The organism is Pseudomonas sp. 2725 (assembly GCF_050434585.1).
Lineage (GTDB): Bacteria > Pseudomonadota > Gammaproteobacteria > Pseudomonadales > Pseudomonadaceae > Aquipseudomonas > Aquipseudomonas jessenii.
The window spans coordinates 1-57,671 of record NZ_JBNDIV010000011.1 but is presented as its reverse complement, the minus strand read 5'-3'; the positions used below and the strand labels follow the sequence as shown (position 1 = coordinate 57,671).

Here is a 57,671-nt window from a genome sequence, read left to right as displayed (position 1 = left end):
CGAGCCGCTGTCGTTTCTGATGCTGGACATTGATAACTTCAAGACGATCAACGACACCTACGGTCACCAGGAAGGCGACAACGTGTTGCAACGCATTGCCGAAAGCGGCCGCGCAGCGTTGCGTCGTCGCGACCTGTTCGGGCGCATTGGCGGTGAGGAGTTCGCCGCGGTGTTTCCCGGATGCACGCCGCAAATGGCCCTGCAAGTGGCTGAACGCCTGCAACGGCAGATTCAGCAATTGAGTTTCAACCATGAGGGCCAGACGTTCGGCATCACCGTCAGCCAGGGCCTGACCAGCCTGACCGCCGCGGACGAAAACGTGGAAAACCTGTTTTCCCGGGCAGATGCCGCGATGTACCAGGCCAAGCGCGAAGGCAAGAACCGGATTGTCACTGCCTGAGATTTCGCTGATACCACCGGATACCTGTGGCGAGGGGGCTTGCCCCCGTTGGGCTGCGAAGCAGTCCTGCATTTGGTTATGCAGCATTGTCAGGACAACCGCATTCGCTGGTTTACGGCTGCTGCGCAACCGAACGGGGGCAAGCCCCCTCGCCACAAAAGCTCGCTCCCACAGGGGTTGGTGGTGTGCTTACTTTTTGCGCAAACGCATCAACTCCGGCAGGCCGATCTTGAGCAACCTCGCCGTCCGGCTCTTCGCCAGCGCCTCGATGCCCTCATGCTCGGTCAAGCGCGCCATCTGCGTCGCCATGTTCATCACCAGCGCTTCGCGCGAGTAAACCCCGCCACCGAGCTGGTAGGCCGCCGCAATCAGTTCGCGCAACTCCAGTGGCAGACGCCAGCGCGTGCGCAGGGCCGAGCCATAGGCCGCGCCAAATTCAACCAGCGCTTCGCCCACTTCCTCCTGCTCGTCCAGTTCGCCACCGGCCTGTTTCCATTCCTGCAAACACCGCAGCAACGCCAGATCGCCGAGACGATGCAACATGCCGGCGCAATAGCAGCGCTCCTGATCCAGATCGAGCAAGCGCGCCAGGGTTCTCGCGTATTCGGCGGTGTGCAGGGACAGATCCCAGTAACGCTCGGCATAGTCGGCCAATTGCGGATCGCTGAGCCGGGCACTGCGCTTGAGCGCCAACCCGAGAATCAGGTTCATGCTCTGCCCGGTGCCCAGGCGATGCAGCGCCTGGGACAGGGTTTGCACAGCGGTGCCGTGGTGCTGGGCCGCGCTGTTGGCGGCGGCGATCAGCACAGCGGTAACCTGCGGATCGGTGCGGATTTCGTCTTCCAGCACCGTCAGGTCGAGGCCATTGGGATTGAGGCTGCGTTTGACCGCCACTTGCACGTCGGTCATCAGCGGCGCACCGTCAGCCAATTCCCGTCGACGCTCCAGAAACACCGACAACGTCATGCCCGGTGCCAGCGACGGCACTTCGCACGAGACTTCTTCGCCAGCGTTCAGCAGCAGCCCCTGCAACCGATGGGTCAGGCTTTCCATATTCAGGGGTTTGGTCAGGTACGCGGCCGGCGCCAGCGGCAAGGCCTCGCGCACGCTGGCACTGTCGTTGCGACTGCTCATCAGAATGAACGGCATCGGCGGATTGCGTTTGCGCTGGCGGATGTTGCGCAGGACATTCAGGCCATCGACGCCGGGCAACTCCCGGTCGGCGATCACCAGGTCATAGGGGTTGGCAGCCAATAGCTCCAGCGCTTGCTGACCATCGGCACACAAATCCAGCCGCGCATCGCAGCGTACGTTCAACAACACTTCCTTGAGCAAATCCCGGGACCAGGGGTCGGCCTCGGCGATCAGGACTCTTGGAACGGCGGGTAAAATGACGGTTGTCATACAGCTCTCCCTGGCAATGCGCAAACCTTAGCCAATGCTGGCCATCCGATACAGCGCTAATGGGCGGGATGTGTTTCAAGGGGCATGAAAAAACCCGCCGAAGCGGGTTTTTTGTGGATCAGATCACACCGGGGATCAGAGTTCGGAGAAGCACTCTTCGATGATCGCCAGACCTTTGTCCAGTTGCTCGTCCGGCGAGGTCAGCGGTACCAGGACGCGCAGAACGTTGCCGTAGGTGCCGCAGGACAGCAGGATCAGACCCTTGTCGCGAGCCTTGGCCACAACGGACGCCACGGCTGCAGCGTTCGGCTTGTGGCTGTCGCCACCTTCGAACAGCTCGACCGCGATCATCGCGCCCAGGGCACGGACTTCACCGATCACCGGGTACTTGGCCTGGATGGCCTTCAGGCCGGTTACCAGACGCTCGCCAACAGCCTTGCAACGATCCAGCAGGTGTTCTTCTTCGAACACTTCCATCACGGCCAGGGCCGCGGCGCAAGCGATCGGGCTACCGGCGTAGGTGCCGCCCAGGCCGCCTGGAGCGATGGCGTCCATGTATTCGGCCTTGCCGCACACACCGGCCAGCGGGAAGCCGCCAGCGATGGATTTGGCGAAGGTGGTCAGGTCGGCGGCAACGCCCATCTGTTCCATCGCGAAGAATGTGCCGGTACGGCCAGCGCCAGTCTGTACTTCGTCAGCGATCAGCAGGATGCCGTGCTGGTCGCACAGGGCACGCAGACGCTTCATGAATTCTTTCGGAGCGACGTAGAAACCACCTTCGCCCTGAACCGGCTCGATGATGATCGCAGCGATGTCTTTCGGCTCGGCGTCGTTCTTGAAGATGCGTTCGATGGAAGCGATCGAATCGTCGATGCTCACGCCGTGCAGTTCGTTCGGGTACAGCGCGCGGAAGATGCCGCCTGGCATCAGGCCCATGCCGGCCGAGTAAGGCACGACTTTACCGGTCAGACCCAGGGTCATCATGGTGCGACCGTGGTAGGCGCCGGTGAAGGCGATCACGCCGGCACGGCCAGTGGCGGCACGGGCGATCTTGATGGAGTTTTCCACGGCTTCGGAGCCGGTGGTCACCAGCAGGGTTTTCTTGTCGAAATCACCTGGGACCTTGGCGTTGATTTTTTCGCACACTTCCACGTACGGCTCGTAGGCCAGTACCTGGAAGCAGGTGTGGGTCAGCTTGTTCAGCTGCTCGGTCACGGCGGCGATGACTTTCGGGTGCACGTGGCCGGTGTTCAGTACGGCGATACCGCCGGCGAAGTCGATGAATTCACGACCTTCAACGTCGGTTACGGTCGCGTTCTTCGCGGAATCGGCGAAGATCGGGTGAATCTGGCCAACACCACGTGGAACAGCAGCGGTACGGCGGGCCATCAAAGAAGCGTTAGTCTTGCTCATACATTCCTCATTCACCGCTCATCGGGCGGCGTGGTTCAAGGATTAAGCGGCGGGGAACAACGGCGGCAGCATGCGATGATCGACTGCCACTGCGCTCCCGGCCACCGAGAAAATTCCGGTTTGAAGCGGCGCAAAGGGACAGCGCTCTCGTGCCCTTTGCGCTTGAAGCAATGCTCTCCGGGGTTAGATGCCCAGGCAGAGGTATTTGATTTCCAGGTAATCTTCGATGCCGTACTTGGAGCCTTCACGGCCCAGGCCCGAGGCCTTGATGCCGCCGAACGGCGCGACTTCGTTGGAGATCAACCCGGTGTTGACGCCGACCATGCCGTATTCCAGGGCTTCAGCCACACGGAACACACGGCCCAGATCACGAGCATAGAAGTACGAGGCCAGACCGAACTCGGTGTCGTTGGACATCGCGATCACGTCGGCTTCGTCTTTGAAACGGAACAGTGGAGCCAATGGACCGAAGGTTTCTTCCTTGGCCACGGCAGCGTTGTTCGGCACGTTGGTCAGGATAGTCGGCTCGAAGAAGTTGCCTTCCATCGGCTTGCCACCCGCCAGCACGGTCGCGCCTTTGCTCAAGGCATCGGCGATGTGTTCTTGCACCTTGGCCACGGCTTTTTCGTCGATCAGCGGGCCAGTGGTAGTGCCTGCTTCCAGACCGTTGCCGATCTTCAGTTTGGCGACAGCCACTTTCAACTTCTCGGCGAATGCGTCGTAAACACCGTCCTGGATGTACAGGCGGTTGGCGCAGACGCAGGTCTGGCCGTTGTTGCGGTATTTGGAAATGATCGCGCCTTCGACGGCCTTATCCAGGTCCGCGTCGTCGAACACGATGAACGGCGCGTTGCCGCCCAGCTCCAGGGACACTTTCTTGATGTCCTTGGCGCATTCGGCCATCAGTTGACGACCGATTTCGGTCGAACCGGTGAAGGACAGCTTGCGCACGATCGGGTTGCTGGTCAGCTCGGTACCGATGTCGCCGGCGCTGCCGGAAACAACGCTGAACACGCCAGCCGGAATGCCGGCGCGCTGGGCCAGTTCGGCCAGGGCGAAAGCGGAGTACGGGGTTTGCGAAGCAGGCTTGAGCACCATGGTGCAACCGGCGGCCAGGGCCGGGCCGGCTTTACGGGTGATCATCGCAGCCGGGAAGTTCCACGGGGTGATTGCAGCGGTCACGCCGATTGGCTGCTTGATCACGATCAGGCGCTTGTCTGGCTGGTGGCCCGGAATCACGTCACCGTAGATACGCTTGGCTTCTTCGGCGAACCATTCGATGAAGGAAGCGGCGTAAACGATTTCGCCCTTGGCTTCGGCCAATGGCTTGCCTTGTTCCAGGGTCATCAGGCGAGCCAGGTCGTCCTGGTTCTCGATGATCAGTTCGAACCAGCGACGCAGCTTGGTCGCACGCTCTTTGGCGGTCAGTGCACGCCAGGCCGGCAGCGCTTTGTCAGCAGCTTCGATCGCACGGCGGGTTTCGGCAGCGCCCATTTTCGGCACGGTGCCCAGAATTTCGCCCGTTGCCGGGTTGTTGACCTTGATCGTCTGACCATTGTCCGCATCGACCCACGCGCCATCGATGAAGGCTTGCTGGCGGAACAACTGGGTGTCTTTAAGCTGCATGTCGGCTTTCCTTAACAGCACCGCAATGAATGCGGAGCAAATTATGATTGTAGAAAGGCGCCTCGATAGGCTGCCGTCAGGGAAATCATTCACCGGGCTGAAGCACATAAATAGCGCACTGATTGAACTCGTGCGGTTCAGCACCCAGACAAGAGCGTTTGAAATCTCAAACGAATCCTAGGATCAAAGGGGGTAAAGGACAATAGCCTGTTCGAAAAAAAGAACGAAAACGACGCTTTTGCCTATTTTTTCTGATCAACGTAGCAACCACGCGTTACAGCTTTAAAAAAACGCAGGCGATTCAGCAGCATGGACGCCCGCAGCGCATATGAGTATCATGGCGCCCGCTGCACCAGTAGCTCAGCTGGATAGAGTACTGCCCTCCGAAGGCAGGGGTCGTGGGTTCGAATCCCGCCTGGTGCACCATACCGCTGTTACAAGAAAGCCTCGGGCCTTATGGGTCTGGGGCTTTTTTGTGGGTGATTGCAAGCTTCGCGCCTAATGATCAATGCTGTTTTTTTCAAACAGCCGGCCAATGTCTCTCGCGCTATGCAGCACGCGTTCGACCTTGATCTCGTCGTCCGCCAAACAGTAGAAGATCAGATATCGGCCATGGGGAAGCATTCGCAATCCCTTGGCGCAATCGTCTCTTGAAATACCCAGATTCGGTTGTTCGATCAATCGCGTGCACTGCATGCGCAGCTCGCCCACAAACGTCCGGGCCCGGTCAGGATTGTCTCGGGCGATAAAACGAGCGACTTGCAGCAGATCGTCCCGTGCCGATGCAGAGAACAGCAATTGCCTCATGGACGGTTTTGCTCTGCTTCTACCTCATCAATCAGCGCATCAAGCTCGGCAAACATTGTATCGGCAGCGACGGCCGGACGCGGATCGTTGCGGCTCGCCGCAATGGCTTCACGAAGTTCGGCAGCGTGCAGCCGATCCAGCAGCTGTTGATAGGCCGCGTGCGGTAAAAGATAGGCGGCTGGACGGTTGTGGTTGAGCACGGCAACAGGCTCGGAACCGGCTTGCTCGATTACAGTACTCGGGCTGCGCTTGAGCTCGGTGATGCTGACCGAACGACTTGCAAGTAGCTGCTCCATGGCGGCTCCAAAGGTACGTAAAAAAGTACCTGATAGTGTGCCATTTTCAGCATGGGGGTCAACGAGTCTCCGACCGGTGCTGTCCTGGCCCACAAAAAAACCGCCGAAGCGGTTTTTTTCATTCTGTAGTCCAGTCGAATTCGTCGTACTCATCATCGTCCTCGTCGCCCTCGAAAAACTCCTCTTCAAGGTCGTCGTCTTCAACAACATCCTCTTCCGGCTGATTCAGCAGAAAATCCTTGCGACTCTCGGTAATCGCTCGCCGCAGTTCTTCACCCTTTTGCGGGCAGTTGAGCATTTGGGCGATGCGGTCGATTTTTTTTGCCACGGCATCCTCCAACGCATCGGCTATAGCACTGATAGTGCGCGCTTTCGGGGGTGGATGCCAAATCCCCGGAATGCCGCGCACTTCAGTTTTCTGCAAATCCGCTGGGGCAATCAGCCTTTAGCGGTGATAGCGCCGCACCACGCTGCTGTTTTTCAGGACGTGGCCTTTGATTTTGTCCAGCAGTTGCGCGCGGGTCAGGCCGGCGGGCAAGGCGTCCGGGGGCAGATCCAGAGCGTAGATCTGGATGATGTAGTGGTGCGCGCTGTCGCCAACGGGCGGGCAAGGGCCGACATAGCCGGTGGTTGCCTTGCTGTTGGTACCGGCGACGCCCTCGAGGCCGGGTTTGCTCCCGGCGCCGGCCGGGATCTGGTGGGTGCCGGCCTTGATGCCGTAATGCACCCACTGATCGATGCCCTGGCCCTGCTGGCCGTCAGGGTCGTGCATAACGATGGCGTAGCTTTGGGTGGCTGCCGGGCCGGCGTTCCAGTTCAATGCCGGGGAAATGTTATGCCCGCCGCAGCCCGCGGAATCGCTGGCGGCGGCCGACGTGAACAGGCGGTCATCGGAGACTCCAGGAATGTTCAGGGTGAAACGTTCCTGGGCCTGCGCCGGGAACTGCACGCAAAGGGCGACTGCCAAGGCCGCAAGCCAAGGGTTCATTGAGGTCAATCGGGGCATACCGGAGCACCTTGTACGTGTTGGGCCGTCGTCGGCGTGCAAACTATAGCCGGACCGTTCACGCCGTGGCAGGGGCAATTGGCTGAACCTCGCGATAAGTACCAGACTCATAAGTGAAACGTCTGTCTGGAGAGCAATCATGACTCTGCATCGCGTTGCGCGTGTCGCCAATGTGCCCGAAGACCGGGGTCTGGAAGTGCAGGTCCAGGACAGCAAGATTCTGCTGTTGCGGGCCGGCGAACAACTGCGCGCTTATCAGGCCGAATGCCCGCATGCCGGAGCCCCGCTGGCGGACGGCGCGATATGCCACGGGCGCCTGACGTGTCCATGGCACAAGGCGCAGTTTCGGGTCGAGGATGGCGGGCTGTGCGAACCGCCAGCCCTGGACAGCCTCAAGCGCTATCCCCTTGAAGTCCGTGACGGCGACATCTGGGTCGGCGACCAGCCGATGCCGGACGCCCACGCGCCACCGGCCGACGATCCACGAACCTTCATCATTGTCGGCGCTGGCGCGGCAGGCACGGCGGCGGCGGCGTGTTTGCGCGAGAAAGGTTTCGGCGGCCGGTTACTGTTGATCGACCGCGAAGCCGATGCCGGATACGACCGCACGGCGCTAAGCAAATACGTGATCGCCGGGGAGATGCCGCTGCACGAAGTCCCGCCGCTACGCGATGAGGATTTTTACCGCGAGCAGCGGATCGAACGCCTGCGAGGCGAAGTGGCAAGCCTGGACGCGCCAAACCGGACGCTGCGGCTGACTGACGGCCAATCACTGACATACGACGCCGCGCTGCTGGCCACCGGCGGCGTACCCAACCCGCTGACGCTGCCCGGCGCCGACCTGCCGCAAGTGTTCCTCCTGCGCTCCAAAGCCCATGCGCAGCAGATTCTGGACAGCGCCAGCGCCGGCCAGCGGGTGGTGATCATCGGCGACAGCTTCATTGCCATGGAATCCGCCTCGTCCCTGCGCCAGCTTGGCCTGCTCGTGACCGTACTGGCCCGCCATGAGGTGCCGCTTGCCAAACAGTTCGGCGACACGGTCGGCAAGGCCATTCGTGCACGACATGAAGCCCATGGCGTCGTGTTTCATACCCAGGGCAATGCGGTACAGATCGAAGGGACGGACAAGGTCGAAGCCGTGCGCCTGGACAACGACCAACGCCTGGCGGCCGATCTGGTGCTGGTCGGCATCGGCGTGACGCCAGCCACTGCGGCCTTTACCGGGTTACCGAAGGAGCAGGATCACTCGCTGCATGTCGATGGCGCAATGCGCGTGGCCGACGGCCTCTGGGCGGCTGGCGATATCGCAACGTTCCCGCTGAACGACCAATACCTGCGCATCGAACACTGGCGACTGGCCCAACAACAGGCGCGGATCGCCGCGGCCAATATGCTGGGCGGTGACGAGCATTACCTCGACGTGCCGTTTTTCTGGACCTGGCATTTCGGTAAAACCTATGACTACCTCGGCCACTCCGAGGCCTGGGACGAAGTCGAGTTCAAGGGCGACCCTTACAACCCGCCGTTCATAGGCCTGTTCGGAAAAAACGGCGTGGTGTCGGCGGCGGTAGCCTGCGAGATGGACCGGGCAATGGCGATGCTCGCCGAGCGGATGAAACAACCGCTGCCATGGGAAGAGGCATGGCGCCTGATCCGTGACGTTCCCTAGAGATGCCAGACAGCAAAACGCCCGGCGCCTGCGCGATGCAGAGGCCGGGCGTTGCGGGGTAAACGGCCGCCGTTATTCGGTGGCGCCAGCATCCGCAAACTTGCTCATCACAAAACCGGCAAACTCTTCGACGGTCATTTTCTGGCCGTTGAAGTCCACTTGATTGTTGGCGTAACGCAGGTTGGTGACGATGTTATTGCCGTCCAGTTTTGCCAGTTGGCTGCCGACCGCCATGCTGCTGAACATGTCCGCGGTGGCGGTGGCCTGGTCGGCAATCAGCTTGGCGTCGGTCTGACCGTCGATTTGCGATTGCACGGTGAGCACATCGACCAGCATGGGTTTGGACACTTGCAGCTTGAAGTCCAGCAACGCGATCAGCTGTCTGACCAACTGATCGGTCGGCAGATCGATAGCTTGTGGCTTGGTCAGGTCGAGCACCATGTTGGCGCGGCTCTCACCGTTGGCGGTGTTGAACGACAGGTTTTCCAGGGCCACTTGTGGTCCGGCCGCCAGCAGTTTTTCCAGGCTGGACTTGAGCAGTGCCTCTTCGGCTTCGGTCAGTTTCAGCTCCGGTGCCGGCAGACCGGCCGCCGCTGCTTCGGCCACCGCCCTTTCATACGGCTGCAGTTTGCTCTGGTAAATCTGCATCAACGACAGGGTTGCCGGAATGTCGAGGTTCTTCAGGCTCATGGCCAGCGAACCGGAACCAATGGTCTTGCCGTTCAGGGACACTTCGCCAACCTTGTAATCGGCACGCCCTGAGGCGTTGCTGCCCTTTTCTTCAGTCAGGTTCTTCATTTCGAATTTCTTGAAGTCCAGCACCGACTGCTTGACGCCAAAAGTCGATTTGCCGCTGGCCAGTTCAACGACGTTTTCGCCGGTGTAGAAACCGTAGGTACTTTTTGTCAGGTTGCTGGCCAAGGTCAGGCCATTGAATTCAACCTGCACCGGCGTCTGGTCTTCGGACACGGTGGTCACCTTCAGGCTGTCCATGTAGCCGTTGGCCTTGACCTTCTGCGCCTTGGCGCTGGCGTCGACGTCCATTTTCAAGCCGGAGAACTTCATGCTCGACTTGTCATCCAGTGCCATTTCCAGCGGCTGCAACTCGAAGGTGCCATTGGTAGCGTTGTCATAGCCGATATTGACCACGCCGGTCAGCGGGGACTTGTCCTTGGCGGCGGCAAACCACTTCTCGGTGAACGGAGTCTTTTCCAGCTCGTAGTGACTGGTCGCCAGGACCGGCAGCCACTTGAGCGACATCAGGCGCGAGAACGGCAACGGGCCGTGTTCGATGTGATCGACAAACAGCAACTCGACCGGCGCTTCGCCGAACATTTCGCCTTCGCCCTTGAGGCGATAGTGCGCGGTGCTGCTGAATACATGACGCTCCAGCGACACAAGCTCCAGCGACGCCGTGCCGTTGGAACCAACCATCGCCGCCTGCAGTTCCTTGTTGGCATCGGCTATCGAGGTGTTCAGCACACCTTCGATCCTGGTGCTGGTGAACCAGGCCCCGCCTGCGCTGATGGCACCGATTGCGACAACAATTCCCAGTAGCACGCCTGCTGATTTATTCATGTATGACCCGTTCAGTGTCCGTTGTTGAAAGTGAGGTCGTCTTCCCTGAACCCATGACGGGTTGCGGCTCGACTGTGCTGAAAGTGGAATGGAGATTAGCACCAGGGGCGACGAACGGCCCAATGATTAAAGGTGAAAGAGTGTCTTGGGGTTGTTCACAGGGTTGGGGATTATTTGTGCCTATGCAATCGCCTTCGCGAGCAAGCCCGCTCCCACATGAGAATGCATTCCAATGTGGGAGCGGGCTTGCTCGCGAAGGCGTAGGTACAGCCAATATCGATATCTCAGGAATACTGGACTTCAATCTCATCCAGCTGATGATCAAAGCTTTTGAGCCGCGCAGTCCAGGTGTACACCAGCACTTCGAAGTCACGGTTGATCACCGCCCCGCCCGTCACTTCCGCGCGCGGGTCGCAGACGTCCAGTTGATAGCGTTCGCGGGCCATGGCCGTGGCGACATCGGCCAGTTCGCGGGCATTGCTGAGCCAGTGCCGGCCGTCGTCAGCTACCTGCCGGTCCAGCGCCAGGCACTGTTTTTTCAGGCTCTCGAGGCTTTTTTCCAGCGGCGTGCCGGTCAATTCGCCCATGACTTCCTGAAAGGTGCGCCCCGGTTGCCAGTAACTGCCCCAGAAATAGCGGTCGAACACCGTTTCGACACGACGCAACGCCACCTTGGTGTCCCAGATCAGGACCAGGGTCTTGCCCTGTTCGAGTTGTCTTTTCTTGATGCGTTGATTCTGGACCGAGGCCCAGGCCACCACCGCAATGGACATCACGGCAATCAGCGCGGCGGCACTGTCGAGGAACGCCATGGCCTTGTCGATCTGGTGGGCCAGCATGATGCCGTAGAAATAGGTGGCCGACAGCAGCACCAACGCCACGATGGCGCACCAGAAGCCGAGAGCATAAGGGTTTTTCATTATTGGTTTCCCCCTGACCTGCGCGAGCCTTGTGCGAAGAAAGGGCGCTTTTGCACCGGGCGCCCCTCCAACACTTCAAAGCATAGCAACGGCCTCAGGGTTTGCCGGAGTTCGACGCTTGCGTTCGTCCGCTTTCCCAACCGCCGCCCAAGGCGAGGAACAAATCGATCTGGCTGGCGGCAACCTGGGTGTTAGCGGCCGCCAGCTGCGCCGTGACGTCGATGTAGGTGCGGGTGGCTTGCAGGTCGGCCAGGAACGAGGCGCGGCCGGCCTGGAAGAAGCGGTGGGTCTGGTCGGCCGCCAGTTTTGCCGATTGCTCGGCATCGGCCAGTGCATCTCGGCGTTGCAGCAATGCCGTGTACTGGGCAAGACCGGTCTGGGTCTCGCGAATGGCATTGAGTACCACCCCGTCGAAATGCGCCAGGGTCGCCTGGGTCACCGCTTCGGCTTCGCGGATGCGCGCCCGGGCGCCGTTGGTCGGCACGTTCCAGGTCAGCGACGGACCGAAGCCCCAGCGATTGGTAGACGGGTCGCCGAGATCGTCCAGGATACCGACGGTACCGATGGTCGCGCCGATGCTGATGTTCGGGTACAGCTCGCCCGTGGCGACGCCGATACCGGCCGTCGCGGCCGCCAGCCGACGCTCGGCCTGCCGTACATCGGGACGACGCTTGAGCAACGCGGCGCCATCGCCCACCGGTACCAGTTGCGCGATTTTTGGCAGCTCGTCGCAGGTGGCGGTGCCGGCCGGCAGTTGGTCCACCGGCTTGGCCAGCAACATCGACAAGCGGTACAGCCCGGCCTGGCGCGACGCTTCATAGCGCGGCATGTCGGCGCGCAGGGATTTGAATTGGGTCTGCGAGCGGGTGACCTGGGTTTCGTCGCCACGCCCGGCATCGCGCAAGCGCTGGATCAGCGTGGTGCTCTGGGCTTGCAGGTCGAGGGAATGCTGGGCGATTTCCCGCTCTTCATTGGCTGCACACACCTGGGTGTAGGCGCGAACCACGTCGGCCACCACGGTGATGCGTGCAGTATCGGCAGCTGCCTGTGTCGCATCGGCATTGGCCTTGGCCGCTTCGATACCGCGTTGCAAGGTGCCGAACAGGTCGAACTGGTACGACGCGCTGATGCCGATATCGCCGATGTTGGCCACCGGCACTTTTTCCGGCAGCAGGAATGCCTGGCCAGACTCCTGCAAGCGCTGGGCGCCCATCTGCACGCCGCCGCTCCAGCCGCCCGCCGCTTCGGCCTCATCAACCTGCGCACGAGACCGCGACAGGCTGGCCGCCGCCACACGCAAATCGGTGTTGGAGGCCATGGCCTGCTGCACCAACTGGTCGAGTCGCGGGTCCTTGTACAGGCGCCACCAATCGGCCGGCACCGGCGCGGACACCACCGTTTTACCGTCGACCGCCAGATCGCCCTGGAAGTCTGGACGATGGACAGCCGCCTCTTCGGGCAGATGATAATCCGGCCCGACCACCTGACACGCCGACAGCAGCAAACCTAATCCGGCGACCGCCAAACCCGAGGCCTTGCTCATTGCGCCGGCTCCCGTTGCTGATCGTCGATGATCGATACCGTGGCGGTGCGCCCGGCGATCATGCGGAAATCATCCGGCACGTCATCGAAGGCGATCCGCACCGGAATCCGCTGGGCCAGCCGCACCCAGCTGAAGGCCGGGTTGACGTTGGGCAGCAGGTTATTACCGCTGGTGCGGTCGCGGTCTTCGATACCAGCGACGATGCTCTCCACATGCCCGCGCAGGCGCGCATTGTCGCCGATCACCCGGATGTCGACGCTCTGCCCGATATGAATGCCGTTCAGTTTGGTTTCTTCGAAATAGCCGTCGATGTGGAACGAGTTGCTGTCGACCACCGACAACACGGGCCGCCCGGCGCTGACGAATTCCTGGGTCCGTGGCGCACGGTCGTTGACGTAGCCGTCCACCGGGCTGCGGATCACCGAGCGGTCGAGGTTGAGTTGTGCGCTGTCCACCGCCACCTGGGCTTCCATCAAGGCCACTTGGGCGCGAGCCACTTTCGATTGGCTTTCTTCCAGTTGCTCACCCGGCACCAGGTTGCCAAGACCCTTGTTCCGCTTGGCCTCGCGCTGGGCCTGGGCCAGGGTTTCTTCACGGTCGGCGACTGCCGCTTTCGCCTGGCGCAGGGCCAGCTTGAAGCGGTCCGGATCGATGCTGAACAGCACCTGGCCGCGCTTGACCAACTGATTGTCGCGCACCTCCACTTGCTGGATCAGCCCGGAGACATCCGGCGCGATTTGCACGATGTCGGCGCGGATGTGCCCGTCGCGGGTCCAGGGCGCGAACATGTAATACATCACCATGCGCCAGACCACGACCACGGCGAAGCTCACGATCAGCAGGGTCAACACCACGCGACCCAGGGTTAGAAACGGTTTTTTCATGTCATCAGGTATCGACTGAGTGAGTCCACGGCGCCAAGCAGCAAGGCGTAGAGGGCCACGTTGAACAATGCCCGGTGCCAGACCAGACGGTAAAAGTGCAGGCGCGTCAGCACCCCGTGCACCAACAGGTACAACACATACGTAATGCCCATCAGCACCAGCAGCGTGGGCAGGAATACCCCGCTCAGATCCAGGTCACCGATCATAAGGGCGCTCCATCAATGCCATGGGGAAGCGGTTCTTCGGGCTCGGCGGAACCGACGAATTCGATGCCGGGCAACAGTGCCAGGCGCAGGCCGCTCAGGGCGTGCAGCAGATGCCGACGGGTTTCATCATCGCCGGCACCGCTGAGGGCGCGACGCGTGCGGTCGAGGGTCATCAGCAACGGGCTCGGTGCCTGCAAGCGCTCACCGGCCTTAAGACAGGCCTTGAAGTACTCGCCAACCTCGGCCACCACCTGGCGCAGCAGCACCTGCGGCACACCAAGGACCCGCGGCGTATAAGCGAGCAGGTCCAACAGATTCAGCGCCACCCGCACTTCCCGCAGCGCCACGCCGGAGTCCTGGCCGGTCATGGCCAGGCGCGGCAGGTGCTGCATCAGCCGATCGAGCATCCGTATGCCCAGAAGCCGATGCTCAGACAACGTGGCCGGCTCGGAGAGGCCGACAATGTCACGCCAGCTGAAACGGGTCAGGCGCTTGGCTGCCAGTTCGGCACCGAACGGCCGGGCGATCAGGGTCCAGATGAACGCGAACAGCAACCCCATGGGGCCGGCCAGGTTGGAGTTGGCGAAACTGAGGAAGTCCGCGTCGTAAGCGCCCTGAATGCTGATGAAGGACGAGGTGTTGACCAGGGCCAGCAGCATGCCCAGGTAAAATTGCGGCTTGACCGTCAGGGTGCCGACACAAATGAACGGCACGGCAAACGCCAGTACCAGCATCGGAAAGTCATGCAGGTTGGGCAGCACCAGAAACAGATAAAGGCTGGCGAACACCACCGACATCGCCGTCCAGAAAAAGAACCGGTAAATCTGCGGCGCAGGGTCGTCCATCGAGGCAAAGAAACTACACGCCACCGCCGCCAGGATCACTGCGCTGCCGCCATCGGTCCAGCCGAGCAGAATCCACAGCACCGAAGCGACGATTATCGCGGTGACGGTGGAAGCAGCGGAATAAAACATCAGGCCGCGATCCATAAACGGGGACAGCCGCCCCAGTCGCCAATGCCGATACACCGCGCGCCAGTTATCCTGGCTTTCGCACTGGATGGCGTATTGCAGGCTGCGGCAGTCCTGCCACAAATCGATCCACTCGCCGAGACGGTAAATCGCGTTGGAGAACAGCAGTTGCTTGCGGTCATCCAGCGCTTCGGGAGCCGGTTGCAGGGCCTCGAGTTTATCCTTCAGTGCCTGCCAGCGGGCGAGGTCGGCATCCTTGTGCTCGAGCCACTCGGTGGTGGCCGTCAGCAATGGTGCGAACTTGTCCACAAGCTCGGGGGTGCGCCGTTCCAGGGCGTAAAGCGCATCGTCGAGGGCATCGATCACTGGCAGCAGGTGAATCATCCGTCCACGCAATTCCTTGGTGTTGCGCACCGTCTGCGGACGCGAGCCTTCGTGGGGCAACTGGCCGATCATCAACTCCAGGGAGTTGAAGGTAGCGACCATCGATGCCCGCAACGCGCTGACCTCTTCAGGCTGCACGTTGCGGCTGAGGAAGCGCAGGCTGTAGGTCGATGCATCGGTAAACCATTTGCTCACCGAATCATTGAACACCGGCGCCAGGCGCCGGGGCCAGAACATGGCACCGACCACTGCCGCCACGGCGATGCCCAGAAAGATTTCTTCGGTCCGCGCTTCGGCCACGTCCCACACCCCCAGCGGGTTGTTCACCACCGGCAGGGCGATCAGCGGCAAGGTGTAACCGGCGAGCATCAAGGCGTAGTTGTTGGCCGTGCGCAAATGCAGGGACAGAAACAGCAGCGTCCCGGTCCACAGTGCAATCACCACCACCAGCACGTAGGGGCTCTGCACGAACATCGGCACGAACAAAACCGCAGCAGCAGCGCCGATAAAAGTGCCGACCGCCCGGTACAGCGCCTTGGAACTGGTAGGACCGAGAAACGGACTGGAAACGATGTACACCGTAGCCATCGCCCAATACGGACGCGGCATTTGCATGAGCAGGGCGATGTACAGCGCGATCATCGATGCGGCGAAGGTGCGGACTCCGTAGAACCAGTCCCGCGCCGGGGGCATGCCAGAGAAAAATCCGCTCAAGAGTTGGCCACCGATGGCGGCGTGGCCGCTTCAAATGCTCTCAGTACCCGCAGCGTAGCTTCCAGATCACTCTGGTCAATGCCTTCAAGGACTTCGTGGCGCAAGCGCACCAGTTCTACTTCGACCGCCTGTACCAGCTCCCGACCGGTTTCGGTCAGGCTCAGGCATTTGGCGCGGCGGTCCTGTGCATCTTCGGTGCGGCAGACGTAGCCGCCATGGCACAACTGATCGAGCAGGCGCACCAGCGACGGGCTTTCCATCCCTGCTGCCTGGGCCACCGTCACCTGCCGCACACCCTCGCCCAGCCGCCCGATCATCAACAACGGAACGGCGCAGGCTTCGGAGATTCCATAGTTGGCCAGCGTGGTCTGGCAGATTTTGCGCCAATGCCTGGCGGCCACCACCATGGCGCTGCTGATGTTCATCTGGAGAATGGCAAGGTTATTCGGCACGAGGGAAAATACACACTGTTAGTTTGCTAACTATCAATATCGCATTGGAGGGGATTTTCCGTCAAGTTTTGAAACATATTGGCTTCCATCCGTCGCGAAGCGATATGGGGTGAACAAGCCACCGTACTTAAGATGTATATACTTTGTCAGCACGACAACCGAGAAGGCAGCCATGTCGAAACAAGCCGTTTTTACAATGAAACTTGAGTCTGAACTGCGTGAGCAGTTCATGGCAGAGGCAGAAGCCGCTCATCGCCCCGCCTCGCAAATCGTCCGGGAAATGATGCGTCAGTTTGTTCAAACCCAACGGGAGGCTCGCGAGTACGAAGCATTCCTGCAGCGTAAGGTCGACACCGCACGCGCTTCGATGCGCGCCGGCGACGGGCTGACAAATGATGAAATTGAGGCAGAGTTCGCTGCCAGGCGCAGGCGGGCCGAGCTACAGGAATGAAAATAATATGGACGAAAGAAGCAGCACAGGACCGTGCAGACATTTGGGATTACCTGCATGCCGTTAACCCAAAAGCAGCCATCGACATGGACAACCGGTTCAGCAATGCGCTATCCCGGCTTGCCAAATACCCGGAAATCGGCCCTGCCGGGATCATTTCAGGCACTCGCGAGCTGACGCCACATCAGAGTTACCGCATTGTTTATGAGCAGGGACTGGACGCCATCTGGATACTCGCCCTGGTCCATACATCCCGACAGTGGCCGCCCGGACGATGACGATTCACACCCCCCGCCCCTTCCTCAACATCACATCCAGTTGATCCACCACCTCGGCCCAATCCGCGTCATCGAGAATCTCCTCCCGCAGAAGCTCCGCCTGGCTCGGGCTCCAGAAAAACGCATCCGCAAGGTGCAGCTCCGGTTTGAGCGGTGAATGGGTGGCGATGAATTTATCGATGCTTTCGGCGTCGTCCGGCAGGCCGAGTTGTTTGAACAGGGATGGAAGGTTGTGGGTCGGGCTTTCCATGTCGAACTCCTGGGGACCAATTCAAGGACCGCTGCGCGGTCATCGCGAGCAAGCTCGCTCCCACAGGTTAATCGCAGTTCCTGTGGGAGCGGGCTTGCCCGCGATGACGTCAGCATTGACGAAACAAAACTCAATGACTCAATTCCCGCACCTCGGCATGCGGCACCATTTTCAGAAACTCGGGCATGTCCATGCGCACCAGGTTGACGTGGTTTCCAGCCTCCAGATAGATGTCTTTTTGTCGGGTCAGCAGCGGATCGATGACCACCTCCAACCCATAGGACTCACCCAGCGCCGGTACGGCACCGCGTTCGCAATCATCGAACAGGTGCGCGAGGTTGCTTTCGCGGGAAACCTGCCACTCACCGCTGCTGCGGACTTTGCTCAGGTCAAGGTGGCGGCTGGCGGGCAGCACGGCCATCAGGTAATGCCCATGGTGATCGTCGAGGATCACCGATTTGGCCACCCGTTCGGCAGGAATACCTGCGACCCGCGCCGTTTCAAGGCTGCTGGCCGAGTGTGGGTGGCTGACGATGTCATATTCGCATTGAGCCTTTTCCAGGCTTCGCTGCACGGTTCTTGCCATACGCATGATGCACCTCGGTGTCCGCCATGATCGCTTGCGGACGATGATTAAAGCTTGGCTTGCGTAGTAAAAGTCTAGGCCCGTCAGCGCGTTCCGGTGGGAAATCCGCTCATCGGCTGCCGACGGTAATTGAGCAAAATTCATACCGGCCGAGGCTCAACTAAACTGTATTCAGAGCCACTTCACGACTCTCCCGGAGGGTCAAGTGAACATGCGTTGCTGTGCAGTTGCGTTGCTATTGGCGTTGAGCGGATCGGCCTGCGCCACCGACACAGTTGTGTTGCTGGTGCCCAACCCCATCGGGATCTGGCTGATCACCTTCGGCCTAGCGTTCCTGATCGCCGAGGCGGCCCTGCCCAATTACGGCGTGATCGGCCTGGGCGGCATCGTGATGTTCGTGATCGGGGCGGTGATCCTGTCCAACACCGAAGTGCCCGTGCCGTTGATGATCGGCCTGGGCCTGGTCAGCGCGCTGTTGCTGATCTACCTGGTGATTCACGCCATGAAGACACGACCGCGCGACATCGTCAGCGGTGATGCTGGGCTGCTCGGCAGCGTGACGGCGGTGACGTCATTACAGACCGGTAACGCCTATGGCGGCTGGATTCATCTGCAGGGAGAACGATGGCAAGTGCTTAGCGCGACGCCGCTGCAACCCGGGCAGCGGGTGCGGGTGGTGGGGCGCAAGGGTTTGCTGCTGCAAGTGGCCGCGGCTGACGCGGCGCCGGGCGGAGAATAGTCATGGGTTTGCAATTGGGTCTTGTCGCGCTGCTATTGTTGATCATCGCACTGGCAGGGGCGACGTTCCGCATCCTGCGCGAATACGAGCGCGGCGTGGTGTTCCAGCTCGGGCGCTTCTGGCAGGTCAAGGGCCCTGGCCTGATCCTGCTGATACCGGTGGTCCAGCAAATGGTAAGGGTCGATTTGCGCACCGTGGTGCTGGACGTGCCGCCGCAAGACGTGATCACCCGCGACAACGTGTCGGTCAAGGTCAACGCAGTGCTGTATTTCCGCGTGCTCGATCCGCAAAAGGCGATCATCCAGGTCGAAGACTTTCTGATGGCCACCAGCCAATTGGCGCAAACCACGCTGCGGGCGGTGCTGGGTAAACACGAACTGGACGAACTGCTGGCCGAACGCGAACGCTTGAATCTGGACATCCAGCAAGTGCTCGACGCCCAGACCGACGCCTGGGGCATCAAGGTCGCCAACGTCGAGATCAAGCACGTGGACCTCAACGAATCGATGATCCGCGCCATCGCCAAGCAGGCCGAAGCCGAACGGGAACGGCGAGCCAAGGTGATCCACGCCGAAGGCGAATTGCAGGCCTCGGAAAAACTCATGCAAGCCGCCGAAATGCTGGGCCGTCAACCGGGGGCCATGCAGCTGCGCTACATGCAGACCCTGAGTTCGATTGCCGGCGACAAGAGCTCGACCATCGTCTTTCCACTGCCGATCGAGTTGCTCAAGGGCATGGCGGACTTGTCGTCGAAACCTTGAACACCGACCGGTTCAAGGTCGGGGCAGCACCGCGGATTCACCGAGCCAGGTCAACAGTCGATCAAGACAGGCCTCCACAGACTGTATCCCGGTGTCGAGCACCAGCGCCGCATCGACCGGTGCCTGATACGGTGCGGACACCCCGGTAAACCCGGTCAATTCGCCGCGTCGGGCGCGGGCATAGTGACCTTTTGGATCACGTTGCTCGCACACCGCCAGGGTCGCACTGCACCAGACTTCGCGATAATCGTCACCGAGCCGCCGGGCGAACACATCGCGCAACTCCACCAGGGGCGCGATCATCGCCAGGATCACGATTTGTCCGTTCTCCACCAGCAACGATGCCAGTTCGCTGGCGCGACGGATGTTCTCCTGACGATCGCTGTCGCTGAAGCCCAGGTCTCGATTGAGCCCCACCCGCAGCCCGTCACCATCGAGCACCACGCTCTGCAGTCCGCGGGCAAACAACTCGGCGTGCAGCGCTTGCGCAAGGGTCGACTTGCCCGCCGCCGGCAGGCCGGTCAGCAGGATAGCCGCGCCGCGATGACCGTTGCGCCGCTCCCGCTGAGCTCGGCTGATGCTGGCAGTCGGGGCCTTCACATCAACGTGCTGGGGCATGGGTCACCGGCACCGTAATATCACCTGCCGCCCAGGCTGCTTCACGATTGGCCAGGGCCGTGGCGATGGACTGGACCTGTGTCGATTGCACCTGATCCGGCAACGGATCGAGGCCGGCGCTGGCGAAAATTTGCCCGTAGGCGTTGCGCAGGTCGGCGTAGGACAGGTCGCGACGCAGATCGGCCTGCAAGGTATTGAGTTCGCCCTGGATCAGATCCAGTTCACCGATGCCATCCGCCTGGTGGCGGTTGCGCAACTGACCGACGATTTGCCCGTCGATGTCCGACAATTGCTGGTTGGTCTTGAACTGGCGCAAGGCCTCGCGGTAGTTGGCATTGGCCACATACAACTGCGCCAGCACCGCAATCGACATCGCCTGACGGCGCGCGGTGGCGACTTCCTCACCGGCCTTGGCCACGTCGATCGCCGCAGGCGCCGAGATCACATTGAACAGGTTCCAGGTGACCTTGACGCCGTAATCGGCCCAGCCCTGCTCCACCAGGAACGAGTTGCTGTCGTAATGTCCGCCAGCGGAGAACTCCAGGCCCGGCAACAGGCGCAACATGGCTTTGCGGGTCTCGGCAGCGCTGATGCGGGTCTGATAATCCTGTTCGCGCAGTTCCGGACGGCTGGTCAGGGCTTCCTGTTCAAGACTGGCCAGATCGACCTTGAGTTCGGGAATCTCATAACCGTTATCGGTCGCCAGGGTCAGCTCCGTGCCCATCGGCAGGTTGATCAGGGTCGCCAGTTCGGTCTTCGCCAGTGACAACGCACGGCGTTGCTCTTCCAGTTGGCGGGTCGCTTCGATCAGCGAGCGTTGATAACCGAGGGCTTGCACCGGATCGCCAATGCGTTGCTGGCTCATGCTCTGGCTGTCGTTGCGCGCGGTTTCCACCCGTGCCATCAGACTGTCGATCTGCGTGAGCAGGCGTTCGGCGGCCATCGCCCGCCAATACGCCGAGCGTACGTCCTGGACGATGGTGTTGATCACCTTGCGTCGGCGCTCCTGAACGATCAGGCGCTGGTCGCCCTGCTGCTTTGCACTGATGTAACTGACACCAAAATCGAGCACGTTCCAGACCATCGTCAGGTCCGCTACATCACGGTCGCGGTCCTGGGAGGTCGAAGGCTCCAGGGACTGCGTGCCGGTCCGCACGCTCTGGCTACTGGAGGCGTTGACGTTGTTGCGGCCCACGTATCCGGCGTCCAGCGCCATGCGCGGCAGCATGTCGAAACTGGCGAGGTCGAGCTGACGCTTGGCCAGGGCCTCCTCCATGATTTTCAACCGGCCTTCGAGGTTGTACTTCACCGCACGGGCCATGGCCTGGTGCAGGGTCAATGGGCCGCCAAGAGGCTCCTGCCCCTTGTACATGCTTTGCAGGTCACTTTTGGCCCGCTGCTCACTGACACTGCGTTCGATCGGCTCACTGGTGACTGCGCATCCGCTGATCGCCAGTGCCAGCAGGCTGGCGCCGAATAACTTATGACTTCTATTCATCCTTGCATCGCCCCTGGGTGCCGCATCACAAGTGGAGGTTTTCATCAGGCCTGCATTTCGCTGATGCCGGCCAGTTTCAAAGCGGCGGCCAGGTTATCCACCTGCTGCTGCTCGTTGTCTTTGAGCTGTTGCAATTGCTGGCCCAGGGTCGGTGCGCCAAACACCCCGCGCAGGCCCTGGGAAACATCGCCGGACTTGATCGACTGGCTGCCAAAGGCGTTCAACGAATCGCGTTCGCTACTGCTGTCCTGATTGAACAGGCTCGATAGCGTGCTGGTGCTGAACACACCGCCATCGCCGCCGCCGAAACCGAGGAAACCATGCCCCGAGCCATCGCCTCCGCTGTCATTGCTGCTGAAAACCTGTGCGATGAAACTCGGGGCCAATGCACCGTGGTTCATGAAAATATCGCCCAACGGCCGGATACCGTTGCCGATCACCCGTTGTTCGAACAACGGCTGGAAGGTCAATGGTGAGCTGAGGTTGCCCGTCGGAGGCGTGAAAATGGTCGGTTGCAGCGGCACGTTGGGCACATCGGTCAGCGTCACCGGGGGGTTGCTGCGCAAATCCGGGTCTGCCGACACGAAAACGACCGAGGAAGTTGGCACCGTGTTGATGACAAAATTGTCGGAATAGCTCAAGCCGCTGCCACTGTTGCCGGCCATGTCGCTGATACCGGCATAGTCGATGCTGATCACGTTGCTGGCGATATTGACGTTGGCGGTCGGTGTCAGGGTCGCGGTCCAGGTCTTGCCGCCATCGCTGCTGCTCAGGTCGGACAAGGTGCCGTTGGCAATACTGATGTCGGACAAATCAAAACCACTGACCGCTTCGTTGAAGGTGATGGTCACCTGCGAAGTCTGACCCACGCCCAGGTTCGGATTGGCGACCACGACGGTGGCGCTCGGCAGTTCGCTGTCGAGGGTGTAATTGTTCGACACCGCTACCGTGTTGCCAGTGTTACCCACCAGATCTGTGACGTTGCGGGTGTCCAGGGCGATGAAGTTGCTTGGGTCGGTGACATTGGCCGTCGGCGTGAACGTCGCCGTCCAGGTCTTGCCGCCATCGCTGCTGGCGAGATTGCTCAGGTCGCCGTTGGTCACGCTCAGATCGGACAGGTCGAAGTGGCTGACGGCTTCGCTGAAGGTGAAGGTCACCGTAGTGGTCTGGCCGATACCGAGGTTCGGGTTGGCAACCACGATGTTCACCGTTGGCCGGGTCGCATCAAGCGCGTAATTGTTGGAGATGGCGATACTTGCGCCGAAGTTGCCGGCAACGTCCTGCACGCGACCGGTGTCGAGCACGATCAGGTTGGTTGTGTCGTTGATATTGGCGGTCGGCGTCAGGGTCGCGGTCCAGGTCACGCCGCCATCGCTGCTGCTCAGGTTCGACAACACACCATTGGCAACGCTGATGTCCGACACATCGAAACCGCTCACCGCTTCGCTGAAGGTGATGGTCACCGTGGTGGTTTCACCGATGCCAAGTTGCGTGTCTGCAACCACGATGGAGGCGGTCGGCAGCGCGGTGTCGATGGCAAAATTGTTCGAGTCGGTAGTGCCCGTCCCCGCGTTGCCCGATGCATTGACCACGCCGCTATTGTCGAGCGTGATCAGGTTGCCGGCGTCGGTAACGTTCGAGGTTGGCGTAAAGGCCGCTGTCCAGGTAATGCCGCCATCGCTGCTGCTGACGTTGCTCAATGTACCGTTGGCGATGGTCAGGTCGGCGTTGCTGAAACCGGTCACCGCCTCGCTGAACGTGATGGTCACCAGGGTCGTTTCGCCAGCCTTGAGCGCCGTATCGGCGATCACGATGCTGGCGGTCGGCACACTGGTTTGCACCAGGTAATTCGCCGAGTTGGTCACCCCGCTTCCGGCGTTGCCAGCCGCATCGGTGACACCGGTGTTGTCCAGGGTGATCAGGTTGGTGGTGTCGGTGATGCTGGCGGTCGGCGTGAAAGTCGCCGTCCAGGTGACGCCGCCGTCGCTGCTGCTCAACCCGTTCAGAGTGCCGTTGGCGACGCTCAGATCGGAACTGTCCAGACCACTGACCGCTTCGCTGAAGGTGATGGTCACCAGAGTCGTTTCGCCGGGACGCAGGTCGGTGTCGGCCATGACAATGGTCGCGGTCGGGCGTTGGCTGTCGATCGCGTAGTTGTTCGAGTCCGTGGCCCCGATGCCGGCATTGCCTGCCGCATCCTGAACACCGCTGTTATCGAGTTGGATGAGGTTGCCGGTGTCGGCGATACCCGCCAACGGTGTCAGAATGGCCGTCCAGGTGATCCCGCCGTCGCTGCTGCTCACCGCACTCAAGGTGCCATTATCGATGGTCAGGTCGGCGTTGGTGAAACCGGTCACCGCCTCGGAGAAGGTGATGGTCACCAGCGAGGTTTCGCCGACGCTCAGGGCCGTGTCGGCGACCACGATGGTGGCGGTCGGACGCTCGGTGTCGATGGCGTAGTTGTTGGAATCGGTGGTACCGCTGCCCGCATTGCCGGAGGCGTTCTGCACGCCGCTGTTGTCCAGAGTGATCAGGTTGGAGCTGTCAGCGATGTTGGCGGTCGGCGTGAAGGTTGCCGTCCAGGTGACGCCGCCATCGCTGCTGCTCACCGCGCTCAGGGTACCGTTGGCAATGCTCAGGTCGGCGTTGCTGAAACCGCTCACGGCCTCGCTGAAGGTGATGGTCACCAGCGAGGTTTCGCCGACGCTCAAGGCAGTGTCGGCGACCACGATGGTGGCGGTCGGCAACACGGTGTCGATGGTGAAATTCGCGGAATTGGTCGTACCCGCACCGGCGTTGCCTGCCAGGTCCGCGACGCCGGAGTTGTCCAGGGTGATCAGGTTGGTCGTGTCGTTGACCGCGACGGTCGGCGTGAACGTCGCCGTCCAGGTGATGCCGCCGTCGCTACTGCTCACCGCACTCAACGTGCCGTTGGGAACGGACAGGTCAGCGTTGCTGAAACCGCTCACTGCCTCGGAGAAGGTGATGGTTACCAGCGAGGTTTCACCGGCACTCAGCGTCGGGTCGGACAGCACAATGGTCGCGGTCGGGCGCTGGGTGTCGATCGAAAAGTTGTTCGAATCGGTGGTGCCGCTGCCGGCGTTGCCCGCCAGGTCAACAACCCCGGTATTGTCCAGGGTCACCAGATTCGTCGTGTCAGTGATGCTGGCGCTCGGCGTGAAGGTCGCTGTCCAGGTGATACCACCGTCGCTGCTGCTCAAGCCGCTCAAAGTGCCGTTTTCCACGGTCAGGTCGGCGGTAGTGAGCCCCGTCACCGCTTCATTGAACGTGATCGTCACCAACGAGGTTTCACCGATGGCCAGCGTGTCGTCGGCCACGACGATGGTCGCCGTCGGGCGCTCGGTGTCGATGGCATAGTTGTTGGAATCGGTGGTGCCGCTGCCCGCATTGCCGGAGGCGTTCTGCACGCCGCTGTTGTCCAGAGTGATCAGGTTGGAGCTGTCAGCGATGTTGGCGGTCGGCGTGAAGGTTGCCGTCCAGGTGACGCCGCCATCGCTGCTGCTCACCGCGCTCAGGATACCGTTGGCAATGCTCAGGTCGGCGTTGCTGAAACCGCTCACGGCCTCGCTGAAGGTGATGGTCACCAGCGAGGTTTCGCCGACGCTCAAGGCAGTGTCGGCGACCACGATGGTGGCAGTCGGCAACACGGTGTCGATGGTGAAATTCGCGGAATTGGTCATACCCGCACCGGCGTTGCCTGCCAGGTCCGCGACGCCGGAGTTGTCCAGGGTGATCAGGTTGCTCGTGTCGTTGACCGCGACGGTCGGCGTGAACGTCGCCGTCCAGGTGATGCCGCCGTCGCTGCTGCTCACCGCACTCAACGTGCCGTTGGGAACGGACAGGTCAGCGTTGCTGAAACCGCTCACAGCCTCGGAGAAGGTGATGGTTACCAGCGAGGTTTCACCGGCGCTCAGCGTCGGGTCGGACAGCACAATGGTTGCGGTCGGGCGCTGGCTGTCGATCGAAAAGTTGTTCGAATCGGTGGTGCCGCTGCCGGCGTTGCCCGCCCCGTCGACCACACCGCTGTTGTCCAGGGTGATCAGATTGGTGGCGTCGGTGATGTCAGCCGTCGGAGTAAATGTCGCGGTGTAAATGATGTTATCGCTGGTGCTGAGATTGCTCAGAGTACCGTTGCTCACCGTCAGATCGGCCGTGGTAAAGCCGGTGACCGCCTCGGAGAACGTGATGGTCACCACCGATGTCTGCCCCACCGCCAGCGCCGAGTCCGCGACCACAATGGTGGCTGTCGGGCGCACGGTGTCGATCGCGTAGTTGTTGGAATCGGTGGTGCCGCTACCGGCGTTGCCCGAGCCGTTTTGCACACCGCTGTTATCCAGGGTGATGACGTTACTGGTGTCGGAGATGGCATTGGTCGGCGTAAAGGTTGCGGTCCAGGTGATGCCACCATCACCGCTGGTCACGGAGCTCAAGGTGCCGTTGGCGATGGTCAGGTCGGCGTTGGTGAAACCCGTCACCGCCTCGGAGAAGGTGATGGTCACCAGCGAGGTTTCACCGACGCTCAACGCACCATCGGCCACGACGATAGTGGCCGTCGGCAGCACCGTATCGATGGTGTAGTTACCGGAGTTGGTAGTGCCGCTGCCGGTGTTGCCCGCCAGATCGCTGACTCCGGTGTTGTTCAGGGTGATCACGTTGCTCGAGTCATTCACGCCGACGGTTGGGGTGAAGGTCGCCGTCCAGGTGATGCCACCGTCGCTGCTATTCACCGAGGTCAAGGTGCCGTTGGCGATGCTCAGGTCAGCGTTGGTGAAACCCGTCACTGCCTCGGAGAAGGTAATGGTGACCAGCGAGGTTTCGCCGGCACTCAGGGTAGCGTCGGCCAGGACAATGGTCGCAGTGGGTCGGACCGTGTCGATAGCGTAGTTGTTGGAATCGGTGGTGCCGCTGCCGGCGTTCCCCCCCAGATCAGCCACGCCGGTGTTGTCCAGGGTGATCAGGTTGGTCGTGTCGTTGATGCTCGCCGAAGGCGTGAAGGTTGCCGTCCAGGTGATGCCGCCGTCGCTGCTGCTCACCGCTGTGAGCGTACCGTTGGCGATGGTCAGGTCGGCATTGGTGAAACCACTCACCGCTTCGCTGAAGGTGATCGTGACCAAAGAGGTTTCGCCGATTCTCAGTGCCGTGTCCGCGACCACAATGGTTGCCGTCGGGCGCACGGTGTCGATGGCGTAGTTGTTGGAGTCGGTCGTGCCGATGCCCACGTTACCGCTGGCGACAGCCTGCACACCGGTGTTGTCCAGGGTGATCAGGTTGGTCGTGTCGGTGATGCTGGCAGTCGGGGTGAATGTCGCGGTCCAGGTGATGCCACCATCGCTGCTGCTGACGGAGCTCAAGGTGCCGTTGGCGATGGTCAGGTCGGCGTTGGAGAACCCACTGACGGCTTCGCTGAAAGTAATGGTCACCAGCGACGTTTCACCGATTTTCAACGCATTGTCGGCGACCACGATGGTCGCCGTCGGCAGCACCGTATCGATGGTGTAGTTGCCGGAGTTGGTAGTGCCGCTGCCGGTGTTGCCCGCCAGATCGCTGACTCCGGTGTTGTTCAGAGTGATCACATTGCTCGAGTCATTCACGCCAACGGTAGGGGTGAAGGTCGCCGTCCAGGTGATGCCACCGTCGCTGCTGCTGACGGAGGTCAAGGTGCCGTTGGCAATCGTCAGGTCGGCGTTGGTGAAACCGCTCACCGCCTCGGAGAAGGTGATGGTCACCAGCGAGGTTTCGCCCGCGGTCAGCGTTGGATCGGCCAGCACAATCGTGGCAGTCGGACGAACAGTATCGATGGCGTAGTTGTTCGAATCGGTGGTGCCACTGCCGGCGTTGCCCGCCAGATCGCTGACCCCGGTGTTGTTCAGGGTGATCAGGTTGGTCGTGTCGTTGATACTCGCGGAGGGCGTGAAGGTCGCGGTCCAGGTGATGCCGCCGTCGCTGCTGCTGATCGCGCTCAACGTGCCATTGGCGATGGTCAGATCGGCGTTGGTGAGTCCGCTGACCGCCTCGCTGAAGGTGATCGTCACCAGCGAGGTTTCACCGATTCTCAGCGCCGTATCCGCGACCACGATGCTGGCCGTCGGGCGCACGGTGTCGATCGCGTAGTTGTTGGAGTCGGTGGTGCCGCTGCCGGCGTTGCCCGACAGATCGCTGACCCCGGTATTGTCCAGAGTGATCAGGTTGGTCGTGTCGGTGATGCTGGCGGACGGGGTGAAGGTCGCCGTCCAAGTGATACCGCCATCACTGCTGCTCACCGCAGTGAGCGTACCGTTGGCGATGGTCAGATCGGCGTTGGTGAACCCGCTCACCGCTTCGCTGAAGGTGATCGTCACCAGCGAGGTTTCGCCGATTCTCAGCGCCGTGTCCGCCACCACGATGGTCGCGGTCGGACGAAGCGTATCTATCGCATAGTTGTTCGAATCAGTGGTGCCGCTACCGGCGTTGCCCGCCAGATCGCTGACCCCGGTGTTGTTCAGGGTGATCAGGTTGGTCGTGTCATTGACGCTGGCCGTCGGGGTGAAGGTCGCGGTCCAGGTGATGCCGCCATCGCTGCTGCTCACCGCCGTGAGCGTACCGTTGGCAATCGTCAGGTCGGCGTTGGTGAACCCGCTGACCGCTTCGCTGAAGGTAATGGTCACCAGTGAGGTTTCACCGATTTTCAGCGCCGTGTCCGTAACGACGATGGTGGCCGTCGGGCGCACAGTGTCGATCGCGTAGTTGTTCGAGTCGGTGGTGCCGCTCCCGGCATTGCCCGCCAGATCGTTGACCCCGGTGTTGTCCAGGGTGATCAGGTTGGTCGTGTCGGTGATGCTGGCGGTTGGGGTGAAGGTCCCTGTCCAGGTGATGCCGCCATCGCTGCTGCTCACCGCAGTGAGCGTACCGTTGGCAATCGTCAGGTCCGCGTTGGTGAGACCGGTGACCGCTTCGTTGAAGGTGATGGTCACCAGCGAAGTTTCGCCGACTCTCAACGCATTGTCCGCCACGACGATGGTCGCGGTCGGGCGTACGGTGTCGACCGTGTAGTTATTGGAGTTGGTGGTGCCGACGCCGGCGGTACCCAGACCGTTGATCACACCGGTGTTGTCCAGGGTAATGACGTTGGTCGTATCGGAAATACTGGCGGACGGCGTGAACGTTGCTGTCCAGGTGATGCCGCCATCGCCGCTGCTTACCGCACTCAAGGTGCCGTTGGCGATGGTCAGGTCCGCATTGGTGAAACCGGTCACGGCCTCGGAAAAAGTGATCGTCACCAAGGACGTTTCGCCGATGCTCAGTGTGGTGTCAGCAACCACGATGGTCGCGGTCGGTGGTGGCGCATACGCGGTGTTGAGTACACCCCCGTCGTTGTAGATGGTCGCGAAGGAGGTCGGCGAGGTGCCGGTTGTACCTCCGCCCTGCGCGGTACCACCCGCACCACTGGCCGCGGCATTACCGGCCAGGGCCGCGAAGTTGGCGGCCGTCATCAGCAGCGTGCCTTTGTTCCAGATCGCACCGACGCCCCGGCCGCCAATGCCGCCATTACTGGCATTGCTGCCTTGGCCACCGCCACCGCCACCGCCGCCACCGGCACCGATGTTGTTGCTGATGGTCGACGTGCCGATGACGGTGATGGTGCCGCTGCTGGCGTTGTAGATCCCGCCCACCGCGTTGCCGCCGGCGCCACCCACCTTGTCCCAACCGGCCCCGCCGCCGCCGCCGCCAATGGATATCGTGCCATTGGTGGCCGTCGCACCGTTACCGCCGTTGCTGTAATAGGAAACGCCCACCCCGCCAGCACCGCCAGTGGAGGTACCGCCACGACCGCCCATGTGGGTGGCGTCATAACCGCCGCCGTAACCACCGACGCCACCGCTGCCCGCCTGGCCGCCCAACGTGCCGGTGCCTGGCCCTGCCGAACCGCCATGCCCACCGCCCTGTCCGCCCAGACCGCCGCCGCCACCGCCGCCGCCGCCGTAAAAAGCGCCCGTGACACCGCCGCCGCCACCGCCACCGGAAGCCCCGTTGGAGGTCACGGTAACGTTGTTCAGGGTCAGAATCCCAGCGTTGAAAATACCTCCGGCCATCGCGCCCGTGGCACCGTAGCCACCGTTGCCGCCATTGCCCGACACCAGGCCACGGGTGATCACCAGGCCATCGAGCGTGACGATACTGCCTGAGCTCACTTCAATCACTCGGGTCCTGTACTGACCATCGAGAATCACATCCGCCGCACCGTCGTTGTTCAAGTCGCCATCAACGGTGACGTTCTTGTTGATCAGCAATTCGGAGGTCAACTGCACCGTCATGCCACTGCTGAAGGTGACGATATCGCCGTTCTGCGCCGAGGCGAGGGCGGCACGCAACGAGCCGACGCCCGTATTGGCGTTGTTGGTGGCGGTCCAGGTGGCCAGGCCCCACTGATAGTCGCTCATGGCTGTGGTCGAGAGCACGTTGGCGCTTTCGATGTTGCCGGTGGCGATTTCCAGATCCCAGTCGCCGCCCACGCCGGTACGGTTGCTCGAAGCCGCTACATCGCGGCCGGTCATTTGCGCCAGCGAGTCGACAAAGCTCAGGCCACGCTCGCCTTCGGCGGTGTAGCAGCCGTAGATCAGGATGTCGCCGCCAGCGTTGATGTCCTTGCCGATTTCCGCCAGCACCGCGCTGCGAGCGGCGACGTTGTCAGCCGACAGATAGCTGTCGCCCAGCCACAGGTCGCCAGCGTTGCCGTGGGCGATGATCTGCACCGAGCTGATGCCCTGATGCTGATCGAGGTAGTCGGCAATTTGTTGCAGTCCATCCTTGCCCGTGTCCAGCTTCACGATCTGGGTCCCGGGGGCTACGCCCCGGAGCAGGCTGTCGGCATCTTTCACCCGAGAGTCGACGAACACCACGCTCTGCCCTGGCACCGCAACCGGGCTGACAGCCGGCGCGGCATCGGTCTGGCCGTGGGTGTCCTTGCTGGTGGTCGGGTGATCGGCAGTCGGTGTCTTGGCGGCATCGGCTGTGGAATGGCTATCGGCCTGGGCCGCGGTATCGGCCACCGTGGCGGCGACGGCGCCGTCGAACAGCATGCGTGGTTCAAGGGACATGATCATGGGCGCCGCTGGCGTCCGTTGACCTTCGGTTGCCCGTGACGTTGCCTTTACCCCGCCAAAAATGGTCCACCACATGCTGCTCACCCGGATTCGAACGAATATACGTAAGGCATCAATGAAAAACGCCGCGATCAAATGTTCGCGGCGTCGGACTTCATACGAATGACATTGGCGGCGCTGGCAGAGCCATCGAGCCAAAAGGACAAGTCTGAGTATTGCTTGAACAGATCCGGCGGCAGGATGGTGCGTCGTGCCTGCACGGCGACCTTGGGTCTGACCTTGTGCAGGCCGGCCACCCCGAGGGCTTGATCGAATTCCGGGGCGTCGTACGCCAGGTGTTCGAAGTCGTGCTCGAACCAGGGTTCGTCGATAAAGTCGTAGACCAGCCGCAGCACCCGCTCCGGAGCCTGGGTCAGCAGGTCATAGTCGATGATCAGCAAGGAGTCGGCATGCTCGCCGTAATAGGCTTCCTTAAGCGCCGCCCAGGCAAAACCCACCAGGCGATTGCGCTGGGCCAGGGTTTCGCAACGGCTGTAGACGGTGTTGCGCTCGACGGCATCGCCGAAGAGTTTGGTGTTTTCATAGGGATTGGCGCGGTACAGACGCTCGATGCTGTCCATGACCCAGGCGACGTTGCGCACGCAGGCAATGACCTTGGCCTTGGGAAACAGATCGCTGATGGCCGGCAGGCGCGAACTCCACAACCGATTGGTGTCGAACACCACCGATTTGTCGGCCTTGTCGGCGTAAAAGGAATCAAACAGGCCGCGCAACAGGCGACGGCGCATATCGGTGTCGATAACGGCACCAAACTCGCTGCCGGCGCTGCACTGCTCCAGAACACCGGAAAACAGGGAACCGACGGGGCTGGTCATTCCGGCATGGAAACGCGGATTCTGCAACAGGATTGCAGAAAGCAAGGTCGACCCCGAGCGCGGCAAACCGGAAATGAAATGAAAATGGTGCAAGTCCATTCACCGTATTTGATAGTCCTTTTGTAGGACAAAGCGTAGTCGATCGATAAAGCTTCGACTAGTGGTCTTTTGATATCAATTTGAAGCTAAATCGACTTGATACCGAGCTTTTCGTAAACAGCGAAGGACATTAGCGACGACAGCGTGGGAAGCGCGTCCATCGGACAAACACAACCTCGCCACGACACCCACAATCTACGTCTACGCTGTGGCGTGGCGTGACCGAGCCACGTAAAGAAAAGGAGTCGACACCCCCAGGTGTCTGGCAGCCGCGTGGCGCGCCAACCACCAACCTGAAGGATAAGGATTAATGGAAGTATTTATCGGCACTATCCAGCCTTTCGCCTTTGATTTCGCCCCCCAGAACTGGGCCCTTTGCAATGGCCAGACGTTAAGCATTTCGCAATGGAGTGCATTGTTCTCGCTGATTGGCGTGAACTACGGCGGCAACGGCCAGACCACCTTCATGCTACCCAACCTGCAAGGTCGATTACCGATGGCCCAGGGCACCGGCACCAATCTCAGCACGCGCACCATTGGCGAGATTTCCGGTACCGAAAACGTCACCGCGACCATCGGCAACATGCCCAACCACACCCACCAGATGTCCGGACTGACCGCCACCACCACCCTGCAACTGGCCAACCCGCCGAGCAATCCCGTAAACGTGCCAACGGCAACCAACGCCTTCATCGGCGCCTCGAGCGGCGGACCGGGGACGGCGAATATCTACTCCGATCAGCAAGGGGCAACGGCGGTGGCACTCCAGGGCGTGAGCACCACCGTCACCGGAGAGATTGCCTCCACTGGCGGGACCCAGCCCATGAGTGTGATGAACCCGTTCCTGGTCATCAACTTCAGCATCGCCCTGCAAGGGTATTTTCCATCGCGTGGCTGAAGGTTCGCCGGGGGCCGCGCGCCCCCGGCACTGTTCACTTTTCGGAGGCGGATCATGTTGCAAGCGGTTCAAAGTCATCATTTCCAGACCCTGCTGGGCCAGACCGTTGTCCTTCGCCTGCCCGACGGCAGCGAATTGCCGGTGCAGTTCGAACACCTCGAAGAGTCACCCCGCGCCCGCATGCGCAACAGTGAGCGCATGCCATTCAGTGTAGAGTTCAACAGCCTGGTCCCGACCGATTTTGTGGACGGTTTATGCACGCTGCAATTGCCGGAACTGGGCAAAGTGGAAAACATTTTCGTTTCCCGGGTGCCGTCGATGGGACGTGATCCGCAGCGAGGCTACTTCTACATCGCCTTCAACTGACCCTTTTCTGGCTCGCAGTGCCCTCAGCCTTGCGGATACCACACCAGCCTTTGTGCCGCGACGTTGTACTCCTGCACTGCAAAACCCAGCGCCAGGTAATGCTCAAGCGCATGGGGATTGCTGGCCCAGACCACCGTCGCCACCGGGCAACGAATCTGTTGGGCGGCCTTCTGCACCCCCTGCAATACCGCCCGCCCATACCCCTGCCCCCGCGCCGCCGGGATAAAGGCCAGATACAGCACGAGAATCTCATTCGGCCCGAAATCAGTGCTCAACGCGCCGATCGCAGTGCCGAGTTTCTCAACCACGTAATGCATGGCATTGGGGAAGTTCTCACCCAGTCCTTGCTCCTGTACCTGGAACTGCTGGGCCACAATCTGCTCGACCACCTCTACACTGTCGTCGATCCATTGCAGGTCCGGTCGGGCCGATTGATACAGGCGCTGCAAAAAAGGCCCATCGCTGGTTCGCGAAGGCCGCACCACCAAACCTTCGGCTGCCACAGCACTGCTGTTCGCCATCGTCGCACTCCTTAAAAACCGCTTTCCCTGACCCCCAGCGCCGCCATGCGTCGCCAGGCGACCCCCAATAACGACTCGCCGCTGCCCTGCAACACCACCACGCCGCGCAACGGCTGCACAGGCGTCGGCGCCGGTTCGAGGGTACTCAATCGCGCGCCATACTGCGCCTGTACCGGCTCGGCTCGTTGATACTGATCGCGACGCACGGCAATCGGTCCGTGGTGATCGGAGGTCAGTGCCTCCTGATCGACAAACGCCACGCCGTTGGTGTCGATTTCACTCAGTTGCACCGCAATCGCCGGATGCATCGGATCATCGGCGATAAACCGTCCAGTGGCGCCCGGTGCCACGCGCCAGAGTTCTGCCTCGGCCAGATAGCCACGCAAGCGCACGCCGTCCTCGACCACCCGCGCCAGCGGCTCCCGGGTCGACAGCCAGCGCCCCACCGCCCATTGCGGCAGCAGATCTCGCACGGTGCCGGCATGGGGGGCGCGCAATAGCAATCGCTCGCGCTGAGCCGCCAGCCCCCGGTACTCGGCGACCGCTTCGGCCAGGCGCTGCTCGACGATTGAGGCATCGGAGGCCGTTTCGCTGCGGCTGGCCTGACGGCGCATTTGCAATTGCTGAATCTCGATTTCCCGGCGCGCAATGGTCTGGCGCGAATCGAGATCCGGGGAATCCAGTTCGATCAGGACATCACCCTGCGCCACCGACTGCCCGTCATGCACCTTCACGGCTTTGATCCGTGCCGCCACCGGCGCATGCAAGGTGTTGACCCGGCCCGCTTCCAGCATGGCCGGCACCTCGACGGCACTGCGCCACGGCAGGATGAGCACCAGCAACAGCCCGAGCAATGCCAGGCTGCTGAGCAGCACCCGCGGTCCATGCGCCTGCTCGCGGCGGCCCCACCACTGGTGCCATTCACTCATGATGGGCAGAAAGATGAACCAGACCAGCTCCACCAGCATCAGGAAAATCCCCAACACCTTGAAGAACAGGTGATAGACCGCCAGAGCGATCCCGAAAAACAATGCCGCGCGCCATAACCACGAGCCATACCCCCAGATCAGCAAACGCCGTTGCATTGTCGGCGACCAAGGCTCCGGCGCCGCTGCGCCGTAGCCGAACAAAAACTCGCGCAGGCGCCAGCGGCACAGGGCAAACGCCCGACCTTGCAGGTTATCGACCTGCCAGAAATCGCTGAGCAAAAAATAACCGTCAAAACGCATGAATGGGTTGAGATTGACCACCAGTGTGGTGATCCACGTAGCACTGGCGAGCATGAACGCGGCGGTGCGGGCGGGACCGTCGGGCAACAACGACCAGGCCAGCAAGGCAATGCACGCCAACAGCAACTCCGCCAGCACGCCGCCAGCGCCAATCAGCAACCGGGCCTTGCGATCATTGACCCGCCAGGCATCGCTGACATCGGTATAGAACATCGGCAGCAGCACCATGAACGCCACGCCCATGCTCTGTACCCGGCACCCGGCGCGCTTGGCCATGAACGCGTGACCGAATTCGTGGCAGAGCTTGGCGAAGAACAGGGCCACGCCAAACGCCACTGCACCGCCAAGGCTGAACAGATGCGGAAACGTCGCGATAAATCGCTGCCAGTCCCGCGACACCAGAAACACCCCCACCCCCAGCACGGCGGGTAATCCGTAGCGCAGCGCTCGCGGACCGAAGCGCTCCAGCCAAGGCCAGACACGGTTGAGAAAACGCTCGGGGCGCCACAACGGAATTCGAAAAAACAGGTACTGATGCAGCAACACTTGCCACAGGCTCCGGCGCTGGGCATCCGCTTTGACGCTGTAGCTGGCGCGCTGCTGGGGGTCGAGGGCGGTAATCAGGTCGTGGCTGCGCAAAAAAACCAGCAATTGCTCCAGATCCGTACCGTCCAGCGCCAGTCCAGGCTCACGATTGGCCGCTTGCAGGACCTGCTCGGGTTCACCCAGCGACCAGTGACGTAACAAACGCATCGCCGTCGTACCGAGCTTGAAGTAACGCCCCCGCACCGGGTCGGCCAGCGTCCAGCTGGGCGCACCGTCCAGCGCCGGCGCTGCCGGGGACAGTTGCAGGTCGGCACGCAGGCCGGGCAGGCTCATTTACAAGCCCACGCTCTGACGCAAACCGGCCAATGGTCGACGCAGCAGGTACAACCCCAGCGGCGCCCGGTCACCGAAGATTTTCGCCGTGCCGCGCAATCCGATGCGCGGGGGTGGCGCGTCGAAATTCGCATCCAGCCGATAAGCCAATTGCCCGCCCGCCGTAGGTTGCGCTTCATAAGCCGAACGTTCGAGTCTGGCCAGATGCCGTTGCAGCGGGTCACTGTCGAGAAACAAGGCGACTTCAGCACCGGGCTCCAGGGATATCGCGTCCCCCACAGCCAGCTCGATACGCAATTGCGCCTGGGTCGGATCGGCGATCTCCATCAGCCGCTCGCCGGTCTGCACCGGCTTGCCGGTCCAACGTTCGGCATCGGCAAATACCGCGATGCCATCGCGCTCGGCGCGCACTTCGCTACGCTTGAGCAGTTCACGGGCGTAGTCGCGCTCGGCGCGTTTCTGTTCAACCCGGGCGGCCAGCAAATCCAGTTTCGAGCTGGACTCGGCATCGGCGAACGAACGCTGGGAGTTGGCCTTGAGTTCCGCCTCGGCAACCCCGAGGGCGCGTTCGGCGACATCGGCCTGAGCCTTGAGCGTGGTGCTTTCGAAGCGCAGCAGCAATTCGCCGGTCTTCACCGTCTGATTGGGCTTGACCAGGAACTCGGCAATGACACCGTCCAGCGGTGCCGCCACCACCCGACCGCCCAGCGGCACCACTTCAGCCGGCGCCAATACGGACTGGCGCACCGGGATCAACAGCCCGAGCAATAGCACTGCAACCAGCAAGCCCCGGCGTTTGCGGGTCCAACGCAGACGCCAGGGCTTGCGCGGTTGCAACGCCTGCCAGGCGTGGCTGTAGGTATCACCCAGTTGCGCCAGCAGCACCTGTTCGGCTGGGTTCCACGCAACGTCCCGGGCCAGCCACAACCCACCGAACACCTCGCCCTGACGATCGACCAGCGGCAGCCAGAACACCTGCGCCGCCGACAGGCTTTGCCATTCAGCCCGCAGCGACTCGCCGAGGACATCGGCGGCAACGACCCGCGCCTGCTGCAATTGTTCGCGTTTGAACAACTGAGCCACCGCCTGCTCGACGAACGCTACAAAGGGTGAGTTCGGCTCCACCGCGCTGACACCGGTCACGGCCTGCACCTTCCCGGCGATCAACAGTGCCGCATGGCGAAAGCCAAACAATGCCTGTCCATCATTGACCAGGCTGTAGGCCAATTGGGCGGACGTTTGGGCTGCGCGGGTCTGGCGCTCAAGATCAAGAAAACGTGCGAATACCTGTTCGGCACCGCCGCTCACCGGCGCGTTCACTTGAACTCCGCGAAATGCGCAGTGCCGCTCATGCCCGCCAGCAACCCGCTGGCGTCGGGCACGCTGGCCACCAGCAGCAGGGTCTGGCTGCCTTCATCGATTCGTGCGCCCAGGCGTTTGACTGTCGCATCCAGCGGCTTGCCGGTTTCATCGGGGACAAAACTGAAGGTCTGGCCGGGCTTGAGTCGGGCCATCCAGCGCGAGGGCACCAGCAAATGGATTTCCAGGGTGCGATTATCGACCACGTCCAGCAAGGGTGCGCCGGCAGGTACGCTTTCATAGCGCTGTACCTTGCGCTCGACGACCTGGCCATCGAACGGCGCCTGCACGCTGCAACGCTTGACCTGCACTTGATACACCTGGGACTGCGCCTGGGTTTCGCTTACCTTGGCCTCGGCACGTGCCACTTCGAAACGCCCGACCGAATTCAGCGCGGCCAGTCGCCGGTTGTGCGCCAGTTCTTCACCCGCGCCACGGCTGGCCGCTTGAGCGGCATTGAGCTGCGCCTGATAGGCCGAGCAATCGAACCGCGCCAGGGTATCGCCCTTCTTGAACGATTCCCCCTCGCTGAACGGCAACTCGACAATCCGCCCAGGCACCTCACTGGCCAGTACGGCCTGGTCCCGGGCCCGCAGTACACCGCGGGCCTCGGCGCTGGTCGCAGTACTGGCGCCCGCATCCATTTGCGCAAGTGGGTCGTCTGCCCCAGGCGTTTGCGCCTGGACAGCGCTCGCGACGAGGACCGATCCCAACCCCAACACACAGAAAATCCGCATGACCGCACTCCCTTTCGGATCAACCGAGTCTACGGCAGCGGTGACTAGCGTCAAGCAGATGGCCATCATTGCCTGCGTATTAACGCTGCGCCGTCACGGCCAACGGATACACCGACTCCCAACCCCCACCCAACGCCTTGTACAACCCGACGGCCGCCAGCGACACGCCGGTCGAGCTCTCGACCCACTGCTCCTGCGTCGCCAGCAACGCTCCTTGCACGGTGAGCACCGTGACGAAATCCACCACGCCCTCAACGTACTGCTGTTGCGCGGTGTCCAGCGCAATGCGGTTCTGACGTACGGCTTCGGCCAGACTGTCGCGGCGCAACTGGCTGGCGTTGTAGGTGGTCAGTTGATCATCGATTTCATGCCAGGCGCGCAGCACGGTTTGCTGATAGATGATAGCGGCTTCCTGTTGTTGTGCTTCGCGCAACTCGAGCACGCCACGCAAGCGGCCGCCGTCGAACAACGGCAAGCTGAACTGCGGGCCGATCCCGAACGAACGCGAACCCCAGGAGCCGAAATCGCTCAATTGCATGGCCTGGGAACCGATGTTCCCCGACAGGGTGATTCGCGGATAGAAATCACCCTTGGCCACGCCAATACTCGCGGTCGCGGCATGCAGCCGTGCTTCGGCCTGGCGAATGTCCGGCCTGCGTTCAGCCAGTTGCGAGGGCAAGCCAATGGCGACCTGGCGCGGCGTTTGTGGCACCGGTGCGTCTGTGGATAACTCCGCCGTCAATGCCTGGGGCGCTTCGCCCATCAACAGACTCAAGGCGTTGATCAGTTGCCACTGGCGCTGCTCCAGTGCGGGCAGACGTGATTCGATGGCCGCCACCTGCGCAGCGGCTTCAGCGACATCCAGATCCGTCGCGACGCCGTCGGCCAGGCGCAATTGCGAAAGCTTCAGGCTATGGCGGGCGACGTCGAGGTTCTGTTCGGTGACGAGCCGGGTGTTCTGCACGCCACGCAGTTGAATGTAGTCCTGGGCGGTTTCGGCCAGCACCGACAGCAGCACACCGCGTCGGTCGTTCTCGGCGACTTCAAGGTTGGCGTCGGCGGCTTCGGTTTCCCGCCGCACGCGGCCCCAGAGGTCCAGCTCCCAGGACGCGGAAAAACCGGCATCCCACAGGTTGAACGCGGATTGGCCGTTGTGCCCTGACGGGTCGCTCAGGCCTTCACCACTATTACGTTTTCGGGCATAACTTCCCGTGGCCGCGGTATTCGGATAGCGGTTGGCGGTGATCACCTGGCGAACGGCACGGCTTTGCTGCAAACGGCTGCTGGCCAGCTTCAGGTCGAGGTTGTCGGTCAGGGCGCGTTGCGTGAGGGCCGAGAGCTTCGGGTCGTTGAACACCTCCCACCAGCGCTCGTTCATCGTTTCGGCGATGGCTTGGCTGGCGGCTGCCTTTGATGGTTTCGACCACTCGGTGATTTGTGTGGGCTGAGGTTTGTGAAAGTCCGGGCCGACGGTGCAGGCGGACAGGCTCAGCATAAGCAAGGCAGAAAAAGTCAGGCGAGGCTGATGACCTCTTCGCGAGCAAGCTCGCTCCCACAATGGACTTTCTGTGATGCGAAAATCTTGTACATCGCGCATAAACCTTGTGGGAGCGAGCTTGCTCGCGATGGCGTCCGTACCGTCAACACAGGTTTTCATCGCTGAGTCACCTCACGCGAGACACCACTGCCGGTATCGATACTCGCCTCCACCGACATCCCCACCCGCAAGCGCTCGGCCAGCGACTGTCCCGGCTCCAGCACGATTTTCACCGGTATCCGCTGTACCACCTTGGTGAAGTTGCCGGTGGCGTTATCCGGTTTGACCGCGGCGAATGTCACCCCGGTGGCCGGTGCAATGCTTTCGACACGACCGTTCAGTGCCGCACCGCCCAGGCTGTCGACGCGCACTTGCACAGCCTGCCCCGGCTGCACATCCGTCAGTTGGGTTTCCTGGAAATTGGCCATCACATAAGCCTGCGCCAGCGGCACCACGGCGAGGATTTTGCTGCCCGGTGTGACGTAGGCGCCGACCCGCACCGCGCGTTCGCCGACCATGCCGTCCTGTGGCGCGACGATCCTTGTATAGGACAACTCGTAGCTGGCCATTTCCAGCTTCGCTTGCGCCCGTTTCAGCCCCCCTTCGGCTGCATCGCGCTGGGCCATGAGGATCTCCACTTGTTTGCGCTCCGCCGCCAGTACCGCCGTGGCATTGGCCAACCGCGCGGAGGCCTGATCGATGCGCGTTTGCGCCTGTTGCGCATTCTGCACCGTGCCGGCGCCCACCCCGGCGAGGTGCTTGTAGCGGTTCAATTCATGCTCGGCAAACGCCATTTCCGCCTTGGCCGAAACCACCGAGGATTGCGCCTGGGCAATCACCGATGCCTGGCGCTCCAGGGTTGCCCTGGCGTTTTGCAGTTGCGCCCTGGCCACCAGCGTTTCGGCGTCGGCGGCCTGGGCGGCGGCGCGTAGATCCCGGTCATCGATCAGTGCCAGCAACTGCCCGGCCTTGACCTGCTGGTTGTCCTCAACCAGCACTTGCTTGATAAACCCGGCGACTCGCGGCACTACCAGGGTGAAATCCGCCGAGACATACGCATCGTTGGTGTTCTGTTGGGTACGCTTGCCGAACAGGCCGGGCATCGCCAGGTACAGCAGCACACTGACGGCCAATGCGGCGGTCATGGCAACCGCGACTTTCTGCTTTGCTTGAGTGTTCATAAAAACCTTCTGTTTCAGTGGAGCAATCAGGTCGGTGCGCGCGGTGGATAAATCCGCGCCGGTAGCCAGAAAATCAGCAGGATCAAGGTCACAGCGATACCGGCCATGCACAGGTAAAGATCAGAGGAAGTGAGCACCACCGCTTGCTCATGCAGACGATGACCGAGGCTTGTGCTGTCGCGCTCGGCCAGCGGTGAGTTGCCGAGACGGTCGACCAGCATGGTCGAGTGGAAATGCAGGCGTGCCGTGGTCATTGCCTCGATCACCCCGGTGGCGATGACCGCCGACAGGCCTTTGACGGTGTTGAACCAGGCCGATGCAAACGGCCCTTCCATCGGGTTGATGCTGCCGGTGGACAGCATCAGCAGCGGCAACACCGCCATGGGCTGACCGAAAATCTGCAGCCATTGCAGCACATAGAAATCGTCGCGAATCCACGCGGACGTCAATTGCGAACCGCCGACGCACGACAGCGCCAGCATGCTCAGGCCAATGCCCAATACATAGCGGCAATCGACCCAGCGAAAGTTGCACAGCGCCGCCACCAACGGCAGCGCAATCAATTGCGGCAGCGCCGCCAGCAGCATGATCGGCGCGGTCTGCACCGGGCGATAACCCTGGACCTGCGCCAGGTAGCTGGACGGAATAATGATCACCGCCTGCAACACCACCAGCACGCCCGCCAGGGTCAGCAGGGCGAAAGACAGGTTACGGATGCCGAGCATCTGCATCTTGAAAAACGGAATCGGCTGCGACCACTCGCCGGCCAAAAACAGCACCAGCAACAACAGCCCGCCGCCGAGCAATCCGCAGATCAGGTTCGACTCGAACCAGTCCAGGCGATTGCCCTGCAGGATGCCGATCACCAGCATGCAGATGGCGGGAAAGCCCAGCAGCACACCGCGCCAGTTGAAGGACTTGAAGCGCTCCAGGCGGAGGGGGTCCTGGGGTAAGCCATACGCCACTGCGGCCATGGCAATCAGGCAAGGCGCGATGATTTGCCAGAAGGTCCATTGCCAGCCGACATACTCGGTCCACAACCCCGCCAACGGCGTGCCCAGACCCGGGCCGAACGTCGCCGTCAGGGCATAACCGGCCAGGCCATACAACTTCACATTGGCCGGCAGAAAGCGCAGGGCCACGGTCATCAGCATGGGTGGCAATGCACCGCCCGCCAGGCCTTGCAAGGTGCGTAGCAACAACAGACTTTCATAATTCGGGGCGAAGGGGCACAACACACCCAGCAGGGCGAACAGGCTGATGGCGCACAGGGTGAAACGCCGCAACGAGAACGTCACCGCACACCACGGCGCGAACGCCATGGCCGCCACCGAAGTCGCGGTATAACAGGCGACCATCCAGGTGCCTTCATCGTAGCCGATGGCCAACGCACCACGGATGTCGGCCAGGGCGACTTTGGTCACCATCTCGTTCAGGCCCGATATCAGCACCGCCACTAATACGCCAACCAGGCCGATAATGATCCGCGGACCGAAGACAGGTGGAGCGGCTGCCGTGCTGGCCGCAGCAACAGGTGCCGTGACCGTAAGGGAAGTCATGTACTGCAAGCTCCGGCGTGGAAAGACCGAAGCATTCTAAGAAGCGTAATGCCTGACGAAAATCAACTTATTGGAAGGTTATAAGTGCGCCAAACGCAATAGTACAAAACTCTGTGGGAGCGAGCTTGCTCGCGATAGCGGCAGGTCAGCCAATAAAGATGTCGAGGCTGCCGGCCTCATCGCGAGCAAGCTCGCTCCCACAGGGGTTCAGCGGTGACTTTCAGGTTGAGCGGCCAGCCAGGTTTCATCGCAGCAGGATTTCAGCGTTTCACGCAGCCAGCGGTGGGCCGGATCCTTGTCGAATCGCGGATGCCAGGCCTGTGTCAGCATCAAGGTCGGCAACGGAATCGGCAGGTCGAACGAGCGCAACTTCAGTCCGAGCCGCCGCACACTCAGCAAGGCTTCCTTGGGCACCGGCAGAATCAGGTCCGAATCGGGCAAGGCAAACATCGCCGCATGAAAGCTTGGCGCGATCACCGCCACCCGCCGCTCCAGCCCCAGGGCATTGAGCGCGGTATCGATCGGACCTCGAGCAATGCCGCGCCGGGACATGCTGATATGCGAGAACCCCGCGTAACGCTCCGCCGTGATCTCTTCGTCGAACAGCGGATGATCCTCGCGCACCAGGCCGACAAAGTGGGTGGAAAACAGGTTCTGAATCTTCACTTCCGGGGTCAACGGCCGGGTGTTGCTGACGCTCAGATCGATCCGCCCTTCGCGCAATGCCTCATCATCGCCATCGCCTTCCGGGACGAAACGCAATTCGCAGTGCGGCGCCTGCCGGTCAAGGGTGTCGAACAGCTTGCCGCCGTAGACGCCGACAAAGAAGTCGTTGGCCCGAATACTGAAACGCCGCCGCAGCGAACTCAGCTCCACCATATCGGCCGAACGAAACAGCAAACCGGCCTGCTCCACCACGCTGCGAACCTGTTCGCGCAATTCCAGTGCCTTGGGGGTCGGTACCAGGCCACGGCCGGCGCGCACCAGGATCGGATCGCCAATGGCCTCGCGAATGCGCGTCAACGTCCGGCTCATGGCCGCCGGGCTGAGGTTCATCCGCCGCGCGGCGCCCACCACACTGCCCTCGTCGAGCAGGGCGTCGAGGGCGACCAACAGGTTCATGTCTGGGAGTTGCATTGTGAGCACTCGTATTTGATCTGGACTGATTCAGACGCAATGCTAGCAAACAAACTGCCGAATCATGTGTTGGCAGCACCGACCTCTTCGCGAGCCTGCTCGCGAAAGCGGTGGAACCGTCACCACATCCATTCGCGCTAACCCATAGAAATAACTCACACCACTATCAGTTCTGATAGTTCGCAAACCCGGCTCAAGCGAGTAAAACTCAAAGCCTGCCCCGTTTCCGCGAAGATCCCGGCATGAGCCAACCTGCTGATCAAGACAACCGCAGCCGGCCACGCTTAGTACTGCTGGCAACCGACCGCAGCCAATCCATCATTGGCGAAATCGTCGATGGCCAGTCCCAGACCATCGCCTACTCAGCTTACGGTGAGCAGTCCGCGCAGCAGAAAATCGAGACACGACTGGGGTTCAATGGCCAACTGCGTGAAGCCAACATTGGCTGGTACTTGCTGGGCAATGGCTACCGCGCCTACAACCCACGATTGATGCGTTTTCACAGTCCGGACAGTTGGAGTCCATTTCGTGGGGGCGGGTTGAATGCGTATATGTATTGCGTGGGGGATCCGGTGAATCGGGTGGATCCGACGGGGCATTTTTGGGAGGTCATCAAGCTTTTTGTACGGGAGAACATTAGATACCGAACTCCCCAAAAACTCGCCATTGCCAACGTCAAGGCAAACGCAAGATACAAAGCCATGTCTACTCTTGGCCGAAGCTCACGTCCAGATTCTCCCTCGCCACCGAGTCGTCAGGACACCGCTAGGTCTCAGATAGGCGGCTTTATCATGGGAGCGCCAGGCCCTAGAAATCGCGTTCCGTCGCGAGGCGGTGATATCGCGCCCCAAAATGTGGGCGGCTGGGAATCGCAAAATGGAGGGACTCCTTGGCGTGTGAGTCGTACCGCACAAGACGGTCCGTCATTCAAATCACCATCGAGACCAGGACCGAGTAGTTCTGGAGGACCAAGTAATTTTTATGACCAAAAGTATGGCTCATCTTTTAGTAAGTCTAAATCCTCACCTGATGTTGAACTTAAACCATTGTTTGTGCCCGGTAGTAACAATGCTCCCGCGAACAACGCTGCATCGGATGCCTATCGAATACATGTAGCTCACCAAAAGTATCACGACGCGCAATTGCCCGGCCCTCCTCCCTCTTACGCCCAAGTAACGCAAGAAATGGCGATGGAAAATATCAGAAAAGCCGGCAAAAAATAGCGTCTGTCGTCCATCTGCCATAGGGCAATCAAACTCAGACGCTAGCCCTCATTACCGCACCATCCCCCACCGTCTAACCGTCACCCGCTCCAACGAATCAAACACCAGATTCTCCACCAGCAACCCAATCAGAATCACCACCGCCAACCCGGCAAACACCTTGTCCGTGTACAGCTCATTGCGATTCTGAAAGATGTACCAGCCCAACCCACCTTTGCCGCTGGTCGCACCAAACACCAACTCGGCAGCAATCAAGGTCCGCCAGGCAAACGCCCAGCCGATTTTCAGCCCGGCGAGGATTGACGGCAGTGCCGCCGGAATCAGGATGAACAGCACGAAGCGCATGCCCTTGAGGCCGTAGTTGCGCCCGGCCATGCGCAGGGTTTCCGAGACGCCGAGGAAGCCAGCGTAGGTGTTCAGCGCCAGCGCCCAGAGCACCGAATGCACCAGCACGAAAATCAGGCTGTTCTGGCCTAATCCAAACCAGAGCAGCGCCAACGGCAGCAGGGCGATGGCCGGCAAGGGATTGAACATCGAGGTCAGGGTACTGAGCAGATCACGACCGAATTGCGTCGACACCGCCAGCGTGGTCAGGGCAAACGCCAGGACGATGCCGATCAGGTAGCCCTTGAGCAACACCACCAAAGAAATCCACACCTTGCCCAGCAACTCGCCGCTGAGCAGGCCGTCGTAAAGCGCTTGAGCGGTTTGCACAAAACTCGGCAGCAGCAGATCGTTGTTCTGATAACGGGCAACCGCTTCCCATAGCACCGCGAGCAAAATCAGGATCAGGCTTTTGCGCAGCCAGCCCTGTTGCCACAGGCGTTGGCCGAGGGGCAATTCGCGCTCCAGCGGCACGCTGGTCAGTGGCTGCAAAACCGTTTCGAACTCTTCACGCGGGGATGATAAATGGCTCATCGGGCCCTCCTTTCAACTGGCTCAATAAGCGATGCGGATGTCAGCGAAATCCAGCTCATGCTCAGCGTTCGCCGCATCACCTTCGTCGAACAACAGCCGATGAATACGTCGCGCCGATTCCTGAAACGCCACACCGCCGAGGCTGTGCAAATCGTATTGATGGCTGTGGACTTCCGCCCTCACCCGCCCCGGATGGGGTGACAGCAACAGAATGCGATTGCCCACCACCAGTGCCTCTTCGATAGAGTGCGTGACGAACAGCAGCGTGAAACGCACTTCCTCCCAGAGCAGCAGCAATTCTTCCTGCATCTTGCGCCGGGTCAGGGCATCGAGCGCAGCAAAGGGTTCGTCCATCAACAGGATTTTCGGCTGCATCGCCAGCGCCCGAGCGATGGCGACCCGTGCCTTCATCCCGCCTGACAAGGTGTGCGGATAGGCATCGGCAAACGCCGCCAGGCCGACCTTTTCCAGATAGTGCAGCGCTCGCTCTTCGGCCTCCCTGCGCTTGAGGGTTTTCGAAGCCAGAAGCGGAAACATCACGTTCTGTTTGACGGTTTTCCACGGCGGCAGTTGATCGAACTCCTGAAACACCACGATCCGGTCCGGTCCCGGCGCATCGACGCGCTGACCTTGCAGACGGATCTCGCCTTCCACTGGCTGGATGAAGCCGGCGGCGGCTTTGAGCAAGGTCGACTTGCCGCATCCGGACGGACCGAGCAGGACAAAGCGGTCTGCCGGATCGATCTCGAAACTGACTTGATGGGTCGCCCGCACCACGCGCTGCGGTGTGCGGTATTCGAGGCTGACGTTATCGACCGACAGCAGCGCCTGGGCTGCCGCGATCGGTTTGCTGACCGTGTGGCCTTGCAAAGGAGCGTTCATTTCGGTCAGCTCCCTTGCAGTGGTTTGGTGTCCTGGAAGAAGTAATCCTTCCACGAATCCGGTTTGTTTTTGATCGCGCCAACGCGGTACAGGAACTCGGCCAACGGGTAGGTATTTTTCGGCGTGACGCTGAACTCGAACTGCGGGTTGTCGATGATTTTCAGCAACGCCGCACGATCGATTTTGGCCTTGGTAACGCGGATGTAAGTGTCCGCCGCTGCGCCTTTGTCGTTCTGGGCAAACGTGGCCGCTTCGGTCAGCGCGTCAATGAATGCTTTGTAGGTTTTCGGGTTCTCATTGCGGAATTTCTCGGTGGCGAACAGCACCGTCGGCGAGTTCGGACCGAGCAGGTCATAGGTGTTCAGTACCACGTGCACGTTGGGATTTTCCAGCGCCTGATCCTGGAACGGCGGGTTGGAAAAGTGCCCGGTCAACTCGGTTCCGCCAGCGATCAGCGCAGCCGTGGCATCAGGATGTGGAACAGCGATGGTGTACTTGTCGAGGCGATTGAACTCTTTGTCGCCCCACTGTTTGGCCGCCGCGTATTGCAGGAAGCGCGACTGCACCGACACGCCCACCGCCGGCACTGCGATTCGGTCTTTCTCGGTGAAGTCGGCAATGGTTTTGACCTTGGGATTATTGCTCACCAGGTAGTACGGGAAGTTGCCCAGGGAAGCCACGGCCTTGACGTTCTGCTTGCCGTGGGTGCGGTCCCAGATGGTCAGCAGCGGACCGACGCCGGCGCCGGCAATGTCGATCGAGCCTGCGAGCAACGCATCGTTGACCGCTGCGCCGCCCGAGAGCTGGGTCCAGTCGACCTTGATGTCGATGCCTTCCTGCTTGCCGTACTTCTCGATCAGGTTCTGATCGCGCACCACGTTCAGCAGCAAGTAAACGATGCCGAACTGTTCGGCAATGCGGATTTCACCTTCGGCGTGGGCCACGGTCGGTGCCACCAGGCTGCCGGCGATCAGGCTGAAACCCAGACCGATGGCCGCGGCCAGAGGTGCGAATAGAAGACGTTTGGACATGATCAGATCTCCGACAAATCAAAAAGGCGCGTCGCCCTGGATGGTGGTGCGAAACAGCTTGCGGCGCAGATGACTGGGGCATCCGGCGGCGAGGTGGATCAGCGAACGGTTGTCCCAGAACACCAGGTCATGGGGCTGCCATTGATGGCGGTAGATGTTTTGCGGCAGCACGCTGTGGGCGTAGAGCTCGGTCAGCAGTTGCTGGCTCTCGTCTTCCGGCAGGCCAACGATGCGAGTGGTGAACCCCTCGCTGACGAACAACGCCTTGCGACCGTTTTCCGGGTGGGTACGCACGACCGGGTGGACGACTTCGGCGACCTGGGCGAGTTGCTCCGGGGTCAGGGTAGGGCGCCAGTTGCCTTCGAATTTGGTCTCGCTGTAACGCGCGGTGTAGGAGTGCGCGGCCGAGCGACCTTCAACGGCATTGCGCAACGCGAGTGGCAGGTTGTCCCAGGCTTTGTGCATGTCGGCGAACAATGTGTCACCGCCTTCTGACGGCAGCTCCTGGGCATGCAGCATCGAGCCCAGGCTCGGCAGTTCTTTGTAGGAGAGATCGGAATGCCAGAACTTGCCGGCGTCACCCAGGCCGATGTTCTGGCCGTTTTCGACGATGTTGGAGACGATCAGGATTTCCGGATGCCCTGCCAGCAGGAACTGCTTGAGCACATGGATCTGCAACACGCCAAAACGACGGCTGAAATCGATCTGATGCTCAGGGGTTATGCGCTGGTCGCGGAACACCACTACGTGATGATCCAGGTGCGCGCGGTGAATACGGGCGAAGTCCTGATCATTGATCGGGCGGGACAGGTCGAGACCGATGATCTCGACGCCCACCGCTCCGCTGAACGGGCGGACTTCAAAGAATTGTGGCGCGATGCTTGGCGAAGCTGAAGCTGCATACATAAATCACTCCCACGCACGGCACGCTCAAAGGCGCGCGCGTCGATCAGAAACTCACGGAGGTCCCGTGTTGGTTCGTGTCGTGCGGCGCGCCGATTGGTCGACAGGTACGCAGGAGACTGACTTTATAGATATAAGAATTGAAATTTAAATACCGTTAACGAATAACGATATGGCGATTGCTAAGGGAGTGGAGGAATCGTGGTGTGACGTTATTTGTCACTTTCTGACAGGATTGTGGTGTTTTGGCGGACGCTATCGCAAGCAAGCTCGCTCCCACAGGGGTCAGTGGAAACACAAAAATTGCGTTTCAACACAGATCCATTGTGGGAGCGAGCTTGCTCGCGATGGGGCCAGTGGCCCCGAAGGTGGATTACCGCTCGTGCAGCGCCTCGGCCCGCGCACGGATGATCGGCTTGAGCAGGTAGCTCAGCACGGTCTTCTTGCCGGTGATGATGTCCACGGAAGCCACCATCCCCGGAATGATCAGCAATGGTTTTTCGTCGGTGCCCAAGTGACTGCGGTCGGTGCGCAGCTTGATGATGTAGTAGGTGGTCTTCTTGTCTTCATCGGTGATGGTGTCGGCACCGATCTGCTCCAGCTTGGCCTTCATCCCGCCGTAGATGGTGTAGTCATAGGCGGTAAATTTCACCGTCGCTTCCTGGCCCGGGTGCAGGAACGCGATGTCCTGCGGGCGGATCTTCGCCTCGACCAGCAAGGTGTCGTCCAGCGGCACGATTTCCACCAGGTCGCTGCCCGGCTGGATAACCCCGCCGATGGTATTGACCAGCAACTTGTTGACGATGCCACGCACTGGCGAAGTGACCAGCGTCCGACTGACCCGGTCTTCCAGGGCCTTGCCGGTGGCCTGGGCCTTGTTCAGGTCGGTGCGTGCTTCATTGAGTTGGGTCAGGGCTTCGCTACGGAACTTGCCACGGGTTTCATCGACCTTGCGCTGCACTTCCTTGATTGCCGATTCGGCTCGTGGAATTGCCAGCGTGGTGGCGTCGAGCTGACCACGGGTCTCCGCTTCGGCACGCCTGAGGCGCAGGACTTCCACCGGTGATACCGCGCCTTGGGCCACCAACGGCTCGGACATGCTGATTTCCTGACGCTGGAAGCCCAATTGCTGGCGATACTGCGCCTGTTTGGAGGTGAATTCGCGCAGCTCTTGCTGGCGCTGGATCAGCTGCTCCTGCAAGCCACCAATCTCATCGTGCAACTGTTGGCGACGACTGATATAGAGCGATTCTTCACTCTTGGCCTGACCCGGCACGGCCTTGAGCACATCCTCGGGGAAGTTCAGCGGGCGATCTTCGACCTCGGCGCTCAAGCGCTCGACCCGCAGCAGCATCGACAACCGATCGGCCTCGGTTTCACCGACGTTCGAAGCAAATCGCGTGTCGTCCAGGCGAATCAGCGGTGCGCCGGCTTCGACAATCTGACCTTCCTTGACGAACAACTCGGCAACGATACCGCCTTCAAGGTTCTGGATCTTCTGGATCTTCGACGATGGAATCGCCTTGCCGTCGCCCTTGGTCACCTCGTCGATCACCGCGAAGTTGGCCCAGAGCATCAGGAACACAAAGAACGCGATGATCGCCCAGATCGTCAGCCGCACCACGCGGGGCGCATCCTCGATCAGCGCCTTGTTGACCTCCGGCAGCGGCTGCCCCTGAAGTGAAGCAGAGCCTTTGAAGTAGCGAAGGATCGAACCCTTACCCGACTTAAGCAACACTGATCTGCCCCTTCTTCAACGCTTCCATCACTGCGGCTTTCGGGCCGTCGGCGAGTATCTGCCCGCGGTCGACCACGATCAGGCGATCCACCAGCGACAACAGCGATGCCCGGTGCGTTACCAGCACCATGGTCTTGTTTTCGATCACCGCTGCCAGGCGCTGCTTGAGGCGCTCTTCGCCAGTGTTGTCCATGGCGCTGGTCGGCTCGTCGAGTAGCAGGATCGGCGGGTTGAGCAGCAATGCACGGGCCAGGGCGACGTTTTGCCGTTGACCGCCGGAGAGGTTCTGCCCGCGCTCGCCGACTTGCAGCTCATAACCCTGCGGATGCAGGCGCGCATACTCGTGGACGCCGGCCAGTTCTGCGGCTTGCAGCACCAGTTCGTCCTCGACATACCGCGCACCGGAAACCAGGTTGTCGCGCAAGGTGCCGGCGAGCAACTGAATGTCCTGGGGCACGTAGCCGATGTTGTAGCGCAGCTCGCTGACGTCGATCTGGCGGATATCCACACCATCGACCAACAACGCGCCGTCATCCGGCTGGTACAGCCCCACCAGCAACTTCGCCAGCGAGCTCTTGCCCGAGCCGCTTCGGCCAATGATGCCGACCTTCTCGCCGGGACTGATCGACAGGTTGATGTTCTTCAGCGCCAGATTCTGCTGTTGCGGGTAGGTGAAGTTGAGCTGGCGGCACTCAATGCCACCCTGCAGCACCTTGCGGCTGAGCGGACGCTCTTCGAAATTGCGCTCCTGGGGCAGCTCCATCATCTGGTCGACCGAGGTCATGGTCACCCGCGCCTGCTGATAACGAGTCAGCAGCCCGGACAGTGACGCCAGCGGGCTGAGCGCACGACCACTGAGCATGTAGCAGGCAATCAGGCCACCCATGCTCAGGTGACCGTCGATGATCTGGTACACGCCGAAGACGATCATGATCACGCCGGCCAGTTGCTGGATCAGCAAGGTGATATTCATCGCCAGGCCGGAGAGCATTTTCACCCGCAACTCAAGGCGACTGAGGGTGCCGATGGTCTGCTCCCACTGATACTGGCGTTCGCTTTCGGCGTTGTTGACCTTCACCGCATCCAGGCCGGCCAGGGTCTCGATCAGGCTCGACTGACGCTCGGCCCCCAGCGCCATGGTCCGTTCCATGGTCGCCACCAGGGGTTTCTGCAAGGCATAGCCAATGGCCAGGGCGATCGGGAATGCCAGCACCGGTATCCAAACCAGATGCCCGCCAAGGATCGCGATGACGATAAAGATCAGAATCGTGAACGGCAGGTCAATCAGGCTGGTCAGTGTCAGCGAGGCGAGGAAGTCCCGCAGGCTCTGGAACTCATGGATGTTCTGGGCAAAGCTGCCGACCCGCGCCGGCCGGTATTTCATGGCCATGCCAACGATGCGCTCGAACAGCGTGGCCGAGATAATCAGGTCGGTTTTCTTGCCGGCCAGATCCAGGCACAGGCTACGCAGGCTTTTCAGGATCAGGTCGAACAGGTAGGCGCCCGTGATGCCGAGTGCCAGCACCCAGAGCGTCGCTTCGGCCTGGTTTGGCACGACACGGTCGTAGACGTTCATCACGAACAACGGCGCGGCCATGGCAATGATGTTGATCAGAAAACTGGCGGCGATGGCGTCGGCGTACAACCAGCGCGAACGCTTGAGAGTGTCGCGGAACCACGAGCGCGCACGCGGAATCAGCGTGCCGTGATTGACGTCGAACTTGTGCTGCGGCTGGGCGAAAAAGACTTTGCCGATGTAGTCATCGGCCAGCAGGTCACGGCTGACCAGGGACTCACCGCCGTCGCTTTCGCTGAGCAGCACCCGTACCTGATCTTCGCCTTGCCAGCCGAGCAGGACGGCACTTCGACCGTCCCTGAGCAACAACAATGCTGGCATCGCAATCGCCGGAATATCCTCCAGCTTGCGTTGCAGCACCCGACCTTGCAGCCCCGCGCGAGCGGCCGCACGAGGCAGCAACTCGACACTCAAGCGTTGCTCGGGCAGCGGCAGGCCGGTGGTCAGCATTGCCGCGCTGGCAGGTTTCTGGTGCAGCATGCAAAGAGCGAGCAGACCATCCAGCAACGGATCGTCATGCAACGCGCGCGGATCATGGATGAGTTGAACCCGACTGACTTCTGATTCCACGCTCGGCACTCTTGGCTAACAATTGAACAATGAAGGTCCTGCTTAATTCATACCGGGCAATTGGACCTTGGGCTTCATGTCGTTCTGCACAACGGATGCCAATGGTGCGACCACTCCCTGGCTCTTGAGCAATTCGCCCATGGTCGCCTTGATTCGGTACTGAGTAAATAACTGAATGTTCTTGATCTCCGCCAGACGGCGGGAGGAGGAAAACAGTTCGTTCTCACTGTCGAGCAAATCGAGCAGGGTGCGCTCGCCGAGACTGAACTGACGCTGGTAAGCGGTACGCACGGCGGTGCTGTGGTCGACGTATTGCTGGGCGATCGGCACTTGCGCGTTGGCGTTGTTCAGGGCGTTCCAGGCCAGGCCCAGCTCTTCATTCAATTGGCGCAGGGCGTTGTTGCGGATGTCCAGCGCCTGGTTCGACAGGTAGGACTTGGATTCCAGATCGGCCTTGTTGCTGCCGCCGGCATACAGATTGAAGCGCATGCGCAGCATGGCCTGCCATTCGTTGTTGTGGCCGTTCTGACCATCAATGTCGTTGTCCGCGGAGCGACCCAACTCAGCATCGAAGCGCGGGTAGAACGTCGACTTGGCCGTGTCGTATTGCTTCTCGGCAGCGGCGATATCGGATTCGGCCGAACGCAGGATCGGGCTGTTTTCCAGCATCTGTGCACGGGCTTCATTCAGGTTGGCCGGCATCAGCGCCATGAAACTCGCCGGGCGTTCCAGTTGATCGGGCATCTGGCCAACAGCGGAGAGGTAGTTGGTTTCGGCGTCTGCCAGGTTGGTCTGCTCGGTGATCAGGTTGTTGCGCGCCTGGGCCATCCGCGCCTCCGCCTGATCAAGGTCGGCGCCACTGCCAACGCCACGCTGGGTGCGCAGTTGGATCTGGTCGTAAATGCGCTGGTGGCTCTTGAGGTTGTCCTCGGCCAGACGTACGAATTCGCGACGAGTCAGCACGTCGAGATAGACCTGGGCCACGGTCAGCCCGGTGCGCTCGGAAGTACTCAGCAGCGAGTAGGCGCGGGAGTTGACAGTGGCTTGTTGACGCCCCACTTCGCTGGACGTCGCAAAACCGTCAAAAACCATTTGGGTCAGACGTAAATTTGACTCACTGCGATTCAGGGTTTGCCAGTGATTGTTGCTGCCGTCCGTTCGCGTCGTCACGCTATCGGTGCCTTCACGACCATAACCGCCCAGCAGGTCGACCCGTGGCAAATATCCACCTTTTGCAGCCTTCAACTGATAATCCGCAGCCAACCGACTGTTGACACCCGCCTGAACTTCCGGATGGACATCCAGCGCTTGTTGCATGGCTTCTGGTAAGGACTGCGCCTGCACAAAAGACGCGGCGAGGACGAAAGGTATTGCCATGAACAAAGGCGAACGCATTGTAGGAATTTCCCAGAACTTCTTGTCTTGAATCACAGCAAAAGAACGCGCTGCGTCGAAAGATGGCAAGCGGAATGACCGTATGTCGGAAAGTTCAAAAAGCGGAACTGGATCACATACCGAGGACGAGTCACAGCCGAAATATCAATGTGACATTACTGGGACGATTGTTTAGGATGGCTCGAGGAAGGTCAATAGTTTGGCATAAAGTTAATAACGAAAAAATATAGCCAATATATTGACGATTTGATGCGTCAAATTTGTGCATCTATTTTGCAATGTACGTCCAGACTGGTCGGCACAGACAAATGCCATCAGGTCCATGGAAGTCAACTGAACGTGACACCCCGGAGAGTCTTCAATGAGCAGTGTTGTTGCCATCGTCAAAAGCATTGTTGGTCAGGTTTTCGTGGTGTCCCCCGAGGGCATCCGCCGCGTTCTCGTTGAAGGCGACAAACTGTTTGCCGGCGACCGGATCGACACTGGCCTTTCCGGCGCCGTGTCCCTGGAACTGGCCGATGGCCGCACCCTGGATCTGGGTCGTGACACTCAGTGGAGCGCTGACGCTCCAGACTCCAGCACTGACCTGGCAGCTGCCACCGCGCAAGCCGCGCCTTCGGTAGAAGAGCTGCAACAGGCCATTGCTGCCGGTGCCGACCCGACAAAAGACCTTGAAGCCACCGCTGCCGGCCCGGTTGCCGCAAGTTCTGGTGGTGCCGTCGGTGGTGGTCACAGCTCCGTGATGCTCGACGCCACCGCTGGCCGCGTCGATCCGACCATCGGCTTCCCGACTGCGGGTATCAACACTGCCGGGCAAACGACTCTGGAAATCCCGGGTGGCCAGGCCACCAACGCCAACATCAACGCCAATACCAACGCTAATACCAACGCCAATACCCCGAGTGAGTCAGCCCTCAGCCTCAGTGCCACGCCGACCATCACCGAGGCCGGTGGCGTGCTGGTGTACACCGCGACCCTGACCCAGGCACCACTGACCGACCTGACTGTCACGCTGTCCAACGGCGCCGTGATCGTGATTCCCGCAGGCGCGACCACCGGCACCGTCAACGTGCCATTGGCTGCGAACGACACTGTCTATAACGACGCGACCCAGATCGATGTAACTGTCACCGGCACCAGCGGCGGCAGCGGCATCACTGTGACGCCGCCGACGACCCCGGCCGTGACCCAGGTCACCGATACCCTCGACACCACCACGGTCACCCTGACGGCCGGTAACACCGTCACCGAAGGCGGCCAGATCACCTACACGGCGACCCTGACCAATCCAGCACAGACGCCAGTAACCGTCACTCTGTCCAACGGCTCGACCATCACCATCGCCGCCGGCCAGACCAGCGGCTCCGTGAACGTGCCGACCTCAGCCAATGACGTCTTTAACAACGGCAGCACCGTCAGCAGCACCATCACCAGTACCACCGGCGGCAACTTCGAAAACCTGGTGCCCAACACCACGCCGGCCGTGACCACCATCACCGATTCCGTGGACAACACCGGCCTGACCCTCACCGCCACCGGTAACATCACCGAAGGCGGTCAGATCACCTACACGGCGACCCTGAGCAACCCGGCCGGCACGCCGATGACCGTGACCTTGAGCAATGGCTCGGTCATTACCATCGAGGCGGGCCAGACCAGCGGCAGCGTGAACGTGCCGACTGCGGCCAATGATGTCTATAACAACGGCAGCACCGTCAGCACCACCATCACCAGTACCACCGGCGGCAACTTCGAGAACCTGGTGCCGAACACCACACCAGCCGTGACCACCATCACCGATTCCGTGGACAACACCGGGCTGACCCTGACCGCCACCGGCAACATCACCGAAGGCGGCCAGATCACCTACACGGCGACCCTGAGCAACCCGGCCGGCACGCCGATGACCGTGACCTTGAGCAACGGCTCGGTCATTACCATCGACGCGGGCCAGACCAGCGGCAGCGTGAACGTCCCGACTGCGGCCAATGATGTTTATGTCAACGGCAGCACCGTCAGCATCACGATCACCGGCACCACCGGCGGCAACTTCGAGAGCCTGGTGCCGAACACCACACCAGCCGTGACCACCATCACCGACTCCGTGGACAACACCGGCCTGACCCTCACCGCCACCGGCAACATCACCGAAGGCGGTCAGATCACCTACACGGCGACCCTGACCAACCCGGCCGGCACGCCGATGACCGTGACCTTGAGCAATGGCTCGGTCATTACCATCGAGGCGGGCCAGACCAGCGGCAGCGTGAACGTGCCGACTGCGGCCAACGACGTCTATAACAACGGCAGCACCGTCAGCACCACGATCACCAGTACCACCGGCGGCAACGTCGAGAACCTGGTGCCGAACACCACGCCGGCTGTGACCACCATCACTGACTCGATTGACACCACCACGGTTACCCTGACCGCGACCCCGAGCGTGGACGAAAACGGCACCATCACTTACACCGCGACCTTGACCGATGCCCAAGGCAAACCGGTCACCGCGCAAAACGGTCCGGTCACCGTGACCCTCGACAGCGGCAAAGTCATCACCATTGCCGAAGGCCAGAGCTCCGGCAGCTTGCCGGTCATTGTGGGCAACGACGTTTACAAAGGCCCGACCACCGTCACCGAATCCATCAAGGACGCGGTGGGCGGCAACCTCGAGTCCATCGATCCGATCAAGGCCCCGGTGGAAACCACGGTTACCGACGTCAACGACACCACCACCGTGACCTTGACCGCCACTCCAAGCGTGGATGAGAACGGCACCATCACCTACACCGCCACGCTGACCGATGCCCAGGGCAAACCGGTCACCGCGCAGAACGGTCCGGTCACCGTGACGTTGGACAGCGGCAAAGTCATCAGCATCGCCGAAGGCCAGAGCTCCGGCACCCTGCCGGTGACGGTGGGCAACGACGTTTACAAAGGTCCGACCACCGTGACCGAGTCGATTAAATCGGCTGACGGCGGCAACCTCGAAGCGATCAACCCGATCAAGACCCCCGTGGAAACCACGGTTACCGATGTCAACGACACCACTACGGTGACCTTGACCGCGACCCCGAGCGTGGACGAAAACGGCACCATCACTTACACCGCGACCTTGACCGACAAGAACGGCACCCCGGTCACCGCGCAAAACGGTCCGGTCACCGTGACCCTCGACAGCGGCAAGGTCATCACCATCGCCGAAGGCCAGAGCTCCGGCACCCTGCCGGTGACGGTGGGCAACGACGTCTACAAAGGTCCGACCACCGTCACTGAATCCATCAAGGACGCGGTGGGCGGCAACCTCGAATCCATCGATCCGATCAAGGCTCCGGTCAGCACCACGGTTACCGATGTCAACGACACCACCACCGTGACCTTGACCGCGGCCCCGAGCGTGGACGAAAACGGCACCATCACTTACACCGCGACCTTGACCGATGCCCAGGGCAAACCGGTCACCGCGCAGAACGGTCCGGTGACTGTGACCCTCGACAGCGGCAAGGTCATCACCATCGCCGAAGGCCAGAGCTCCGGCACCCTGCCGGTGACGGTGGGCAACGACGTCTACAAGGGTCCGACCACCATCACCGAATCCATCAAGGACGCGGTGGGTGGCAACCTCGAAGCGATCAACCCGATCAAGACCCCCGTGGAAACCACGGTTACCGATGTCAACGACACCACTACGGTGACCTTGACCGCCACCCCGAGCGTGGATGAGAACGGCACCATCACCTACACCGCCACGCTGACCGATGCCCAAGGCAAACCGGTCACCGCGCAGAACGGTCCGGTCACCGTGACGTTGGACAGCGGCAAGGTCATCACCATTGCCGAAGGCCAGAGCTCCGGCACCCTGCCGGTGACGGTCAGCAACGACCTCTACAAGGGTCCGGCCACCGTCACTGAATCCATCAAGGACGCGGTGGGTGGCAACCTGGAATTGGTGTCGCCAAACACAACGCCAGTAACCACCACGGTCAATGACGTCAACGACACCACCACCGTGACCCTGACCGCCACTCCGAACGTGGCCGAGAACGGCACCATCACCTACACCGCCACGCTGACCGATGCCCAAGGCAAGCCAGTCACCGCGCAAAACGGTCCGGTCACCGTGACCCTCGACAGTGGCAAAGTGATCACCATTGCCGAAGGCCAGAGTTCCGGCACCCTGCCGGTGACGGTCGGCAACGACGTCTACAAGGGCCCGACCACCGTCACCGAATCCATCAAGGACGCGGTGGGCGGCAACCTCGAGTCCATCGATCCGATCAAGACCCCCGTGGAAACCACGGTTACCGATGTCAACGACACCACTACGGTGACCTTGACCGCGACCCCGAGCGTGGACGAAAACGGCACCATCACTTACACCGCGACTTTGACCGATGCCCAGGGCAAACCGGTCACCGCGCAGAACGGTCCGGTCACCGTGACGTTGGACAGCGGCAAGGTCATCACCATCGCCGAAGGCCAGAGCTCCGGCACCCTGCCGGT

The 57,671-nt window shown here is 61.1% G+C and carries 44 protein-coding genes, 1 tRNA gene and 1 pseudogene (1 of these 46 running past the window's edge); 11 read left to right on the top strand and 35 right to left on the bottom strand.

The window, feature by feature from the left end; all coding sequences use genetic code 11:
- Positions 1-400: the 3' portion of a GGDEF domain-containing protein gene (locus ABIE16_RS26490; protein ID WP_429522239.1), read on the top strand. It extends 590 nt beyond the left edge of the window; only the last 400 of its 990 coding nucleotides appear in the window; its start codon lies beyond the left edge, outside the window; it ends in the stop codon at positions 398-400.
- Positions 401-589: 189 nt separating this feature from the next.
- Here the strand turns inward: ABIE16_RS26490 and ABIE16_RS26485 are convergent, their stop codons facing one another.
- From ABIE16_RS26485 to gabD, 3 genes are all read right to left on the bottom strand, one after another.
- The gene (locus ABIE16_RS26485) at positions 590-1,804 is read right to left on the bottom strand and encodes an HDOD domain-containing protein (protein WP_429522238.1); all 1,215 of its coding nucleotides are present in this window, start codon (positions 1,802-1,804) and stop codon (positions 590-592) included.
- Positions 1,805-1,939: 135 nt separating this feature from the next.
- On the bottom strand, positions 1,940-3,217 hold the full coding sequence (gabT, locus tag ABIE16_RS26480; protein WP_429522237.1) for a 4-aminobutyrate--2-oxoglutarate transaminase: 1,278 nt from the start codon (positions 3,215-3,217) through the stop codon (positions 1,940-1,942).
- Positions 3,218-3,400: 183 nt separating this feature from the next.
- Positions 3,401-4,843, bottom strand: a complete 1,443-nt coding sequence (gene gabD / locus ABIE16_RS26475) for an NADP-dependent succinate-semialdehyde dehydrogenase (protein WP_090452425.1) — start codon at positions 4,841-4,843, stop codon at positions 3,401-3,403.
- A gap of 349 nt (positions 4,844-5,192) precedes the next feature.
- Here gabD and ABIE16_RS26470 point away from each other — a divergent pair.
- Positions 5,193-5,269: transfer RNA gene (locus ABIE16_RS26470), tRNA-Arg, on the top strand.
- Positions 5,270-5,341: 72 nt separating this feature from the next.
- On the opposite strand, the gene ABIE16_RS26465 is transcribed toward ABIE16_RS26470, so the two are convergent.
- From ABIE16_RS26465 to ABIE16_RS26450, 4 genes are read right to left on the bottom strand one after another with little or no spacing between them, the layout of a single operon-like run.
- Positions 5,342-5,650, bottom strand: coding sequence for a type II toxin-antitoxin system RelE/ParE family toxin (locus ABIE16_RS26465; RefSeq protein WP_349734828.1), 309 nt, complete (start codon positions 5,648-5,650; stop codon positions 5,342-5,344).
- Complete coding sequence (locus ABIE16_RS26460; RefSeq protein WP_429522236.1) at positions 5,647-6,099, bottom strand: type II toxin-antitoxin system Phd/YefM family antitoxin; 453 nt, start codon at positions 6,097-6,099, stop codon at positions 5,647-5,649. The genes ABIE16_RS26465 and ABIE16_RS26460 overlap by 4 nt, the downstream gene beginning before the upstream one ends.
- A complete protein-coding gene (locus ABIE16_RS26455; protein WP_429522235.1) occupies positions 6,065-6,355 on the bottom strand; it encodes a hypothetical protein in 291 nt (96 codons plus the stop codon). Before ABIE16_RS26455 ends, ABIE16_RS26460 begins: the two co-directional genes overlap by 35 nt.
- A 36-nt stretch (positions 6,356-6,391) precedes the next feature.
- Positions 6,392-6,952 (bottom strand): YbhB/YbcL family Raf kinase inhibitor-like protein, encoded by a 561-nt coding sequence (locus tag ABIE16_RS26450; protein ID WP_218495467.1) that lies wholly within the window; start codon positions 6,950-6,952, stop codon positions 6,392-6,394.
- Between the two features lie 139 nt (positions 6,953-7,091).
- Here ABIE16_RS26450 and ABIE16_RS26445 point away from each other — a divergent pair, with 139 nt between their 5' ends.
- Complete coding sequence (locus ABIE16_RS26445; protein ID WP_429522234.1) at positions 7,092-8,621, top strand: FAD-dependent oxidoreductase; 1,530 nt, start codon at positions 7,092-7,094, stop codon at positions 8,619-8,621.
- Positions 8,622-8,693: 72 nt separating this feature from the next.
- Here the strand turns inward: ABIE16_RS26445 and ABIE16_RS26440 are convergent, their stop codons facing one another.
- From ABIE16_RS26440 to ABIE16_RS26410, 7 genes are all read right to left on the bottom strand, one after another.
- Entirely contained in the window at positions 8,694-10,199 is a 1,506-nt protein-coding gene (locus ABIE16_RS26440) for a YdgA family protein (RefSeq protein ID WP_429522233.1), read from the bottom strand.
- Positions 10,200-10,483: 284 nt separating this feature from the next.
- Positions 10,484-11,119: a hypothetical protein gene (locus ABIE16_RS26435; protein ID WP_057712526.1), complete on the bottom strand. Its 636-nt coding sequence runs from the start codon at positions 11,117-11,119 to the stop codon at positions 10,484-10,486.
- Between the two features lie 94 nt (positions 11,120-11,213).
- Positions 11,214-12,662: an efflux transporter outer membrane subunit gene (locus tag ABIE16_RS26430; protein WP_218495473.1), complete on the bottom strand. Its 1,449-nt coding sequence runs from the start codon at positions 12,660-12,662 to the stop codon at positions 11,214-11,216.
- On the bottom strand, positions 12,659-13,546 hold the full coding sequence (locus ABIE16_RS26425) for an efflux RND transporter periplasmic adaptor subunit (RefSeq protein WP_090452412.1): 888 nt from the start codon (positions 13,544-13,546) through the stop codon (positions 12,659-12,661). Before ABIE16_RS26425 ends, ABIE16_RS26430 begins: the two co-directional genes overlap by 4 nt.
- Positions 13,543-13,752: a DUF1656 domain-containing protein gene (locus ABIE16_RS26420; RefSeq protein ID WP_007987399.1), complete on the bottom strand. Its 210-nt coding sequence runs from the start codon at positions 13,750-13,752 to the stop codon at positions 13,543-13,545. Before ABIE16_RS26420 ends, ABIE16_RS26425 begins: the two co-directional genes overlap by 4 nt.
- Positions 13,749-15,821, bottom strand: coding sequence for an FUSC family protein (locus ABIE16_RS26415; protein WP_429522232.1), 2,073 nt, complete (start codon positions 15,819-15,821; stop codon positions 13,749-13,751). The genes ABIE16_RS26420 and ABIE16_RS26415 overlap by 4 nt, the downstream gene beginning before the upstream one ends.
- Positions 15,818-16,246, bottom strand: coding sequence for a MarR family winged helix-turn-helix transcriptional regulator (locus ABIE16_RS26410; protein ID WP_046040691.1), 429 nt, complete (start codon positions 16,244-16,246; stop codon positions 15,818-15,820). The genes ABIE16_RS26415 and ABIE16_RS26410 overlap by 4 nt, the downstream gene beginning before the upstream one ends.
- 199 nt (positions 16,247-16,445) lie before the next feature.
- Here ABIE16_RS26410 and ABIE16_RS26405 point away from each other — a divergent pair, with 199 nt between their 5' ends.
- A complete protein-coding gene (locus tag ABIE16_RS26405) occupies positions 16,446-16,724 on the top strand; it encodes an antitoxin of toxin-antitoxin stability system (protein ID WP_150812085.1) in 279 nt (92 codons plus the stop codon).
- Entirely contained in the window at positions 16,721-17,002 is a 282-nt protein-coding gene (locus ABIE16_RS26400) for a type II toxin-antitoxin system RelE/ParE family toxin (protein ID WP_102672451.1), read from the top strand. The genes ABIE16_RS26405 and ABIE16_RS26400 overlap by 4 nt, the downstream gene beginning before the upstream one ends.
- Before the next feature lie 4 nt (positions 17,003-17,006).
- Here the strand turns inward: ABIE16_RS26400 and ABIE16_RS26395 are convergent, their stop codons facing one another.
- Positions 17,007-17,252, bottom strand: a complete 246-nt coding sequence (locus ABIE16_RS26395; RefSeq protein ID WP_015092958.1) for a DUF2789 domain-containing protein — start codon at positions 17,250-17,252, stop codon at positions 17,007-17,009.
- Positions 17,253-17,382: 130 nt separating this feature from the next.
- On the bottom strand, positions 17,383-17,844 hold the full coding sequence (locus ABIE16_RS26390) for an aminoacyl-tRNA deacylase (RefSeq protein WP_007975646.1): 462 nt from the start codon (positions 17,842-17,844) through the stop codon (positions 17,383-17,385).
- 199 nt (positions 17,845-18,043) lie between these two features.
- Here ABIE16_RS26390 and ABIE16_RS26385 point away from each other — a divergent pair, with 199 nt between their 5' ends.
- Positions 18,044-18,577, top strand: a complete 534-nt coding sequence (locus ABIE16_RS26385; protein WP_057712531.1) for an NfeD family protein — start codon at positions 18,044-18,046, stop codon at positions 18,575-18,577.
- Positions 18,578-18,579: 2 nt separating this feature from the next.
- Positions 18,580-19,338 carry a slipin family protein gene (locus ABIE16_RS26380; RefSeq protein WP_057399130.1) on the top strand — a complete coding sequence of 253 codons (759 nt, stop codon included), beginning with the start codon at positions 18,580-18,582 and terminating at the stop codon, positions 19,336-19,338.
- Between the two features lie 12 nt (positions 19,339-19,350).
- Here the strand turns inward: ABIE16_RS26380 and cysC are convergent, their stop codons facing one another.
- From cysC to ABIE16_RS26360, 4 genes are all read right to left on the bottom strand, one after another.
- Positions 19,351-19,956, bottom strand: coding sequence for an adenylyl-sulfate kinase (gene cysC / locus ABIE16_RS26375; RefSeq protein WP_057712532.1), 606 nt, complete (start codon positions 19,954-19,956; stop codon positions 19,351-19,353).
- On the bottom strand, positions 19,940-21,454 hold the full coding sequence (locus ABIE16_RS26370) for a TolC family protein (protein WP_057712533.1): 1,515 nt from the start codon (positions 21,452-21,454) through the stop codon (positions 19,940-19,942). Before ABIE16_RS26370 ends, cysC begins: the two co-directional genes overlap by 17 nt.
- Positions 21,455-21,498: 44 nt before the next feature.
- On the bottom strand, positions 21,499-30,555 hold the full coding sequence (locus tag ABIE16_RS26365; RefSeq protein ID WP_429522268.1) for an Ig-like domain-containing protein: 9,057 nt from the start codon (positions 30,553-30,555) through the stop codon (positions 21,499-21,501).
- Positions 30,556-30,686: 131 nt separating this feature from the next.
- Complete coding sequence (locus tag ABIE16_RS26360) at positions 30,687-31,529, bottom strand: sulfotransferase family protein (RefSeq protein WP_090452404.1); 843 nt, start codon at positions 31,527-31,529, stop codon at positions 30,687-30,689.
- Positions 31,530-31,839: 310 nt separating this feature from the next.
- Between ABIE16_RS26360 and ABIE16_RS26355 the strand changes: the two genes are divergently transcribed.
- Positions 31,840-32,427, top strand: a complete 588-nt coding sequence (locus ABIE16_RS26355) for a phage tail protein (protein WP_218495486.1) — start codon at positions 31,840-31,842, stop codon at positions 32,425-32,427.
- A 54-nt stretch (positions 32,428-32,481) separates the two neighbouring features.
- Positions 32,482-32,793 carry a DUF6916 family protein gene (locus ABIE16_RS26350; protein WP_429522231.1) on the top strand — a complete coding sequence of 104 codons (312 nt, stop codon included), beginning with the start codon at positions 32,482-32,484 and terminating at the stop codon, positions 32,791-32,793.
- A 23-nt stretch (positions 32,794-32,816) separates the two neighbouring features.
- Here the strand turns inward: ABIE16_RS26350 and ABIE16_RS26345 are convergent, their stop codons facing one another.
- The 8 genes from ABIE16_RS26345 to ABIE16_RS26310 all read right to left on the bottom strand — a co-directional run bounded on the left by ABIE16_RS26345 (position 32,817) and on the right by ABIE16_RS26310 (position 42,932).
- Positions 32,817-33,314 carry a GNAT family N-acetyltransferase gene (locus tag ABIE16_RS26345; RefSeq protein WP_429522230.1) on the bottom strand — a complete coding sequence of 166 codons (498 nt, stop codon included), beginning with the start codon at positions 33,312-33,314 and terminating at the stop codon, positions 32,817-32,819.
- Positions 33,315-33,325: 11 nt separating this feature from the next.
- On the bottom strand, positions 33,326-35,422 hold the full coding sequence (locus ABIE16_RS26340) for a biotin/lipoyl-binding protein (RefSeq protein WP_429522229.1): 2,097 nt from the start codon (positions 35,420-35,422) through the stop codon (positions 33,326-33,328).
- Positions 35,423-36,742, bottom strand: a complete 1,320-nt coding sequence (locus tag ABIE16_RS26335; protein WP_090452397.1) for an efflux RND transporter periplasmic adaptor subunit — start codon at positions 36,740-36,742, stop codon at positions 35,423-35,425. It abuts the gene before it with no gap.
- A complete protein-coding gene (locus ABIE16_RS26330; RefSeq protein ID WP_057712541.1) occupies positions 36,739-37,518 on the bottom strand; it encodes an efflux RND transporter periplasmic adaptor subunit in 780 nt (259 codons plus the stop codon). Before ABIE16_RS26330 ends, ABIE16_RS26335 begins: the two co-directional genes overlap by 4 nt.
- A gap of 79 nt (positions 37,519-37,597) precedes the next feature.
- Positions 37,598-39,175 carry an efflux transporter outer membrane subunit gene (locus ABIE16_RS26325; protein WP_429522228.1) on the bottom strand — a complete coding sequence of 526 codons (1,578 nt, stop codon included), beginning with the start codon at positions 39,173-39,175 and terminating at the stop codon, positions 37,598-37,600.
- Complete coding sequence (locus ABIE16_RS26320; protein WP_429522227.1) at positions 39,172-40,236, bottom strand: HlyD family secretion protein; 1,065 nt, start codon at positions 40,234-40,236, stop codon at positions 39,172-39,174. Before ABIE16_RS26320 ends, ABIE16_RS26325 begins: the two co-directional genes overlap by 4 nt.
- Before the next feature lie 26 nt (positions 40,237-40,262).
- Positions 40,263-41,795: an MFS transporter gene (locus ABIE16_RS26315; RefSeq protein WP_429522226.1), complete on the bottom strand. Its 1,533-nt coding sequence runs from the start codon at positions 41,793-41,795 to the stop codon at positions 40,263-40,265.
- A gap of 207 nt (positions 41,796-42,002) precedes the next feature.
- Entirely contained in the window at positions 42,003-42,932 is a 930-nt protein-coding gene (locus ABIE16_RS26310) for a LysR family transcriptional regulator (RefSeq protein WP_218495500.1), read from the bottom strand.
- A 242-nt stretch (positions 42,933-43,174) separates the two neighbouring features.
- Here ABIE16_RS26310 and ABIE16_RS26305 point away from each other — a divergent pair, with 242 nt between their 5' ends.
- Positions 43,175-44,155 carry an RHS repeat-associated core domain-containing protein gene (locus tag ABIE16_RS26305; protein WP_429522225.1) on the top strand — a complete coding sequence of 327 codons (981 nt, stop codon included), beginning with the start codon at positions 43,175-43,177 and terminating at the stop codon, positions 44,153-44,155.
- Positions 44,156-44,206: 51 nt separating this feature from the next.
- Here the strand turns inward: ABIE16_RS26305 and ABIE16_RS26300 are convergent, their stop codons facing one another.
- The 7 genes from ABIE16_RS26300 to ABIE16_RS26270 form a co-directional block, all read right to left on the bottom strand.
- Positions 44,207-45,073, bottom strand: a complete 867-nt coding sequence (locus tag ABIE16_RS26300) for an ABC transporter permease (protein WP_154910775.1) — start codon at positions 45,071-45,073, stop codon at positions 44,207-44,209.
- Positions 45,074-45,094: 21 nt separating this feature from the next.
- Positions 45,095-45,955 carry an ABC transporter ATP-binding protein gene (locus tag ABIE16_RS26295; protein WP_429522224.1) on the bottom strand — a complete coding sequence of 287 codons (861 nt, stop codon included), beginning with the start codon at positions 45,953-45,955 and terminating at the stop codon, positions 45,095-45,097.
- Between the two features lie 5 nt (positions 45,956-45,960).
- The gene (locus ABIE16_RS26290; protein WP_429522223.1) at positions 45,961-46,986 is read right to left on the bottom strand and encodes an ABC transporter substrate-binding protein; all 1,026 of its coding nucleotides are present in this window, start codon (positions 46,984-46,986) and stop codon (positions 45,961-45,963) included.
- A gap of 18 nt (positions 46,987-47,004) precedes the next feature.
- On the bottom strand, positions 47,005-47,892 hold the full coding sequence (locus ABIE16_RS26285) for a TauD/TfdA dioxygenase family protein (RefSeq protein WP_218495503.1): 888 nt from the start codon (positions 47,890-47,892) through the stop codon (positions 47,005-47,007).
- A 370-nt stretch (positions 47,893-48,262) separates the two neighbouring features.
- Positions 48,263-49,627, bottom strand: coding sequence for an HlyD family type I secretion periplasmic adaptor subunit (locus ABIE16_RS26280; RefSeq protein WP_090452377.1), 1,365 nt, complete (start codon positions 49,625-49,627; stop codon positions 48,263-48,265).
- Entirely contained in the window at positions 49,617-51,773 is a 2,157-nt protein-coding gene (locus ABIE16_RS26275) for a type I secretion system permease/ATPase (protein ID WP_340312645.1), read from the bottom strand. The genes ABIE16_RS26280 and ABIE16_RS26275 overlap by 11 nt, the downstream gene beginning before the upstream one ends.
- A 42-nt stretch (positions 51,774-51,815) precedes the next feature.
- A complete protein-coding gene (locus ABIE16_RS26270; protein WP_057712553.1) occupies positions 51,816-53,168 on the bottom strand; it encodes a TolC family outer membrane protein in 1,353 nt (450 codons plus the stop codon).
- A gap of 361 nt (positions 53,169-53,529) precedes the next feature.
- Here ABIE16_RS26270 and ABIE16_RS26265 point away from each other — a divergent pair.
- Positions 53,530-57,671: pseudogene (locus tag ABIE16_RS26265) on the top strand (LapA family giant adhesin); the annotation flags it as partial.

Coding starts and splice junctions, on each gene's coding strand:
- ABIE16_RS26485 (WP_429522238.1), bottom strand. CDS start 1,804: ATGACAACCGTCATTTTACCCGCCGTTCCAAGAGTCCTGATCGCCGAG.
- gabT (WP_429522237.1), bottom strand. CDS start 3,217: ATGAGCAAGACTAACGCTTCTTTGATGGCCCGCCGTACCGCTGCTGTT.
- gabD (WP_090452425.1), bottom strand. CDS start 4,843: ATGCAGCTTAAAGACACCCAGTTGTTCCGCCAGCAAGCCTTCATCGAT.
- ABIE16_RS26465 (WP_349734828.1), bottom strand. CDS start 5,650: ATGAGGCAATTGCTGTTCTCTGCATCGGCACGGGACGATCTGCTGCAA.
- ABIE16_RS26460 (WP_429522236.1), bottom strand. CDS start 6,099: ATGAGTACGACGAATTCGACTGGACTACAGAATGAAAAAAACCGCTTC.
- ABIE16_RS26450 (WP_218495467.1), bottom strand. CDS start 6,952: ATGCCCCGATTGACCTCAATGAACCCTTGGCTTGCGGCCTTGGCAGTC.
- ABIE16_RS26445 (WP_429522234.1), top strand. CDS start 7,092: ATGACTCTGCATCGCGTTGCGCGTGTCGCCAATGTGCCCGAAGACCGG.
- ABIE16_RS26440 (WP_429522233.1), bottom strand. CDS start 10,199: ATGAATAAATCAGCAGGCGTGCTACTGGGAATTGTTGTCGCAATCGGT.
- ABIE16_RS26435 (WP_057712526.1), bottom strand. CDS start 11,119: ATGAAAAACCCTTATGCTCTCGGCTTCTGGTGCGCCATCGTGGCGTTG.
- ABIE16_RS26430 (WP_218495473.1), bottom strand. CDS start 12,662: ATGAGCAAGGCCTCGGGTTTGGCGGTCGCCGGATTAGGTTTGCTGCTG.
- ABIE16_RS26425 (WP_090452412.1), bottom strand. CDS start 13,546: ATGAAAAAACCGTTTCTAACCCTGGGTCGCGTGGTGTTGACCCTGCTG.
- ABIE16_RS26420 (WP_007987399.1), bottom strand. CDS start 13,752: ATGATCGGTGACCTGGATCTGAGCGGGGTATTCCTGCCCACGCTGCTG.
- ABIE16_RS26410 (WP_046040691.1), bottom strand. CDS start 16,246: ATGAACATCAGCAGCGCCATGGTGGTGGCCGCCAGGCATTGGCGCAAA.
- ABIE16_RS26405 (WP_150812085.1), top strand. CDS start 16,446: ATGTCGAAACAAGCCGTTTTTACAATGAAACTTGAGTCTGAACTGCGT.
- ABIE16_RS26400 (WP_102672451.1), top strand. CDS start 16,721: ATGAAAATAATATGGACGAAAGAAGCAGCACAGGACCGTGCAGACATT.
- ABIE16_RS26395 (WP_015092958.1), bottom strand. CDS start 17,252: ATGGAAAGCCCGACCCACAACCTTCCATCCCTGTTCAAACAACTCGGC.
- ABIE16_RS26390 (WP_007975646.1), bottom strand. CDS start 17,844: ATGCGTATGGCAAGAACCGTGCAGCGAAGCCTGGAAAAGGCTCAATGC.
- ABIE16_RS26380 (WP_057399130.1), top strand. CDS start 18,580: ATGGGTTTGCAATTGGGTCTTGTCGCGCTGCTATTGTTGATCATCGCA.
- cysC (WP_057712532.1), bottom strand. CDS start 19,956: ATGCCCCAGCACGTTGATGTGAAGGCCCCGACTGCCAGCATCAGCCGA.
- ABIE16_RS26370 (WP_057712533.1), bottom strand. CDS start 21,454: ATGAATAGAAGTCATAAGTTATTCGGCGCCAGCCTGCTGGCACTGGCG.
- ABIE16_RS26365 (WP_429522268.1), bottom strand. CDS start 30,555: ATGATCATGTCCCTTGAACCACGCATGCTGTTCGACGGCGCCGTCGCC.
- ABIE16_RS26360 (WP_090452404.1), bottom strand. CDS start 31,529: ATGGACTTGCACCATTTTCATTTCATTTCCGGTTTGCCGCGCTCGGGG.
- ABIE16_RS26355 (WP_218495486.1), top strand. CDS start 31,840: ATGGAAGTATTTATCGGCACTATCCAGCCTTTCGCCTTTGATTTCGCC.
- ABIE16_RS26350 (WP_429522231.1), top strand. CDS start 32,482: ATGTTGCAAGCGGTTCAAAGTCATCATTTCCAGACCCTGCTGGGCCAG.
- ABIE16_RS26345 (WP_429522230.1), bottom strand. CDS start 33,314: ATGGCGAACAGCAGTGCTGTGGCAGCCGAAGGTTTGGTGGTGCGGCCT.
- ABIE16_RS26340 (WP_429522229.1), bottom strand. CDS start 35,422: ATGAGCCTGCCCGGCCTGCGTGCCGACCTGCAACTGTCCCCGGCAGCG.
- ABIE16_RS26330 (WP_057712541.1), bottom strand. CDS start 37,518: ATGCGGATTTTCTGTGTGTTGGGGTTGGGATCGGTCCTCGTCGCGAGC.
- ABIE16_RS26325 (WP_429522228.1), bottom strand. CDS start 39,175: ATGAAAACCTGTGTTGACGGTACGGACGCCATCGCGAGCAAGCTCGCT.
- ABIE16_RS26320 (WP_429522227.1), bottom strand. CDS start 40,236: ATGAACACTCAAGCAAAGCAGAAAGTCGCGGTTGCCATGACCGCCGCA.
- ABIE16_RS26315 (WP_429522226.1), bottom strand. CDS start 41,795: ATGACTTCCCTTACGGTCACGGCACCTGTTGCTGCGGCCAGCACGGCA.
- ABIE16_RS26310 (WP_218495500.1), bottom strand. CDS start 42,932: ATGCAACTCCCAGACATGAACCTGTTGGTCGCCCTCGACGCCCTGCTC.
- ABIE16_RS26305 (WP_429522225.1), top strand. CDS start 43,175: ATGAGCCAACCTGCTGATCAAGACAACCGCAGCCGGCCACGCTTAGTA.
- ABIE16_RS26300 (WP_154910775.1), bottom strand. CDS start 45,073: ATGAGCCATTTATCATCCCCGCGTGAAGAGTTCGAAACGGTTTTGCAG.
- ABIE16_RS26295 (WP_429522224.1), bottom strand. CDS start 45,955: ATGAACGCTCCTTTGCAAGGCCACACGGTCAGCAAACCGATCGCGGCA.
- ABIE16_RS26290 (WP_429522223.1), bottom strand. CDS start 46,986: ATGTCCAAACGTCTTCTATTCGCACCTCTGGCCGCGGCCATCGGTCTG.
- ABIE16_RS26285 (WP_218495503.1), bottom strand. CDS start 47,892: ATGTATGCAGCTTCAGCTTCGCCAAGCATCGCGCCACAATTCTTTGAA.
- ABIE16_RS26270 (WP_057712553.1), bottom strand. CDS start 53,168: ATGCGTTCGCCTTTGTTCATGGCAATACCTTTCGTCCTCGCCGCGTCT.